At 62.3% G+C, this 57,191-nt stretch carries 51 protein-coding genes (2 of these 51 cut by a window edge); 38 read left to right on the forward strand and 13 right to left on the reverse strand.

Translation table 11 applies throughout. The features are described 5' to 3' along the window. The 3 genes from H7A76_RS19815 to H7A76_RS19825 all read right to left on the reverse strand — a co-directional run. Positions 1-447, reverse strand: partial view of a putative RNA methyltransferase gene (locus H7A76_RS19815; protein WP_185700059.1) — the 5' portion only. 363 nt of this gene lie to the left of the window's left edge; only the first 447 of its 810 coding nucleotides appear in the window; its start codon is at positions 445-447; the stop codon falls past the left edge of the window. After that, complete coding sequence (dapE, locus tag H7A76_RS19820) at positions 447-1,598, reverse strand: succinyl-diaminopimelate desuccinylase (RefSeq protein ID WP_185700060.1); 1,152 nt, start codon at positions 1,596-1,598, stop codon at positions 447-449. The genes H7A76_RS19815 and dapE overlap by 1 nt, the downstream gene beginning before the upstream one ends. A 212-nt stretch (positions 1,599-1,810) precedes the next feature. Continuing rightward, positions 1,811-4,402, reverse strand: coding sequence for a glycosyltransferase (locus H7A76_RS19825; RefSeq protein WP_185700061.1), 2,592 nt, complete (start codon positions 4,400-4,402; stop codon positions 1,811-1,813). A gap of 217 nt (positions 4,403-4,619) precedes the next feature. Between H7A76_RS19825 and tcdA the strand changes: the two genes are divergently transcribed. Further along, positions 4,620-5,429: a tRNA cyclic N6-threonylcarbamoyladenosine(37) synthase TcdA gene (gene tcdA / locus H7A76_RS19830; RefSeq protein ID WP_185700062.1), complete on the forward strand. Its 810-nt coding sequence runs from the start codon at positions 4,620-4,622 to the stop codon at positions 5,427-5,429. A 136-nt stretch (positions 5,430-5,565) separates the two neighbouring features. Here the strand turns inward: tcdA and H7A76_RS19835 are convergent, their stop codons facing one another. From H7A76_RS19835 to H7A76_RS19850, 4 genes are all read right to left on the reverse strand, one after another. Continuing rightward, a complete protein-coding gene (locus H7A76_RS19835) occupies positions 5,566-5,973 on the reverse strand; it encodes a SufE family protein (protein WP_185700063.1) in 408 nt (135 codons plus the stop codon). After that, a complete protein-coding gene (locus tag H7A76_RS19840) occupies positions 5,970-7,175 on the reverse strand; it encodes an aminotransferase class V-fold PLP-dependent enzyme (protein WP_185700064.1) in 1,206 nt (401 codons plus the stop codon). Before H7A76_RS19840 ends, H7A76_RS19835 begins: the two co-directional genes overlap by 4 nt. A gap of 81 nt (positions 7,176-7,256) precedes the next feature. Continuing rightward, positions 7,257-8,291: a 2,3,4,5-tetrahydropyridine-2,6-dicarboxylate N-succinyltransferase gene (gene dapD / locus H7A76_RS19845; protein ID WP_185700065.1), complete on the reverse strand. Its 1,035-nt coding sequence runs from the start codon at positions 8,289-8,291 to the stop codon at positions 7,257-7,259. A 33-nt stretch (positions 8,292-8,324) separates the two neighbouring features. Next, on the reverse strand, positions 8,325-8,633 hold the full coding sequence (locus H7A76_RS19850) for an arsenate reductase (RefSeq protein WP_235777349.1): 309 nt from the start codon (positions 8,631-8,633) through the stop codon (positions 8,325-8,327). A gap of 288 nt (positions 8,634-8,921) precedes the next feature. Between H7A76_RS19850 and H7A76_RS19855 the strand changes: the two genes are divergently transcribed. Beyond that, positions 8,922-10,568 carry a Na+/H+ antiporter gene (locus tag H7A76_RS19855; protein ID WP_185700066.1) on the forward strand — a complete coding sequence of 549 codons (1,647 nt, stop codon included), beginning with the start codon at positions 8,922-8,924 and terminating at the stop codon, positions 10,566-10,568. Between the two features lie 121 nt (positions 10,569-10,689). Here the strand turns inward: H7A76_RS19855 and dapC are convergent, their stop codons facing one another. From dapC to map, 3 genes are read right to left on the reverse strand one after another with little or no spacing between them, the layout of a single operon-like run. After that, positions 10,690-11,889 (reverse strand): succinyldiaminopimelate transaminase, encoded by a 1,200-nt coding sequence (gene dapC, locus H7A76_RS19860; protein ID WP_185700067.1) that lies wholly within the window; start codon positions 11,887-11,889, stop codon positions 10,690-10,692. 39 nt (positions 11,890-11,928) lie between these two features. Then, positions 11,929-14,631, reverse strand: a complete 2,703-nt coding sequence (locus H7A76_RS19865) for a [protein-PII] uridylyltransferase (protein WP_185700068.1) — start codon at positions 14,629-14,631, stop codon at positions 11,929-11,931. Between the two features lie 47 nt (positions 14,632-14,678). Further along, the gene (gene map / locus H7A76_RS19870; protein ID WP_185700069.1) at positions 14,679-15,461 is read right to left on the reverse strand and encodes a type I methionyl aminopeptidase; all 783 of its coding nucleotides are present in this window, start codon (positions 15,459-15,461) and stop codon (positions 14,679-14,681) included. 407 nt (positions 15,462-15,868) lie between these two features. Here map and rpsB point away from each other — a divergent pair, with 407 nt between their 5' ends. The 23 genes from rpsB (at position 15,869) to ispD (ending at position 42,148) form a co-directional block, all read left to right on the forward strand. After that, on the forward strand, positions 15,869-16,606 hold the full coding sequence (rpsB, locus tag H7A76_RS19875) for a 30S ribosomal protein S2 (RefSeq protein WP_053134469.1): 738 nt from the start codon (positions 15,869-15,871) through the stop codon (positions 16,604-16,606). 202 nt (positions 16,607-16,808) lie between these two features. Next, positions 16,809-17,675 (forward strand): translation elongation factor Ts, encoded by an 867-nt coding sequence (tsf, locus tag H7A76_RS19880; protein WP_185700117.1) that lies wholly within the window; start codon positions 16,809-16,811, stop codon positions 17,673-17,675. Between the two features lie 207 nt (positions 17,676-17,882). Beyond that, positions 17,883-18,626 carry a UMP kinase gene (gene pyrH / locus H7A76_RS19885; protein WP_007924076.1) on the forward strand — a complete coding sequence of 248 codons (744 nt, stop codon included), beginning with the start codon at positions 17,883-17,885 and terminating at the stop codon, positions 18,624-18,626. After that, positions 18,623-19,180, forward strand: a complete 558-nt coding sequence (frr, locus tag H7A76_RS19890; RefSeq protein WP_022642578.1) for a ribosome recycling factor — start codon at positions 18,623-18,625, stop codon at positions 19,178-19,180. The genes pyrH and frr overlap by 4 nt, the downstream gene beginning before the upstream one ends. 16 nt (positions 19,181-19,196) lie before the next feature. After that, entirely contained in the window at positions 19,197-19,952 is a 756-nt protein-coding gene (gene uppS, locus H7A76_RS19895) for a polyprenyl diphosphate synthase (protein ID WP_085596153.1), read from the forward strand. Next, a complete protein-coding gene (locus H7A76_RS19900; protein WP_185700070.1) occupies positions 19,952-20,758 on the forward strand; it encodes a phosphatidate cytidylyltransferase in 807 nt (268 codons plus the stop codon). Before uppS ends, H7A76_RS19900 begins: the two co-directional genes overlap by 1 nt. Beyond that, the gene (gene ispC / locus H7A76_RS19905; protein WP_185700071.1) at positions 20,755-21,945 is read left to right on the forward strand and encodes a 1-deoxy-D-xylulose-5-phosphate reductoisomerase; all 1,191 of its coding nucleotides are present in this window, start codon (positions 20,755-20,757) and stop codon (positions 21,943-21,945) included. The genes H7A76_RS19900 and ispC overlap by 4 nt, the downstream gene beginning before the upstream one ends. 49 nt (positions 21,946-21,994) lie before the next feature. Further along, positions 21,995-23,347 (forward strand): sigma E protease regulator RseP, encoded by a 1,353-nt coding sequence (gene rseP, locus H7A76_RS19910; protein ID WP_185700072.1) that lies wholly within the window; start codon positions 21,995-21,997, stop codon positions 23,345-23,347. Between the two features lie 74 nt (positions 23,348-23,421). Continuing rightward, entirely contained in the window at positions 23,422-25,812 is a 2,391-nt protein-coding gene (gene bamA, locus H7A76_RS19915) for an outer membrane protein assembly factor BamA (protein ID WP_185700073.1), read from the forward strand. Between the two features lie 45 nt (positions 25,813-25,857). After that, the gene (locus tag H7A76_RS19920) at positions 25,858-26,361 is read left to right on the forward strand and encodes an OmpH family outer membrane protein (RefSeq protein ID WP_068580411.1); all 504 of its coding nucleotides are present in this window, start codon (positions 25,858-25,860) and stop codon (positions 26,359-26,361) included. 3 nt (positions 26,362-26,364) lie between these two features. Beyond that, complete coding sequence (gene lpxD, locus H7A76_RS19925) at positions 26,365-27,420, forward strand: UDP-3-O-(3-hydroxymyristoyl)glucosamine N-acyltransferase (protein ID WP_185700074.1); 1,056 nt, start codon at positions 26,365-26,367, stop codon at positions 27,418-27,420. 113 nt (positions 27,421-27,533) lie between these two features. After that, on the forward strand, positions 27,534-27,974 hold the full coding sequence (gene fabZ, locus H7A76_RS19930) for a 3-hydroxyacyl-ACP dehydratase FabZ (RefSeq protein ID WP_007924058.1): 441 nt from the start codon (positions 27,534-27,536) through the stop codon (positions 27,972-27,974). Continuing rightward, positions 27,971-28,747, forward strand: coding sequence for an acyl-ACP--UDP-N-acetylglucosamine O-acyltransferase (gene lpxA / locus H7A76_RS19935; protein WP_185700075.1), 777 nt, complete (start codon positions 27,971-27,973; stop codon positions 28,745-28,747). The genes fabZ and lpxA overlap by 4 nt, the downstream gene beginning before the upstream one ends. A gap of 2 nt (positions 28,748-28,749) precedes the next feature. Continuing rightward, positions 28,750-29,880, forward strand: a complete 1,131-nt coding sequence (gene lpxB, locus H7A76_RS19940; protein ID WP_221775300.1) for a lipid-A-disaccharide synthase — start codon at positions 28,750-28,752, stop codon at positions 29,878-29,880. Continuing rightward, positions 29,877-30,524, forward strand: a complete 648-nt coding sequence (gene rnhB, locus H7A76_RS19945; RefSeq protein ID WP_185700076.1) for a ribonuclease HII — start codon at positions 29,877-29,879, stop codon at positions 30,522-30,524. Before lpxB ends, rnhB begins: the two co-directional genes overlap by 4 nt. 207 nt (positions 30,525-30,731) lie before the next feature. Next, a complete protein-coding gene (gene dnaE, locus H7A76_RS19950; protein WP_185700077.1) occupies positions 30,732-34,259 on the forward strand; it encodes a DNA polymerase III subunit alpha in 3,528 nt (1,175 codons plus the stop codon). A 138-nt stretch (positions 34,260-34,397) separates the two neighbouring features. After that, positions 34,398-35,345, forward strand: a complete 948-nt coding sequence (locus H7A76_RS19955; RefSeq protein WP_185700078.1) for an acetyl-CoA carboxylase carboxyltransferase subunit alpha — start codon at positions 34,398-34,400, stop codon at positions 35,343-35,345. A 132-nt stretch (positions 35,346-35,477) separates the two neighbouring features. Continuing rightward, positions 35,478-36,791: a tRNA lysidine(34) synthetase TilS gene (tilS, locus tag H7A76_RS19960; protein WP_185700079.1), complete on the forward strand. Its 1,314-nt coding sequence runs from the start codon at positions 35,478-35,480 to the stop codon at positions 36,789-36,791. Between the two features lie 274 nt (positions 36,792-37,065). After that, positions 37,066-38,697, forward strand: coding sequence for a CTP synthase (locus H7A76_RS19965; RefSeq protein ID WP_185700080.1), 1,632 nt, complete (start codon positions 37,066-37,068; stop codon positions 38,695-38,697). A gap of 5 nt (positions 38,698-38,702) precedes the next feature. Then, positions 38,703-39,548: a 3-deoxy-8-phosphooctulonate synthase gene (gene kdsA, locus H7A76_RS19970; RefSeq protein ID WP_185700081.1), complete on the forward strand. Its 846-nt coding sequence runs from the start codon at positions 38,703-38,705 to the stop codon at positions 39,546-39,548. 155 nt (positions 39,549-39,703) lie between these two features. Then, the gene (gene eno, locus H7A76_RS19975) at positions 39,704-40,993 is read left to right on the forward strand and encodes a phosphopyruvate hydratase (RefSeq protein WP_185700082.1); all 1,290 of its coding nucleotides are present in this window, start codon (positions 39,704-39,706) and stop codon (positions 40,991-40,993) included. Positions 40,994-41,165: 172 nt separating this feature from the next. After that, positions 41,166-41,444 (forward strand): cell division protein FtsB, encoded by a 279-nt coding sequence (gene ftsB / locus H7A76_RS19980; protein ID WP_022642593.1) that lies wholly within the window; start codon positions 41,166-41,168, stop codon positions 41,442-41,444. Continuing rightward, complete coding sequence (gene ispD / locus H7A76_RS19985) at positions 41,441-42,148, forward strand: 2-C-methyl-D-erythritol 4-phosphate cytidylyltransferase (protein ID WP_185700083.1); 708 nt, start codon at positions 41,441-41,443, stop codon at positions 42,146-42,148. Before ftsB ends, ispD begins: the two co-directional genes overlap by 4 nt. A 37-nt stretch (positions 42,149-42,185) precedes the next feature. Here the strand turns inward: ispD and H7A76_RS19990 are convergent, their stop codons facing one another. Beyond that, positions 42,186-43,085 (reverse strand): LysR family transcriptional regulator, encoded by a 900-nt coding sequence (locus tag H7A76_RS19990; RefSeq protein WP_185700084.1) that lies wholly within the window; start codon positions 43,083-43,085, stop codon positions 42,186-42,188. A gap of 106 nt (positions 43,086-43,191) precedes the next feature. Here H7A76_RS19990 and H7A76_RS19995 point away from each other — a divergent pair, with 106 nt between their 5' ends. From H7A76_RS19995 to rpoS, 8 genes are all read left to right on the forward strand, one after another. Further along, the gene (locus H7A76_RS19995; RefSeq protein WP_185700085.1) at positions 43,192-44,304 is read left to right on the forward strand and encodes an S-(hydroxymethyl)glutathione dehydrogenase/class III alcohol dehydrogenase; all 1,113 of its coding nucleotides are present in this window, start codon (positions 43,192-43,194) and stop codon (positions 44,302-44,304) included. Between the two features lie 90 nt (positions 44,305-44,394). After that, positions 44,395-45,240 carry an S-formylglutathione hydrolase gene (fghA, locus tag H7A76_RS20000; RefSeq protein ID WP_185700086.1) on the forward strand — a complete coding sequence of 282 codons (846 nt, stop codon included), beginning with the start codon at positions 44,395-44,397 and terminating at the stop codon, positions 45,238-45,240. A gap of 102 nt (positions 45,241-45,342) precedes the next feature. Next, entirely contained in the window at positions 45,343-45,816 is a 474-nt protein-coding gene (ispF, locus tag H7A76_RS20005; protein WP_185700087.1) for a 2-C-methyl-D-erythritol 2,4-cyclodiphosphate synthase, read from the forward strand. Continuing rightward, complete coding sequence (truD, locus tag H7A76_RS20010; protein ID WP_185700088.1) at positions 45,813-46,871, forward strand: tRNA pseudouridine(13) synthase TruD; 1,059 nt, start codon at positions 45,813-45,815, stop codon at positions 46,869-46,871. The genes ispF and truD overlap by 4 nt, the downstream gene beginning before the upstream one ends. After that, the gene (gene surE, locus H7A76_RS20015) at positions 46,859-47,608 is read left to right on the forward strand and encodes a 5'/3'-nucleotidase SurE (protein ID WP_185700089.1); all 750 of its coding nucleotides are present in this window, start codon (positions 46,859-46,861) and stop codon (positions 47,606-47,608) included. Before truD ends, surE begins: the two co-directional genes overlap by 13 nt. A 41-nt stretch (positions 47,609-47,649) precedes the next feature. Next, positions 47,650-48,285 carry a protein-L-isoaspartate(D-aspartate) O-methyltransferase gene (locus H7A76_RS20020; protein ID WP_185700119.1) on the forward strand — a complete coding sequence of 212 codons (636 nt, stop codon included), beginning with the start codon at positions 47,650-47,652 and terminating at the stop codon, positions 48,283-48,285. Positions 48,286-48,493: 208 nt separating this feature from the next. After that, positions 48,494-49,369 (forward strand): peptidoglycan DD-metalloendopeptidase family protein, encoded by an 876-nt coding sequence (locus H7A76_RS20025; RefSeq protein ID WP_185700090.1) that lies wholly within the window; start codon positions 48,494-48,496, stop codon positions 49,367-49,369. 110 nt (positions 49,370-49,479) lie between these two features. Beyond that, positions 49,480-50,487 (forward strand): RNA polymerase sigma factor RpoS, encoded by a 1,008-nt coding sequence (rpoS, locus tag H7A76_RS20030; protein ID WP_031320993.1) that lies wholly within the window; start codon positions 49,480-49,482, stop codon positions 50,485-50,487. A gap of 515 nt (positions 50,488-51,002) precedes the next feature. On the opposite strand, the gene fdxA is transcribed toward rpoS, so the two are convergent. Beyond that, positions 51,003-51,326 (reverse strand): ferredoxin FdxA, encoded by a 324-nt coding sequence (gene fdxA / locus H7A76_RS20035; protein WP_185700091.1) that lies wholly within the window; start codon positions 51,324-51,326, stop codon positions 51,003-51,005. A gap of 143 nt (positions 51,327-51,469) precedes the next feature. Continuing rightward, complete coding sequence (gene mutS, locus H7A76_RS20040) at positions 51,470-54,049, reverse strand: DNA mismatch repair protein MutS (RefSeq protein WP_185700092.1); 2,580 nt, start codon at positions 54,047-54,049, stop codon at positions 51,470-51,472. A 188-nt stretch (positions 54,050-54,237) separates the two neighbouring features. On the opposite strand from mutS, the gene H7A76_RS20045 reads away from it, so the two are divergent. The 5 genes from H7A76_RS20045 to H7A76_RS20065 all read left to right on the forward strand — a co-directional run. Further along, positions 54,238-54,981: a helix-turn-helix transcriptional regulator gene (locus H7A76_RS20045; RefSeq protein WP_185700093.1), complete on the forward strand. Its 744-nt coding sequence runs from the start codon at positions 54,238-54,240 to the stop codon at positions 54,979-54,981. A 521-nt stretch (positions 54,982-55,502) separates the two neighbouring features. Continuing rightward, positions 55,503-55,853, forward strand: a complete 351-nt coding sequence (locus tag H7A76_RS20050) for a phage holin family protein (protein WP_022642604.1) — start codon at positions 55,503-55,505, stop codon at positions 55,851-55,853. Between the two features lie 185 nt (positions 55,854-56,038). Continuing rightward, positions 56,039-56,560: a hypothetical protein gene (locus tag H7A76_RS20055; RefSeq protein WP_185700094.1), complete on the forward strand. Its 522-nt coding sequence runs from the start codon at positions 56,039-56,041 to the stop codon at positions 56,558-56,560. Continuing rightward, positions 56,557-57,147, forward strand: coding sequence for a phage baseplate assembly protein V (locus H7A76_RS20060; RefSeq protein WP_185700095.1), 591 nt, complete (start codon positions 56,557-56,559; stop codon positions 57,145-57,147). The genes H7A76_RS20055 and H7A76_RS20060 overlap by 4 nt, the downstream gene beginning before the upstream one ends. Positions 57,148-57,190: 43 nt before the next feature. Continuing rightward, position 57,191: a 1-nt sliver of a hypothetical protein gene (locus tag H7A76_RS20065; RefSeq protein ID WP_185700096.1), read on the forward strand. Its footprint extends 185 nt past the window's final position; a 1-nt sliver of its 186-nt coding sequence is all that appears in the window; only part of the start codon is in view: it crosses the right edge, with 1 base visible at position 57,191; the stop codon falls past the right edge of the window.

Here is a 57,191-nt window from a genome sequence, read left to right on the forward strand (position 1 = left end):
GGCCAGGAACTGGCAACTGCCCTCGGCCAGGGGAATGCGCGCCATGCTGGCGACCATCCAGGTCAACTGCGGGGCCCGGCGGCAGGCGCGCTTGACCGCTTCCCGGGAAATATCCAGGGCGTAGCCATCGGCTGTGGGCAGAGCCTGGGCCAGTTGCGCGGTGTAGTAACCCTCGCCACAGCCAATGTCCACCCAACGCTGTGGTGCCCGCTCGGCGGCCAGCTCGGCCAGGCGCGCGGCCACCGGGGCGTAGTGCCCGGCGTTGAGGAAGTCGCGGCGGGCCTCGACCATGGCCTGGTTATCGCCCGGGTCGCGGCTGTTCTTGTGCTGTACCGGCAGCAGGTTCAGGTAACCCTGGCGGGCGCGGTCGAAGCGATGCCCGGCCGGGCACACCACGCCATTGTCCTGGGTGTTCAGCGGGGCGCTGCAAAGAGGGCAGGCGAGCATCAGGCGAGCAACCGGACCAGGGTCTGGTAGTAGATCTCGGTCAGCACGTCGAGGTCGCTGGCCAGGATCCGCTCATTGACCTGGTGGATGGTGGCGTTGACCGGCCCCAGTTCCACCACCTGGGTGCCCAGGGTGGCGATGAACCGGCCATCGGACGTACCGCCGCTGGTGGAGGCCTTGGTCTGGCGGCCGGTGACCTGCTCGATGCTGGCCGATACCGCGTCGAGCAAGGCGCCTGGCTCGGTGAGGAACGGCAGGCCGGACAGCGCCCACTCCACGTGCCAGTCCAGTTCGTGCTTGTCCAGGATTGCCGCGACCCGCTGTTGCAGGCCTTCGACGGTGGATTCGGTGGAGAAGCGGAAGTTGAACAGGGCCACCAGCTCACCGGGAATCACGTTGGTGGCGCCGGTGCCGGAGTTGAGGTTGGAGATCTGGAAACTGGTGGGCGGGAAGAAGGCGTTGCCGTCGTCCCAGTGTTCGGCCGCCAGTTCCGCCAGGGCCGCGGCGGCCAGGTGGATAGGGTTCTTGGCCAGGTGCGGATAGGCCACGTGGCCCTGGACCCCACGGACCGTGAGCTTGGCGCCCAGGGAGCCGCGGCGGCCATTCTTGACCACATCGCCCACCAGGCTGGTGCTCGAAGGCTCGCCGACGATGCACCAGTCCAGGCGTTCCTTGCGCGCTGCCAGGCGTTCGACCACGGCCTTGGTGCCATGGTGCGCCGGGCCTTCTTCATCGCTGGTGATCAGGAACGCCACCGAGCCCTTGTGGTCCGGGTAATCGCCGACGAAGCGCTCGGCGGCCACCAGCATCGCCGCCAGGCTGCCTTTCATGTCCGCCGCGCCACGGCCGCAGAGCATGCCGTGTTCGTCGATCAGGGCCTCGAACGGATCGTTCTGCCAGGCCTGGACCGGGCCGGTCGGCACCACGTCGGTGTGGCCGGCGAAGCACAGCACCGGGCCTGCGTGCTTGCCATGGGTGGCCCAGAAGTTGTCCACATCCTCGATGCGCATCGGTTCCAGCTGGAAACCGGCATCGCCCAGGCGCTGCATCATCAGCTTCTGACAGTCGGCATCGACCGGGGTCACCGAGGGGCGACGGATCAGGTCACAGGCAAGTTGCAGGGTCGGCGAAAGCTCGGCGTGGGCCGTCATGGGAAACTCCGGTGCAAGGCGTTATGTGTAGGAGCGAGCGGGCGGCGATCCGACTTGCCCGCGATGGTCGCGACGCGGTTTGCCCGAGGCACCGCAGAGGTTTCATCGCAGGCAAGCCTGCTCCTACTGTAATGGGGGCAAGGCGCGCAAAATGGCGGATATCTTAAAGCAAAACGGCGGCCTCAGGCCGCCGTTTAGTACTTTGTGTCGATTCAGGCCGCAGGGGCCGGTTCAGGCTCCGGCGCCGGCTTGGGCAGCGACGACAGGAAGGCCATGACCAGTGCCGCTACGTAGGGCAGCGACTGCACCAGGAGCATGGTCACCCAGAAACGCATGTCGTTGCTCGGCAGGCCCTGGACCAGGAAGATCCCCAGCGCCGCGCCCCACAGCAGCAGCATGATGAACAGCTCTTCCCGAGCCTCGGAGATGGCCACCCAGAAACCATGGCTATTGGCGTTCTTCGGCGTGCGGAAGAACGGGATGCTGCTGGTGAAGAAACCGTACAGCACCGCCTTGGCGATGGTATGGGACAGGGCGAGGCCAGCCAGGGCCGCGCAGAAGGCGTCCTTGAGGTTCACGCCCACCGCACGGCGGTAGAGGAAGATGATCTTGCCGACCTTGAACACGAACAGCGCCAGGGGCGGGATGGCGAAGATCAGCAGCGGCGGGTCCACCTGCTTGGGCACGATGATCATCGCCGCCGACCACAACAGCGCGCCGATGGTGAAGAAGATGTTCATGCCGTCGGCCACCCACGGCAGCCAGCCCGCCAGGAAGTGGTAGCGCTGGCCGCGGGTCAGCTCGGTGTCCTTGCCGCGCAGCAGGCTGGCGGTGTGGCGCTTGATGATCTGGATCGCGCCGTAGGCCCAGCGGAAACGCTGCTTCTTGAAGTCGATGAAGGTGTCGGGCATCAGGCCCTTGCCGTAGCTTTCGTGGTGGTAGGCGGCCGACAGGCCCTTCTCGAACACCCGCAGGCCCAGCTCGGCGTCCTCGCAGATGCACCAGTCGGCCCAGCCCAGCTCTTCCAGGACCGAACGGCGGGTCATGGTCATGGTGCCGTGCTGGATGATGGCGTCGCGGTCGTTGCGGGTCACCATGCCGATATGGAAGAAGCCCTTGTATTCGGCGTAGCAGAGCTTCTTGAAGGTGCTTTCGTTCTGGTCGCGGTAATCCTGGGGCGACTGCACGATGGCGATCTTCGGATCGGCGAAGTGCGGCACCATGTGCTTGAGCCAGTTGCGCTCCACGCAGTAGTCGGAGTCGATGACCGCGATCACCTCGGCGTCCTTGGCGGTATGCGGGATCAGGTAGTTCAGCGCGCCGCCCTTGAAGCCGGCGAGCGGCGAGACATGGAAGAAGCGAAAGCGCGGGCCCAGGGTCTGGCAATAGGCCTGGACCGGTTCCCAGACGGCCGGGTCCTTGGTGTTGTTGTCGATGATCAGGACTTCGTAGTCCGGGTAATCGAGGTTGGCCAGGGCATCCAGGGTCTGCTTGACCATCTCCGGCGGCTCGTTGTAGCAGGGCACGTGGATCGAGACTTTCGGCCGGTAGCCGGAATCGCCCTCCACGGGCAGGAACTCGCGCCGACGCTTGCGCACCCACACGGCCTCCGCCAGTTCGTGGGCCTCGGTGAGCAGGACGATGAACACCCCCAGGGCGCCTAGCGCCAGGAGGAAGCCCACGGTCAGGCTGAACCAGGTGCTGTATTGCTGGCTGTAGTCATAGCCGATCCACACCAGCACCGAACCGCAGAGGAAGGCGATGAAGGTCAGGAACGTCCGCCCGCGCTGGCGCAGGGCCGAGCCGTCGATCAGCAACACCGCCAACGACAGCATCGCCAGGACCACCGAGCCAATGGCCAATACCCGCCATTGCGGGATGGCAACGACCGGGCCTTCGAAGTTGAATTTCTGTTGGCGCGAGGCGTTGAACACGCCCCAGTAGGCGCCCACCGAACCTTCGTCGCTGGCCTTCCACGGTTGGTCGAAGGCTTCGATGACGAAGTAGTTGTAGCCCTGGCGGTTGAGCTGGTTGACCAGGGTCCGCAGGTAGATCGCCTGGTCCGCCGGGCTGGCGTCGGCGCCACCGCGCATACGGCCATTGCTCGGCCAGCCCACTTCGGACAGCAGCAGCGGTTTTTTCGGGAACATCTTCTTCAGGTCGCGAGCCCGGTCGAGGACGAACTGTTCGGCCTTGTCCACCGGGATGAACTCCCAGTAGGGCAGGATGTGCGCGGCGATCAGGTCGACGTGCTGGGCCAGTTCCGGATGTTCTTCCCAGACGTGCCACTGTTCTGAGGTGGTGACGGGTACCTTGACCGCGGCGCGCACCCGGTCCAGGACCACGGACAACTGGTCGGCGTTGATCTCCTTGCGGAAGATCGCCTCGTTACCCACCACTACCCGGACCACGCTGCGGGAGGTGTTGGCCAGTTCGATGGCGCGCATGATCTCGCGCTCGTTGCGCTCCAGGTCCGGGCTGATCCAGATCCCCAAGGTCACGCGCAGGCCGAATTCTTCCGCCAGCCGGGGAATGTTCCCCAGGCTGCCGTCCACCGAGTAGGTGCGGATGTTGTCGGTCAGCTTGCTCATGATCTCCAGGTCGCGACGCATTTCATCGTCGGACGGGTACTGGTCCTTTTGCGGGAACTGACCCAGCTGGAAGGGCGAGTAGGAAAAACCGGAGATCTGTTCCGGCCAGTCGGGGGCCGAGACCGGGCGATTGATCAGCGCCCAGAAACCGGTGAACAGTGCGGCAATGGCCAGCACTATCACTAGATTGAGTCCAAATTTACGCGATGACATGGTTATTTCGGGTTCCAAGAAGTGTGGAACGAGGGAAAGGTTGGCTGGCGCCAAACGGCGCGCATCCTACACCGCCCCTCAACTGAGCGTACAGCGCACGGGGGACGGCGAGACCTTGGGCACCGTAATTGGGTTTAAGTTCTTTACTTGTAGCTTGCGGCTTAAAACTTGTCGCGGCGAAGTCCTATAATGCGCGCCGGTTTTTTAGGTGATGGTCATGAGTACAGAAGATCCACGGTTTGCCGGCGTCGCCCGTTTGTATGGCATCGAGGGCCTGGAACGGCTGCGGGCGGCCCATGTGGCGATCGTCGGCGTCGGTGGCGTCGGTTCCTGGGCGGCGGAAGCCATTGCCCGTTGTGGCGTGGGAGAAATCTCGCTGTTCGACCTCGACGATGTCTGCGTCAGCAACAGCAACCGCCAACTGCATGCCCTGGACAGCACCGTGGGCCGGCCCAAGGTCGAGGTCATGGCCGAGCGCCTGCGGGGCATCAATCCGGATTGCACGGTGCATGCGGTTTCGGATTTCGTCACCCGTGACACCATGGCCGAGTACATCACTCCCGATATCGATTGCGTGATCGACTGCATCGACAGCGTGAATGCCAAGGCGGCGCTGATCGCCTGGTGCAAGCGCCGCAAGATCCAGATCATCACCACCGGCGGGGCTGGCGGGCAGATCGATCCGACCCAGATCCAGGTCTGCGACCTGAACCGTACCTTCAACGACCCACTGGCATCCAAGGTGCGTTCGACCTTGCGTCGCGACTACGGGTTCTCGCGCACCATGAACCGGCACTACAGCGTGCCCTGCGTGTTTTCCACCGAGCAGTTGCGCTATCCCAAGCCCGACGGTGGCATCTGCCTGCAGAAGAGCTTCGTCGGCGATGGGGTCAAGCTCGATTGTGCGGGTGGTTTCGGCGCGGTGATGATGGTGACCGCGACGTTCGGCATGGTCGCGGCGACCAAGGCGGTGGACAAGCTGGTGGCGGGCGTGCGTCGCCCGTCCGAGCGCAACAAGGCGGTATAGCCAGCAATAGCGGTCGAGCCTCGTGTAGCCGCTGCCGCAGCTGCGCACGGGCGCGCAGCGGCCGCCGGGTGGAGTAGGAGAGAGCGATCCTGAAGGCCCTGCGGGCCTTGTCGCAGCCTCGCAGGCTTGGCAGCGGCTACACGCTGGCCAGTTCGCCCATTCGTTGCAGCACGGCATTGAGGCCGTTGGCGCGTGATGGCGAGAGCTGGCGCGACAGCCCCAGCTGGTTGAACCAGTCCGCCAGGTCCACCTCACGTAACTCTTGCGCCGACAAACCGTTGACCCGCGCCAGCAGCAGCGCCACCAGGCCACGGATCAGCCGGGCATCGGTGCCCGCGGCGAACTGCCAGCGGCCTTGATCCAGGCTCGCCACCAGCCACACCTGGCTTTCACAACCGTGCACTCGATTGGCCTCGACCCTGGCGCTGTCGTCCAGGGCCGGCAGGCGTTCGCCCCATTGCATCAACAAGCGCGCCCGCTGTTCCCAGCCAACGGCTTCCTGGAAGGCCCGCAGCGCTGTGCTGGCGTCTTCCGGCAGGCTCATCGCAGCAGCTCCAGGGCCTGGTCCAGGGCCTCGAAGAAGCGCTCCAGGTCCTCGGAGTCGTTGTACAGCGCCAGGGAGACGCGGATCGCTCCGTGCAGGCCGAAGCTCTTGAGCAAGGGCATGGCGCAGTGATGGCCGGCCCGCACGGCGATGCCCTGTTCGGTCAACAGGTGCGCCAGGTCGGCGCTGTGTACGCCGTCGACCACGAAGCTGACCAGCGCCAGCTGCGGCGTGCCCAGCAGGCGGATGCCATTGCGTGCCTGCAGCCCGTGCAAGAGGTAGGCATGCAGCTGCGCCTCATGCTCGGCCACGGCTTGCTGGTCCAGGCCGCCGAGATAGTCCAGGGTGGCGCCAAGGCCGATGACCCCGGCGATCGCTGGCGTTCCCGCCTCGAAACCCAGGGGCGCGGGACGGAACCTGGCATGCTGGTAATCGGCGTCCTGGACCATCTCGCCACCGAACTGCCAGTGGCGCAGGTCCTGGAGCGCCCCATGGCGGCCGAAGATCACGCCGACGCCTTCCGGGCCGTACAGCTTGTGGCTGGAGAACACATAGAAATCGCAGCCCAGGGCCTGAACGTCATGTCGACCGTGGACCACTCCCTGGGCGCCGTCGACCACGGTCAGTGCGCCCTGGGCCCTGGCCATGGCCAGCAGCGGGGTCAGGGGTTGCCAGGCGCCCAGTACGTTGGACAGCTGGCTGACCGCCAGCAGTCGGGTTCGCGGGCCGATCAGGCGGCTCGCGGCATCGATATCCACCAGGCCGTCGGCGTCCAGCGGCAGGACCACCAGGCCCAGCCCGCGGCGCTGGGCCAGTTGTTGCCAGGGCAGCAGGTTGGCGTGGTGCTCCAGGGCGCTGACGACGATCTCATCGCCAGCTTCGAATCGATGTTCAAGGCCGTAGGCCAGGAGGTTCAGCGCGGAAGTCGCGCCGTGGGTGAAGACGATCTGCCCGCTGTCGCCGACATTGAGCCACTGGCCGACCTTGCTGCGGCTGTCCTCGAAGGCTTGGGTGGCATGGGCGCCGGGCAGGTGCTGGGCGCGATGCACGTTGGCCGCGCCGTTGGTGTAGTAATGCGCCAGGGCATCCAGCAGGGCCTGGGGCTTCTGGGTGGTGGCGGCGTTGTCCAGGTAGGTCTGGTCCTGGCGTTGCAGGGCGGCGATGGCCGGGAAGTCGGCGCGCCAGGGAGAGGGTACAAGCATGATGGCGAAACTCGTTTGAACAGGCCGGGCGCTGATGATAAGCGCCCGGCGGGTTCCGGTGGAACCGCGTGCTGGGCTCGCTCAGTTGTGAGCGTGCAGCGCTTCGTTCAGCTCGATGGCCGACTTGTGGGTCTTGCACTCCACGGCGCCGGTTTCCGAGTTGCGGCGGAACAGCAGGTCAGGCTGGCCGGCCAGTTCCCGGGCCTTGAGGACCTTGACCAGTTGGTTGTTCTCGTCCAGCAGCGCCACCTTGGTTCCGGCGGTCACGTACAGGCCCGACTCCACGGTGTTGCGATCGCCCAGCGGGATACCGATGCCGGCGTTGGCGCCGATCAGGCAGCCTTCGCCGACCTTGATCACGATGTTGCCGCCACCCGACAGGGTGCCCATGGTGGAACAGCCGCCGCCCAGGTCCGACCCCTTGCCGACGAACACGCCAGCCGATACGCGGCCTTCGATCATGCCCGGGCCTTCGGTGCCGGCGTTGAAGTTGACGAAGCCTTCGTGCATCACGGTGGTGCCTTCGCCGATGTAGGCGCCCAGGCGGATCCGCGCGCTGTCAGCGATACGTACGCCGCTTGGCACGACGTAGTCGGTCATTTTCGGGAACTTGTCCACCGAAAACACTTCCAGCAGCTCGCCGCGCAGGCGCGCTTCCAGCTGGTGCTCGGCCAGTTCGGCCAGGTCGATGGCGCCCTGGCTGGTCCAGGCGACGTTCGGCAGCAACGGGAACACGCCGGCCAGGCTCAGGCCATGGGGCTTGACCAGGCGATGGGACAGCAGGTGCAGCTTGAGGTAGGCCTCGGGGGTGCTGCTCAACTGGGCGTCTTCGGCCAGCAGGGTGGCGACCAGGGGCTTGTGGCTTTCGGCCAGGCGGGTCAGCAGGGCGGCCTGGGCGGCGTCGATGCCCTTGAGGGCGTCGGCCATCTGCGCGGCCTGGGTGGTGTTGAAGGCGATGGCCTGGTTGCCTTCGCTGTAGCCGAGGATCGGCGCCACCGCGGCGACGATTTCAGCGGCTGGCTCGAGCAGCGGCGCTGCGTAAAACACTTCCAGCCAAGCGCCTTGGCGGTTCTGGGTGCCGACACCGAATGCCAGGCTGAACAGGGTAGTGGACATGCAGTTACCTCTTGCGAAATTGGTTGAGCAGGCTTACTTGAGCGCCGCTGCGTAAAGGTCTGGCTTGAAGCCAATCAGGGTTCTGTTTCCGAGGTCGAGCACCGGGCGCTTGATCATCGAGGGCTGCGCGAGCATCAGTTCGACGGCCTTGGCCTGGTCGAGGTCGGCCTTGCTGGCCTCATCGAGCTTGCGGAAGGTAGTGCCCGCGCGGTTCAGCACCACTTCCCAGCCGTGCTCGGCGCACCACTGGTTCAGGTGCTCGCGATCGATGCCGGAGGTCTTGTAGTCGTGGAAGTCATAGCTGACAGCGTGTTCATCGAGCCAGGTGCGCGCCTTTTTCATGGTGTCGCAGGCCTTGATGCCGAAAAGGTGCAACGTTTTGCTTGAAGCGGTCAAGGAATTGCCCCCTCTGGAGTGCTGGTAATCGAAGGTCCGGGATTATGCCACGACGGCGGCGCTTAGGCGTCGGCGGCTGCGGGGCTTTGTCGTATTGTGCGGCGCGGACCCGGGCGTTGCGACTTTCGTGCAGCGGCGTGAGCGCAGCTTAAGCGGCTAACATGGCACTTGTGCGGTGAATTGTCGCCGCGTTTGTGTGTCTGCTCTGAACGTTCGAATCAGGAACCCCGCTTTATGCAAACCGCCTATACCGTCCTCATCATGCTGATGCTGGTGAGCCTCTCGCGTCTTGTCGGGCGGGTGATCCCACTGCCACTGCCCCTGGTGCAGATCAGCGCCGGGGCCCTGCTGGCCTGGCCGACCCTGGGCCTGCACGTGGCCCTGGACCCGGAGCTGTTCCTGTTCCTGTTCCTGCCGCCGCTGTTGTTTTCCGATGGCTGGCGCATGCCCAAGCGCGAGTTCTGGCGACTGCGTGGCCCGATCCTGACCCTGGCCGTGGGGCTGGTGCTGTTCACCGTGGTCGGCGCCGGTTATTTCATCCACTGGCTGCTGCCGACCATTCCCTTGCCGGTGGCCTTCGCCCTGGCGGCGGTGCTGTCGCCCACCGACGCCGTCGCGGTCTCGGCGATTTCCCAGAACCGCCTGCCGACGCCGTTGATGCACATGCTCCAGGGCGAGGCGTTGATGAACGACGCCTCGGGCCTGGTGACCTTCAAGTTTGCCCTGGTGGCGGCGGTCACCGGGGTGTTTTCCCTGGCCAATGCCAGCCTGACGTTCGTCCTGGTGGCGGTGGGTGGCCTGGCGGTGGGCGTGGCCCTGAGCTGGTTGGTGGGGCGTTTGCGGGCCTGGATGATCGCCCGTGGCTGGGACGACCCGGCGACCCACGTGGTGTTCATGTTGCTGCTGCCGTTCGCCGCCTATGTGCTGGCCGAGCGCCTGGGCGCCTCGGGCATCCTTTCGGCGGTGGCGGCGGGGATGATGCAGAGCTGGCTCGACCTGCTGCCGCGCCAGACCAGCACCCGCCTGCTCAACCGCAGTGTCTGGTCGTTGCTGGAGTTCGCTTTCAACGGCCTGATTTTCCTGCTGCTGGGCTTGCAGCTACCGGACATCATCAAGGCGGTGGTCAGCCAGGAGACGTCGCTCTGGCCGACCCTGGCCTACCGTTGCCTGGATGTGGTGGCGATCTTCCTGGTGTTGCTGGTACTGCGTTTCATCTGGGTGCAGAGCATCTGGCGCCTGTCGGGCCTGTTGCGGCGCTGGCGCGGCAAGGGCGAGCTGACCCTGGTGCCCACCGCGCGTTCCTGCTGGCTGCTGACCGTGGGCGGGGTGCGCGGGGCGGTGACCCTGGCCGGCGTGATGTCGGTGCCTCTATTCCTGGGCGCGGGTGAAGCCTTTCCCGAACGTGACCTGCTGATCTTCATTGCCGCCGGGGTGATCCTGCTGTCCCTGGTGGCGGCGTGCATCGCCTTGCCGCTGTTGCTGCGTGGCATCGTCAAGAGCCCTGACGACAAGCGCCGGGGCGAAGTGCGCGATGCCTGGCGCAAGACCGCCGAGGCGGCGATCCATGCGCTGGAAGCCGAGGAGGTCGCCGAGTCCGGCGAGGCTCCGGATGCCGCCCAGGCCGCCCTGAGCAGCGAGCTCAAGGGCCGGTTGATGGCCGAGTACCGGCATCAGCTGGAGGTCTACAACGATTCTGCCGAGGCCCAGGCCCTGGCCCAGCAGATGGACCTGCTGGAGCGGCGCCTGCGGCTCAAGGCCCTGCGCGCGCAACGGCTGGAGCTGTACCGCCTGAGCCGCCAGCATCAGATCGGCGACGATGTGCTGCGTGAAGTGCTGGCGGAACTGGACTTGAGCGAGGCGAACCTGGGATCGGTGAAATGACGCTGGTGTAGGAGCGAGCGGGCGGCGATCCGACTTGCCCGCGATACAGACGACGCAATGCACCTGATGCACCGCGTTATCGTTCATCGCGAGCAAGCCTCGCTCCTACAGGTTGGCGAGATTACTTGCGGCGCTGGACGAAATCGCGAATCCGCTCGGCGGCCTCGACGCATTCGGCCAATGGCGCCACCAGCGCCATGCGCACACGGCCGGCGCCGGGGTTGGTGCCGTCCACATCGCGGGAAAGATAGGAACCCGGGACCACGGTCACGTGTTCCTGTTCGAACAGGTCGCGGCAGAACGCTGCGTCATCACCGGCCACGTTCGGCCACAGGTAGAAACTGCCGTCCGGGCGTTGCACATCCATGACCGGTGCGAGAATCGCCAGCACCGCATCGAATTTCTCGCGGTACAGCGCGCGGTTGGCCCGCACGTGGACTTCATCGTTCCAGGCGGCGACGCTGGCCAGTTGGGTCTGCACCGGCATGGCGCAGCCGTGGTAGGTGCGGTACAGCAAGAAGCCCTTGAGAATCTCGGCATCGCCGGCGACGAAGCCCGAGCGCAGGCCCGGCAGGTTGGAGCGCTTGGACAGGCTGTGGAACACCACGCAGCGCTTGAAGTCCTTGCGGCCCAGCTCGGCGCAGGCGCTGAGCAGGCCGGGCGGCGGCGATTGCTCGTCGAAATACAGCTCGCTATAGCATTCGTCGGCGGCGATCACGAAGTCGTGCTCGTCCGCCAGCGCGATCAGCTTCTTCAGGGTTGCCAGCGGAATCAACGCGCCGGTGGGGTTGCCCGGCGAGCACAGGAACAGGATCTGGCAGCGCTGCCAGATCTCGGCCGGTACTGCCTCGAAGTCCGGGTTGAAGCCGTTCTCGTCCAGGCACGGCAGGTAGTGCGGCTTGGCCCCGGCCAGGAACGCTGCGCCCTCGTAGATCTGGTAGAACGGGTTGGGACTGACCACCAGGGCGTCCTCGCCGCGGTTGACCACGGTCTGGGTGAAGGCGAACAGCGCCTCGCGAGTACCGTTCACCGGCAGCACGTTACGCGCCGGGTCGATCCAGCCCTCCGGCACGCCGAAGCGTCGCTCGCACCAGGCACCGATGGCCTCGCGCAGGGCCGGGATGCCCAGGGTAGTGGGGTACACGGCCATCTGGTCGAGGTTGTTGGCCAGGGCCTCGGCGACGAAGCTCGGCGAGCGGTGCTTCGGTTCGCCGATGGACAGGGCAATGGGACGCTTGTCAGGGTTGGGAGTGACGCCGCCGAGCAAGGCGCGGAGCTTTTCGAACGGATAGGGCTGCAGCTGGTTCAGAGCGTTGTTCATCGGTGCGGGGTCTCGATCAAAGCGTCGGGTCATGACCTGTCAGATGCTCAGGCGGGTCATTTCGATAGTCGGTTCATGGCTGACGCTCAACTGGCTGACGATCGCATCCTGCAGGCGACTGCACAGCTGGGGGTCGGAAAGGGGCTGGTTGTTCGCGTCGGTAATGAAGAACACGTCTTCCACACGCTCGCCCAGGGTGGCGATCTTGGCGTTCTGCAGCGACAGGTCGAACTCCAGGAAGATCTTGCCGATGCGCGCCAGCAGCCCCGGGCGGTCGGGGGCGCTGAGTTCCAGCACGGTGACCGGGCGCTGGGCGTCGTTGTGGATGGTCACCTCGGGGGCGAAGGCGAAGTGCTTGAGCTGGCGCGGTACCCGGCGCTGGATGATGGTCGGGTAGTCGTCGGGATTGCGCAGGGCATCGGTCAGGCCCTTGCGGATCTGCTCGACCCGCTGCGGATTGTTGCCGATGGATTCGCCGTCGTTGTCCAGGACGATGTAGGTGTCGAGGGTGAACTGGCTGCTGGAGGTGATGATCCGGGCGTCATGGATGTTCAGGTTGAGCTGGTCCATGGCGGCCACGGTCACGGCGAAGAAGTCGTGCTGGTCGGGGGCATAGATGAAGATCTGCGTGCCGCCCTCGAACTCGCGCTGGGTGATTTCCTTGATCAGCACCAGCGAGCCGCCGTCGGCCGGCTGCTGGAGGATGGCGTCGCTGTGCCAGGCCACGTCGCCGGCGGTGTGGCGCAGGAAGTAGTCGTCCCCCAGCTGTGACCAGAGTTGTTCGACCTCGTCCGGGTCGGTGCCATTGCGCACCAGGATATCCAGGGCCGCGCTCTGGGTCTGGCGGATCTGTTCCTCGCGATCCACCGGGTTCTCCAGGCCGCGCCGCAGGGCGCGCTTGGTCTCGGTGTAGAGCTGGCGCAGCAGGCTGGCGCGCCAGGAGTTCCACAGGCTGGGGTTGGTGGCGTAGATGTCGGCCACGGTCATCACGTAGAGGTAGTCCAGGCGGGTCTGGTCCACCACGACCTGGGCGAAGTCGTGGATCACCTGCGGGTCGGAGAGGTCCTTGCGCTGGGCGGTGGTGGACATCACCAGGTGGTTCTGCACCAGCCAGACGATCAGCCGGGTGTCCCATAGTGGCAGCTGGTGGCGGATGCAGAAGGCCTCGGCGTCCACTGCGCCGATTTCCGAGTGGTCGCCTTGCCGGCCCTTGCCGATGTCGTGGTAGAGGCCGGCCATGTAGATCAGCTCCGGCTTGGGCAGCTTGCCCATGAGCTTGCTGGCCAGCGGGAATTTCTCGGAAATGGGCGTGTACTGCAGTTTGCGCAGGTGCTTGATCAGGTTCAGCGTGTGGGCGTCCACGGTATAGATGTGGAACAGGTCGTGCTGCATCTGCCCGACGATGAAGCCGAACTCGGGCAGGTAGCGTCCGAGAATGCCGTAGCGGTTCATCCGCCGCAGGTTGCGGTGGATACCGATCTCGCACTTGAACAGCTCGATGAACAGGCTGGTGTTGCGGATGTCATGGCGGAAATCGTCGTCGATCAGGTGTCGGTGCTCGCGCAACAGGCGGATGGTGTCGGCGCGCACGCCCTTGATCTCAGGGTGCTGGGCCATCAGCACGAAGATCTCCAGCATCGCGAACGGGGTGCGCTTGAACACCTTGTCGTTGATCGCTTCGATATAGCCGTCGTGCAGCTGGAAGCGGGCGTTGATCGGCTGGGGCGGTGCTTCATCCTCGGGCGCGAGGATCACCTCTTCGAAGTGCTGGATGATCAGGTCGCTCAGCTGGGCGATGCTCATCACCACGCGGTAGTACTGCTGCATGAAGCTTTCGATGCTCTGCTTGGCGTCTTCGCCCTCGAAGCCCAGCAGGGTCGCGATGGAGCGCTGGTGGTCGAGCAGCAGGCGGTCTTCGGCGCGTCCGGCGAGCATGTGCAGGGCGTAGCGCACACGCCAGAGGAACTCCTGGGAGGACGCCAGCAAGGCGTTCTCGCTTTCCAGCAGGAACCCTTCGCCGGCCAGAGCCCGCAGGTTCAGGGTGCCGTACTGGCGGCGGGCGACCCAGAGAATGGTCTGGATATCCCGCAGGCCGCCTGGCGAGCCCTTGACGTTGGGCTCCAGGTTGTACTCGGTATCGTTGTACTTGTGGTGGCGAGCCTTTTGTTCGGCGTGCTTGGCCAGGAAGAAGTCCTTGCTCGGCCACATGTGTTCGGTGCTGGTGACTTCCAGCATGCGTTGGCGCAGGCGCTCGGGGCCGGCAATGGTGCGGCTTTCCATCAGGTTGGTGATCACCGTCAGGTCGGCCCGGGCCTGTTCCGCGCATTCATCCACCGAGCGCACGCTTTGCCCCACCTCCAGGCCGATATCCCAGAGCAGGGTGAGGAAGCGTTCGATGGAGTCGCGAAAGATCTCGTGGTCGGCGCTGTCCAGCAGGATCAGCAGGTCGATGTCGGAGTAGGGGTGGAGCTCGCCGCGCCCGTAGCCGCCGACCGCCACCAGGGCGATGTCGGCTTCGGCGCTCCAGTTGAACTGGTCCCAGGCCTTTTGCAGGATGTTGTCGATGAACCAGGCGCGGTCTTCGATGAGCCGGCGGATTTCCCGTCCGCTGCGAAAGCGGTTGTCGAGCACTTCCCGTGCCTGGCGGATGGCTTTCTTGAAGGCCGCGATGGGGCTGGCCTTCAATGCCAGTTCCGCCTGGAACTGGCCGCGGTCGAAGAGTTCGGGATCCACCTGCGGCATCGATTGCTTTCCTTTCTATCTATAAGGTCGGGGCGCGACGGTGTGGATCAGGCGGAGACCCGGGCGATGGTGTCGTCGCTGCGCAGGGTGAAGATCTCGTAGCCGGTCTCGGTCACCAGCAGGGTGTGTTCCCACTGCGCCGACAGCTTGCGGTCCTTGGTGATGGCGGTCCAGCCATCGCCCAGGACCTTGGTGTCGGCCTTGCCCTGGTTGATCATCGGCTCGATGGTGAAGGTCATGCCGGCCTTGAGTTCCATGCCGGTGCCAGCGCGGCCGTAGTGCAGGATCTGCGGTTCTTCGTGGAACACCTTGCCAATACCGTGGCCGCAGAATTCACGGACCACCGAGAAGCCGTTCTTTTCGGCGTGCTTCTGGATCACTTCGCCGATATCGCCCAGGCGGCACCCCGGCTTCACCAGTTCGATGGCCTTGTACATGCATTCCTGGGTGATCTGCGACAGGCGCTCGGCCCATACCGGCACGGTGCCGACGTGGAACATGCGGCTGGTGTCGCCGTGGTAGCCGTCCTTGATGACGGTCACGTCGATGTTCAGGGTGTCGCCATTCTTCAACGGCTTGTCGTTGGGAATGCCGTGGCACACCACATGGTTGATCGAGGTGCAGATGGACTTGGGGAAGCCCTTGTAGTTCAGCGGGGCCGGGATGGCGCCTTGCACGTTGACGATGTAGTCATGGCAGATGCGATCCAGCTCTTCGGTGGTGACGCCGGGTTTGACATGCTCGGCGATCATTTCCAGCACTTCGGCGGCCAGTTTGCCGGCGACACGCATTTTGGCGATGTCCTCGGGGGTTTTGAGGGTGACGGTCATACAGGCTCTCTTGACGCTCAGGGGCGCGATAAACACGGGATGGCCAGAAAACCGCGCTCGCCAGGCCTTGGCCTGAAATAGGGTCGCGAGGTTTTCGGAAGCCGCAAAGATGCGATTCTAACAGAGGCTCGGCGCAAATCCGCGGTTGTGCCGGTGCTTGCCTTTGTCCAGGGGGCATTCTGGACCGATTCCAGGGGCAGGGCAAAAAACCGCGTGGATCGGCGGATGTGAAACCGGGTTCCGTTTTTGCCCTTGCTGTGATATAAAATGCGCCGCTTTCCGGGGATGCCCCTGAAAAGCCCAAACCCACACACGTGTCGACACGATGACCTGGGTGCCCTCAGCTCAAGCTGTTGGTTGGTCATTGGGATACGTGGAGGCCTAACCCGACTTATTAAGGAACTATCATGTCCCAAGTCAACATGCGCGATATGCTGAAGGCCGGTGTGCACTTCGGCCACCAAACCCGTTACTGGAATCCGAAAATGGGCAAGTACATTTTCGGCGCGCGTAACAAGATTCACATCATCAACCTGGAAAAAACCCTGCCAATGTTCAACGAAGCTCTGACCTTCGTAGAGCGTCTGGCCCAGGGCAAGAACAAGATTCTGTTCGTCGGCACCAAGCGTTCCGCTGGCAAGATCGTTGCTGAAGAAGCAGCACGTTGCGGTTCGCCGTACGTCGATCACCGCTGGTTGGGCGGCATGCTGACCAACTACAAGACCATCCGCGCTTCCATCAAGCGTCTGCGTGACCTCGAAGCTCAGGCTGAAGACGGTACTTTCGCCAAGCTGACCAAGAAAGAGGCGCTGATGCGCACTCGCGATCTGGAAAAGCTGGATCGCTCCCTGGGTGGTATCAAGGACATGGGCGGTCTGCCTGACGCACTGTTCGTGATCGACGTTGATCACGAGCGCATCGCGATCACCGAAGCCAACAAGCTGGGCATCCCGGTCATCGGCGTTGTCGATACCAACAGCAGCCCGGAAGGCGTTGACTACATCATCCCAGGCAACGATGACGCCATTCGCGCCATCCAGCTGTACATGGGTTCGATGGCCGATGCCGTGATCCGTGGCCGCAACAACGTTGCTGGCGGCACCGAAGTGTTCGAAGAAGCTGCAGCACCGGCGGCTGAAGCCTGAGTAACTGACGCTTAGCGTTTACTCAGTACGCAAAAAGGGGGCTTGGCCCCCTTTTTGCCAACTCGAAAAACATTTTGTAGCAGACCCCGACAGTTTCTGTAATGCGTGGCTGCTATGAAGTGGATTCGGGGTAGTGCCCAAGAATTGAGCGCCCGTTCAGTCGGGTGGAATGGTTGAAAACCTATCCAAGAGGATTTTGAAAATGGCAGAGATTACTGCAGCGCTGGTTAAAGAACTGCGCGAGCGTACCGGCGAAGGCATGATGGACTGCAAGAAGGCCCTGACCAAGGCCGGCGGCGACATCGAGAAAGCCATTGATGACATGCGTGCCTCCGGCGCGATCAAGGCTGCCAAGAAGGCTGGCAACGTTGCCGCTGAGGGCGCTATCGCCATCAAGGACGACGGTAAAGCCGCTGTTCTGCTGGAAGTGAACTCGCAGACCGACTTCCTGGCTCTGCAGGACGACTTCAAGGCGTTCGTTGCTGCCAGCGTGGAAAAAGCTTTCGCTGACAAGCTGACCGACGCAGCTCCGCTGATCGAAGCTCAAGAAGCTGACCGCCTGATCCTGGTCGGCAAGACTGGCGAAAACGTCAACATCCGTCGTCTGGCCCGCGTCGAAGGTGATGTGGTCGGTACTTACCTGCACGGTAACAAGATCGGTGTTGCGGTTGTTCTGAAAGGCGGTTCCGTAGAGCTGGCCAAGGACATCGCCATGCACGTAGCTGCAAGCAACCCTGAGTTCCTGCTGCCATCGCAAGTTTCCGCCGAAGCCATCGAGCGCGAAAAAGGCGTCTTCATGCAGCTGAACGAAGACAAGATGAAGGGCAAGCCAGCCGACATCGTTGAAAAAATGATCGCTGGCCGTATCAGCAAGTTCCTGGCCGAGGCCAGCCTGGTTGAGCAAGCTTTCGTCAAGGATCCAGAAGTCACCGTTGGTGCCCTGGCCAAGAAAGGCGGCGCTGAAATCGTTTCCTTCACTCGTTTCGCCGTAGGCGAAGGCATCGAGAAGAAAGAAGACAACTTCGCCGAAGAAGTTGCTGCACAACTGGCTGCTGCCAAGCAACAGTAAGACGGTTTTACAACTGTCGCCCGAAAGAGGCTGCCCGCTCACGCGCGCAGCCTCTTTTCAAATGGGTAGGGCGATTTTGTTGTCCGCTTCCGGAACCGGCTTACAAAGCCGTGTTCTGATGGCGCTGTGACAGCGTCAAGCTAGAGTGAACGCAAGCTGCAAACAGCTCGCAAAGAATTTTTAAATACGCCGCAGGAGAGATTCGCAATGGCTCAGCAGGGCAGTGGTTATCAAGCTCGCTATAAACGCATTCTACTCAAGCTTAGCGGCGAGGCCCTGATGGGCTCGGAAGAGTTCGGGATCGATCCCAAGGTGCTGGACCGCATGGCGCTGGAAGTCGGCCAACTGGTCGGTATCGGTGTCCAGGTAGGCTTGGTGATCGGTGGTGGCAACCTGTTCCGCGGTGCCGCCTTGAGCGCTGCCGGCATGGATCGGGTCACTGGCGACCATATGGGCATGCTGGCCACCGTCATGAACGGTCTGGCCATGCGCGACGCGCTGGAACGTGCCAATATCTCGGCCATCGTGATGTCGGCTATTTCCATGGTTGGCGTGACCGATCACTATGACCGCCGCAAGGCCATGCGCCACCTGAACTCCAAAGAAGTGGTGATCTTCGCGGCCGGTACCGGTAACCCGTTCTTCACTACCGACTCTGCAGCATGCCTGCGGGCCATCGAGATCGACGCCGATGTCGTGCTCAAGGCGACCAAGGTCGATGGTGTTTACACTGCAGATCCATTCAAGGACCCGCATGCCGAGAAGTTCGATCATCTGACCTACGATGAAGTGCTGGATCGCAAGCTGGGAGTGATGGATCTGACGGCTATCTGCCTGTGCCGCGACCACAAGATGCCGCTGCGGGTCTTTAACATGAACAAGCCCGGCGCCCTGCTGAATATCGTGCATGGTGGCGCTGAAGGAACCCTGATCGAGGAAGGCGAACAATGATCAACGAAATCAAGAAAGACGCCCAGGAGCGCATGAAGAAGAGCCTGGAGTCCCTGGCTCATGCGTTCGGCCAGATCCGCACTGGCAAGGCGCACCCCAGCATCCTGGGTAGCGTGATGGTGCCTTACTACGGCGCCGACACTCCGTTGAGCGGCGTCGCCAACGTGACGGTGAAGGATTCCCAGACCCTGCAGGTCGTGCCGTTCGAGCGCAATATGCTGGGCGCCATCGACAAGGCCATTGGCAGCGCCGGCCTGAACCTCAACCCAACCAACCTGGGTGAGTTGCTGCTGATCAAGATGGCGCCGCTGACCGAGGAAACCCGCAAGGGCTTCACCAAGCAGGCACGCGCTGCTGCCGAGGACGCACGGGTTGCGGTACGCAACATTCGTCGTGATGCCCTGGGCGAGCTGAAGAAGCTGTCCAAGGACAAGGCCATCAGCGAAGACGAGGAGCGCCGCGCCGGTGCTGAAATCGACAAGCTGATCAAGGAGTTCGAGGGCCAGATCGCCAAGGCGACCGAGGAAAAAGAAAAAGACCTGATGGCCGTATAAGGGTCAGGACGTTTTCATGGAAAAGACCAAACAGCCTGTGCCGTCTTCAGTGCCACGCCATGTCGCGATCATCATGGACGGAAACAACCGCTGGGCAAAAAAACGCTTCATGCCGGGGGTTGCCGGGCATAAGGCGGGCGTTGATGCGGTACGTGCAGTCATCGAAGTGTGCGCCGAGGCCAAGGTCGAGGTTCTGACCCTGTTTGCCTTTTCCAGTGAAAACTGGCAGCGCCCGGCCGATGAAGTCAGTGCCTTGATGGACTTGTTCTTCAAGGCGCTGCGTCGTGAGGCCAAGCGCCTCAACGACAACAACATCAGCCTGCGGATCATCGGTGATCGTTCGCGGTTCCATCCCGAGTTGCAGGCGGCGATGCGCGAGGCCGAAGCCATCACCGCCGGCAGCGATCGTTTCATCCTGCAGATCGCCGCCAACTACGGCGGGCAGTGGGATATCGCCCAGGCTGCCCAGCGTCTGGCGCGTGAGGTGCAGGCCGGTCACTTGCGGCCCGATGACATCACTCCGGATTTGCTGCAGGCTTGCCTGGCCACCGGCGATTTGCCGTTGCCGGACCTGTGCATACGCACGGGCGGTGAGCATCGCATCAGCAATTTCCTGCTGTGGCAGCTGGCTTATGCCGAACTGTATTTCTCCGACCTGTTCTGGCCGGACTTCAAACACGATGCCATGCGCCACGCGCTGGCCGATTACGCATCTCGCCAGCGGCGCTTCGGTAAAACGAGCGAGCAGGTCGAGGCTGGAGCCCGGGTTTAATGCTCAAACAACGAATCATTACTGCGCTGATCCTGCTGCCGATCGCCTTGGGTGGATTTTTCCTGCTCGAAGGCTCGAACTTCGCCCTGTTCATCGGCCTGGTGGTCGCCTTGGGTGGTTGGGAGTGGGCGCGCCTGGCAGGTTTCAATGCACAGCCGGCGCGAATCGCCTATGCAGTGGCGGTGGCGGCGCTGTTGTTCTTGATGCACCTGGTTCCAGGTGTCGCTCCGTGGGTCCTGGGTGCGGCTGTGCTCTGGTGGGGCTTGGCGACATACCTGGTGCTCACCTATCCACGTAGCAGCGAACAATGGTCCGGGGCGGCCCCCAAGCTGTTGATCGGCCTGCTGATCTTGCTGCCAGCCTGGCAGGGCTTGGTGTTCATCAAGCAATTGCCGCTGGGCAATTGGCTGATCATGGCGGTGATGGTGTTGGTCTGGGGCGCGGACATCGGTGCCTATTTCTCGGGACGGGCCTTTGGCAAGCGCAAGCTGGCGCCCCAGGTCAGCCCTGGCAAGAGCTGGGAGGGCGTGTATGGCGGTCTCGCGCTGAGCCTGGTTATCACCGCGGTAGTAGGGCTGGTTCGTGGCTGGGGCTTCGGCCAACTGTTCGTAGCGCTGCTGGGGGCGGCCGTCGTGGTCTTCATCTCGGTGGTCGGCGACCTGACCGAAAGCATGTTCAAGCGCCGGGCTGGTATCAAGGACAGCAGTAACCTGCTGCCTGGCCATGGTGGGGTACTGGACCGGATCGATAGCCTGACTGCGGCGATTCCGGTGTTCGCAGTACTGCTGTGGATGAGCGCATCGTGAGCGGCGTTCAGCAAATCACGGTCTTGGGAGCGACAGGTTCCATTGGCCTGAGCACCCTGGACGTCATCGCTCGTCACCCGGATCGCTACCAGGTATTCGCTCTCACCGGTTTCAGTCGCCTGGCCGAATTGTTGGCCTTGTGTGTGCGCCATGTGCCGCGTTTTGCCGTAGTGCCACAAGAGGCGGCCGCCAGGCGTTTGCGCGACGATCTGCAGGCTGCCGGGCTGCCGACCCGGGTGTTGGTGGGGGAGCAGGGGTTGTGCGAGGTCGCCTCGGCTCCTGAGGTCGATGCGGTGATGGCGGCGATCGTCGGTGCTGCCGGCTTGCGTCCGACTCTGGCAGCGGTCCAGGCCGGCAAGAAGCTTCTCCTGGCCAACAAGGAAGCGCTGGTGATGTCCGGTGCGTTGTTCATGGAGGCGGTGGGTCGCAGTGGGTCGGTATTGCTGCCTATCGACAGCGAGCACAATGCGATCTTCCAGTGCATGCCGAGGGATTTCTCCCGAGGTCTCGGCCAGGTAGGGGTGCGACGCATCCTCTTGACTGCTTCTGGCGGTCCGTTTCGGCAGACACCGCTGTCCGAGCTGGAAGACGTCTCGCCAGAGCAGGCTTGCGCTCATCCGAATTGGTCCATGGGGCGCAAGATCTCGGTCGACTCGGCAAGCATGATGAACAAGGGCCTGGAGCTCATCGAAGCTTGTTGGCTGTTCGATGCCAGGCCGGCGCAGGTCGAGGTGGTCGTGCACCCGCAAAGTGTGATCCACTCGCTAGTGGACTACGTCGACGGCTCGGTACTGGCGCAGTTGGGGAACCCGGATATGCGTACGCCGATCGCCAACGCCCTGGCCTGGCCGGAGCGAATCGACTCCGGTGTGGCGCCGCTCGACCTGTTCGCCATTGCCCGCCTGGACTTCCAGGCACCCGATGAGCAACGGTTCCCATGCCTGCGCCTGGCTCGCCAGGCGGCCGAGGCGGGCGGCAGCGCCCCGGCGATGTTGAACGCGGCCAACGAAGTGGCGGTCTCGGCATTTCTCGAGCGGCGCATCCGCTACCTGGAGATCGCGAGTATCATCGACGAGGTTTTGAATCGTGAGCCGGTGGTTGCGGTCAACGAGCTGGATGCCGTATTCGCGGCGGATGCCCAGGCCCGGCTGCTGGCTGACCAATGGTTGCAGCGTAACGGGCGATAGGATTCGCGACCCGCGCGAGTGACGGCGAATAGGATTGCGGAGAAAGTAGATGAGCGCGCTCTATATGATTGTCGGCACCCTGGTAGCCCTGGGCGTGCTGGTCACCTTTCACGAATTCGGTCATTTCTGGGTTGCCCGCCGCTGTGGCGTCAAGGTGCTGCGTTTCTCCGTGGGTTTCGGCATGCCCCTGGTGCGCTGGCATGATCGCCATGGCACCGAGTTCGTGGTCGCTGCCATTCCCCTGGGCGGCTACGTGAAGATGCTCGACGAGCGTGAAGGCGAGGTGGCGCTCGCGGAGCTCGATCAATCCTTCAATCGCAAGTCCGTTCGCCAGCGTATCGCCATCGTCGCGGCGGGCCCGATTGCCAACTTCCTCCTGGCCCTGGTGTTTTTCTGGGCCCTAGCGATGCTGGGCAGCCAGCAGGTACGACCGGTTATCGGTGAAGTGGAGGCCGGTAGCGTCGCCGCCAAGGCTGGGCTGGGTCCGGGACAGGAAATCGTCGCCATCGACGGTGAGCCGACGGCCGGCTGGGCGGCAGTGAATCTGCAATTGGTACGCCGCCTGGGCGAAAGCGGTACGTTGCAACTGCTGGTCCGTGAACAAGGTGCTACAGCCGATTCCCCGCGCCAGTTGGTGCTGGATAAGTGGCTCAAAGGCGCCGACGAGCCCGATCCAATCCGTTCCCTGGGTATCCGTCCCTGGCGCCCAGCCTTGCCTCCGGTGCTGGCCGAACTCGATCCGAAAGGTCCGGCCCAGTCTGCAGGCCTGAAAAACGGCGATCGACTGTTGGCTCTCGATGGTCAGGCGCTCGATGACTGGCAGCAGGTGGTCGACTGGGTGCGTGGGCATCCAGCGGCCAGGATCGTGCTGCATGTCGAGCGTGATGGCGCCCGAATCGAGGTTCCCGTAACCCTGGCCAGCCGGGGTGACAGCAAGGCGCCGAGCGGTTATCTGGGGGCGGGTGTGAAGGCCGTCGACTGGCCGCCACAGATGCTGCGTGAAGTCAGTTATGGTCCTCTGGAGGCGATTGGCGAAGGTGCCCGGCGCACTTGGACGATGAGCGTCCTGACCCTGGAATCACTGAAGAAAATGTTGTTCGGCGAGCTCTCGGTAAAAAACTTGAGCGGACCGATAACCATTGCTAAAGTGGCGGGCGCTTCTGCCCAGTCGGGCATTGCCGATTTCTTGAATTTCCTTGCTTATCTGAGTATTAGCCTGGGCGTTCTGAATTTGTTGCCCATCCCGGTACTGGATGGGGGACACTTATTGTTTTATCTGATCGAGTGGGCGCGTGGTCGTCCCTTGTCGGATCGGGTGCAAGGTTGGGGGATACAGATCGGTATCAGCTTGGTGGTCGGAGTCATGCTGCTTGCTCTGGTCAACGATCTGGGTCGTCTGTAACGCTTCGCTGAATTGCGAATCTGCCGCATTTTGCGGCAGTTTGTTTATTGCCAGTTGGAATAAGAAAGGACTTCATGAAACGTCTGCTGCTAACTGCGGTTCTCTCCGTATTGATGATCGCCGAAGTTCACGCCGAGTCCTTCACTATCTCCGATATTCGCGTCAACGGCCTCCAGCGCGTTTCCGCGGGTAGCGTCTTTGGTGCCTTGCCGTTGAACGTCGGCGAGCAGGCGGACGACCGTCGCCTGGTGGAATCCACTCGTGCGCTGTTCAAAACCGGTTTCTTTCAAGACATCCAGTTGGGGCGCGATGGCAACGTCCTGGTCATCACGGTAGTCGAGCGGCCTTCGGTTGCCAGCATCGAGATCGAAGGTAACAAGGCGATCTCCACCGACGACCTGATGAAGGGCCTCAAGCAGTCCGGCCTGGCCGAAGGCGAAATCTTCCAGCGTGCGACCCTTGAAGGTGTGCGTAACGAACTGCAGCGTCAGTATGTTGCTCAAGGTCGTTACTCGGCCACCGTCGAGACCGAAGTAGTCCCGCAGCCGCGTAACCGTGTCGGCCTGAAGGTGAAGATCAACGAAGGTACGGTCGCGGCCATCCAGCACATCAACGTGGTAGGCAATACCGTCTTTCCCGACGACGACCTGATCGGCCTGTTCGAGCTCAAGACCACCAACTGGCTGTCGTTCTTCAAGAACGATGACAAGTACGCCCGTGAAAAACTCTCCGGTGACCTGGAGCGCCTGCGTTCCTATTACCTGGATCGTGGCTATATCAACATGGATATCGCCTCGACCCAGGTGTCCATCACTCCGGACAAGAAACACGTCTACATCACCGTCAATATCAACGAAGGCGAGAAGTACAGCGTTCGTGACGTCAAGCTCAGCGGCGACCTGAAAGTGCCTGAAGACCAGGTCAAGGCATTGCTGCTGGTGGAGAAGGGCCAGGTGTTCTCGCGCAAGCTGATGACCACCACCTCCGAGCTGATTACCCGTCGCCTGGGTAACGACGGCTACACCTTCGCCAACGTCAACGGCGTGCCGCAACCCCATGATGACGACCACACCGTCGACATCACCTTCGTGGTGGATCCAGGCAAGCGCGCCTACGTCAACCGAATCAACTTCCGTGGCAACACCAAGTCCGAGGATGAAGTGCTGCGTCGCGAAATGCGTCAGATGGAAGGCGGTTGGGCATCGACCTACCTGATCGACCAATCCAAGACTCGCCTCGAACGCCTGGGCTTCTTCAAGGAAGTCAACGTCGAGACGCCGGCCGTGCCAGGTGTCGATGACCAGGTCGACGTCAACTACGCCGTCGAGGAGCAGGCTTCGGGTTCGATCACCGCCAGTGTCGGTTTCGCCCAGAGTGCGGGCCTGATCCTCGGTGGTTCGATCACTCAGAACAACTTCCTGGGTACTGGTAACAAGGTCAGCATCGGCCTGACCCGCAGCGAATACCAGAGCCGCTACAACTTCGGCTACGTGGACCCCTACTGGACCGCCGATGGCGTGAGCCTGGGCTACAACGCCTTCTATCGCACCACTGACTACAAGGACCTGGATGTCGATGTAGCCAGCTATGCGGTGGATAGCCTGGGTGCCGGTGTCAGCGTGGGCTACCCGATCAGCGAGACTTCGCGCCTGACCTTCGGCCTGACGGCCCAGCAGGACAAGATCAAGACCGGTCGCTACACCGTCGACGAAATCTTCGATTTCGTGAACAAGCAAGGCAAGAGCTACCTGAACTTCAAGGCTTCTGCCGGCTGGTCCGAATCGACCCTGAACAAAGGTGTACTGGCGACTCGCGGTCACTCGCAAAGCGTGGTGCTGGAAACCACCACTCCGGGTAGCGACCTGTCGTTCTTCAAGCTCGACTACCGTGGCCAGTTGTTCACGCCGCTGACCGACAACTACACCATGCGTTTCCATACCGAGCTGGGTTATGGCGATGGCTTTGGCGATACCAAGGGCTTGCCGTTCTACGAGAACTACTATGCCGGTGGTTTCAACTCGGTTCGTGGTTTCAAGGACAGCACCCTTGGCCCACGCAGTACGCCCAGCCGCGGTGCGGCTGTGACCGGTAACGCCGGTACCACCCGCGATTCGGATCAGGACCCGCTACCGTTCGGTGGTAACGTATTGATCCAGGGCGGTGCGGAGTTGCTGTTCCCCCTGCCGTTCGTCAAGGATCAGCGTTCCCTGCGTACCTCGTTGTTCTGGGATGTGGGTAATGTCTTCGATTCTCGTTGCGAGAGCACGTCCAATACCATCCCTTCGTCGAACCTGAAACGTAAGTGCGACGATATCAGCTTCACCAACCTGGCCAGCTCGGTGGGTGTCGGTGTGACGTGGGTAACCGCTCTGGGGCCATTGAGTTTTGCCCTGGCGATGCCGATCAAGAAACCGAACGACGCTGAAACTCAGGTGTTCCAATTCTCTCTCGGCCAGACCTTCTAACTGCCTGGCCCAAGACAACGACAATGGATTTTGTAGGAGTGCATCGTGCGTAAGTTGACTCAATTGGTTCTCCTGGCCTCCGTTCTGGTCGCGAGCCCGGCATTCGCCGAAATGAAAATTGCCGTCCTGAACTATCAGATGGCCCTGCTGGAATCGGACGCAGCCAAGAAGTACGCCGTGGATGCCGAGAAAAAATTCGGCCCGCAGTTGAACAAGCTCAAGACCCTGGAAAGTAGCGCCAAGGGTATTCAGGATCGCCTGGTTGCCGGTGGCGACAAGATGCAGCAAGGCGAGCGTGAGCGCCTGGAGCTCGAATTCAAGCAAAAGGCCCGGGACTTCCAGTTCCAGTCCAAAGAGCTGAACGAAGCCAAGGCCGTGGCTGACCGGGAAATGCTCAAGCAGCTCAAGCCCAAGCTGGACAGCGCTGTGGAAGAGGTCATCAAGAAAGGCGGTTTCGACCTGGTCTTCGAGCGTGGCGCAGTGATCGATGTTAAGCCTCAGTACGACATCACTCGCCAGGTTATCGAGCGCATGAATCAGCTGAAGTAAGCCATGACCGCAATTATGAAGCTCGGCCAGTTGGCCGAGTTCCTCGGTGCCACCCTCCGTGGCGATGGGGAGAAGGAAATCACTGGGCTAGCCACCTTGCAGGAGGCTGGCCCAGCTCAGTTGAGCTTTTTGGCAAATCCCCAATATCGCAAGTACCTGGTCGATAGCCGGGCTGGCGCGGTGTTGTTGAAAGCAGCCGATGCCGATGCCTATGTCGGTGACGCCCTGGTGGTGGCCGACCCTTACCTGTCCTATGCCCGTGTTTCCCATTTCTTCGATCCCAAGCCCAAGGTGCAGGCCGGTATCCATCCGTCCGCGGTGATCGCCAATGATGCTCAGGTCGATCCAACGGCCAGTATCGGCGCCTTTGTCGTGATCGAAAGCGGAGCCCGGATCGACGCTGGTGTCACCGTTGGCGCCCATTGCGTCATCGGTGCCCGTAGCGTGGTGGGCGAGGGCGGCTGGTTGGCGCCAAGGGTGACCCTGTACCACGACGTGCGCATCGGCAAGCGCGTGGTGATCCAGTCGGGTGCAGTGCTGGGCGGCGAAGGCTTCGGTTTCGCCAACTCGAAGGGCATCTGGCACAAGATCGCCCAGGTGGGCGGCGTCACCATCGGCGATGATGTGGAGATCGGCGTCAACACGGCGATCGACCGTGGAGCCCTGGCCGACACCATCATCGGCAACGGTGTGAAGCTCGACAACCAGATCCAGATCGCCCACAACGTCCAGGTCGGTGATCACACCGCGATGGCTGCTTGCGTAGGAATCTCCGGCAGCACCAAGATCGGCAAGCACTGCATGCTCGCCGGCGGTGTTGGCCTGGTGGGTCATATCGAGATTTGCGACAACGTTTTCCTCACCGGGATGACCATGGTGACCCACTCGATCACCGAGCCGGGGGCCTACTCTTCCGGCACTGCCATGCAACCGGCTGCCGAGTGGCGCAAAAGTGCGGCCCGCATCCGTCAGCTCGATGATCTCGCGCGGCGTTTGCGCCAGTTGGAAAAGCGCGTCGGGGACGTGACCCCCGGCGACAATGCTTCATCAGATGGCTGATACCATTTCCACATCAAGTGTGCGCAGCCGCTAGACTGCCTGCTTCCTTGATTTGCTAGAGGAGCGTGCCTTGACCGCACGCTCCCCATCTTTACTACAGGCTTCCCCCCGAAATGATGGACATCAACGAGATTCGCGAATACTTGCCTCACCGTTACCCTTTCCTGCTGGTGGATCGGGTAGTGGATCTGGATGTCGAGGGCAAGTGCATTCGTGCCTACAAGAATGTCAGCATCAACGAGCCGTTCTTCAATGGCCACTTCCCTGCGCATCCGATCATGCCAGGCGTGCTGATCATCGAGGCCATGGCCCAGGCTGCGGGCATTCTGGGTTTCAAGATGCTCGACGTGAAGCCTGCCGACGGCACCCTCTACTACTTCGTCGGCTCCGACAAGCTGCGCTTCCGTCAGCCGGTGTTGCCGGGTGACCAGCTGATCCTCGAAGCCAAGTTCATCAGCTGCAAGCGCCAGATCTGGAAGTTCGAGTGCCAGGCATCGGTCGACGGCAAGCCAGTGTGCTCCGCCGAGATCATTTGCGCGGAACGCAAACTATGAGTTTGATTGACCCTCGCGCAATCATCGATCCGACGGCCGTCCTGGCCGACGACGTTGAGGTTGGCCCGTGGTCGATCATCGGCGCTGGTGTGGAGATCGGCGAGGGTACAGTGATCGGGCCCCATGTGGTCCTCAAGGGCCCGACCCGGATCGGCAAGCACAACCGCATCTACCAGTTTTCCTCGGTAGGCGAAGACACGCCTGATCTGAAATACAAGGGTGAAGAAACCCGCCTGGTGATCGGCGACCACAACGTGATCCGCGAAGGCGTGACCATTCACCGCGGCACCATCCAGGACCGCTCCGAAACCACCCTGGGCGATCACAACCTGATCATGGCCTATGCCCACATCGGCCACGACAGCGTGATCGGCAATCATTGCATCCTGGTCAACAACACCGCGTTGGCTGGCCACGTGCATGTGGATGACTGGGCGATCCTCTCCGGTTTCACCCTGGTGCATCAGTACTGCCATATTGGTGCCCACAGCTTTTCCGGCATGGGTACCGCCATCGGCAAGGACGTTCCGGCTTTCGTCACCGTGTTCGGCAACCCTGCCGAAGCCCGCAGCATGAACTTCGAAGGCATGCGCCGGCGTGGTTTCAGCGATGACTCGATCCACGCGCTGCGTCGCGCCTACAAGGTGGTCTATCGCCAGGGGCTGACGGTGGACCAGGCCCTGGCCGAATTGGCCGAGGCCGCCGAGCAGTATCCCGAAGTCGCACTGTTTCGCGACTCGATCCAGTCTTCGACTCGCGGCATCACCCGCTAATCATGAGCACTCTGCGTATTGCGCTGGTGGCTGGGGAAGCCTCTGGCGACATTCTTGGCGCCGGTCTGATGCGCGCCTTAAAGGCCCGGCATCCGGCGGTGGAGTTCATCGGTGTCGGCGGGCCATTGATGGAGGCCGAGGGCCTGGTCTCCTACTTTCCCATGGAGCGCCTGGCGGTCATGGGGCTGGTCGAGGTTCTTGGTCGCCTGCGCGAACTGCTGGCCCGACGCAAGAAGCTGGTCCAGACCCTGATCGCCGAAAAGCCCGATGCATTCATCGGTATCGATGCCCCGGACTTCACCCTGAATATCGAGCTCAAATTGCGCCAGGCCGGGATCAAGACCGTGCACTACGTCAGTCCATCGGTATGGGCCTGGCGGCAGAAGCGTGTGCTGAAGATCCGCGAAGGCTGCGACCTGATGCTGACCCTGTTTCCTTTCGAGGCCCGGTTCTACGAGGAAAAAGGCGTGCCGGTGAAGTTCGTCGGCCATTCCCTGGCCGATGCCATCCCCTTGCAAGCGGATCGGGCAGCGGCTCGCGCCGAGCTCGGTTTGCCCGACGGCCCGCTGGTAGCGCTGATGCCAGGCAGTCGCGGCGGCGAAGTAGGGCGCCTGGGCAGCCTGTTCCTGGAGGCCGCCGAGCGCTTGCGGGCCATGCGCCCGGGTGTGCGTTTCATCCTGCCTTGCGCCAATGCCCAGCGGCGGACCCAGGTGGAAGAGCTGCTGGTCGGTCGCGACCTGCCGCTGACGCTGCTCGATGGCCAGTCGCACAAGGCCCTGGCGGCCTGCGACGCGGTATTGATCGCCTCGGGGACGGCGACCCTGGAGGCCCTGCTGTACAAGCGGCCGATGGTGGTGGCCTATCGCCTGGCGCCGCTGACGTTCTGGATTCTCAAACGCATGGTCAAGAGCCCGTACGTTTCCCTGCCCAACCTGTTGGCCCAGCGCCTGCTGGTGCCGGAGTTGCTGCAGGACGATGCGACCGCCGAGGCCTTGGCCAAGACCTTGTCGCCGTTGATCGAGGGTGGCGAAGAGCAGACCAGCGGTTTCGACCAGATCCATCGCACCTTGCGTCGCGATGCATCCAACCAGGCCGCGCAGGCGGTGCTGGAACTGATAGGTAAAGCCCAATGAGCAACTCCAAGAAGCAGATGGGCCTGGATTTCACCCTGGTGGCCGATGCGGGCGACCTGGTGGCGGGTGTCGATGAGGTCGGTCGTGGCCCCCTGTGCGGCGCGGTGGTCACTGCCGCAGTGATTCTCGATCCGAGCCGGCCGATCCTTGGCCTGAACGATTCCAAGAAACTCACCGAGGCCCGCCGCGAACAGCTGTTCGACGAGATCTGCGAGAAGGCCCTGAGCTGGTGCATCGCCCGGGCGGAAGTCGAGGAGATCGACGAACTGAACATCTTGCACGCCACCATGCTGGCCATGCAGCGCGCGGTGGAAGGCCTGAGCGTGACCCCGAAGCTGGCGATGATCGATGGCAACCGCTGCCCCAGGCTGGCGGTGCCGGCCGAAGCGGTGGTCAAGGGCGATAGCAAGGTCCCGGCGATCGCCGCGGCGTCGATACTGGCCAAGGTCAGCCGCGATCGCGAGATGGCCGCCTTCGAGCTCATCTATCCTGGTTACGGTATCGGCGGGCACAAGGGGTATCCGACGCCGGTCCACTTGGAAGCCTTGGCGCGCCTGGGCCCGACCCCGATCCACCGGCGCTCTTTCGCGCCGGTACGCCAGGCCTATGAAGCGCGTGAAGCGCTGGGCCTGGTTCAGTCTTGAGGCTGATGTTTTAACCAAGGCCCGGTACAATCCGGCTGCTTTAAAGCTCCATGAACGACGGCAATGGCCTGTCGGCGGTGGCGATGAACCACTATCGCTGGTCGCCGCGCGCAGGCCTTGGCTGCTTTGCGCTGTAACGCCGAGTTCGAGTCTTTAAAACGCCCGATGTCCGGGCCTCGTTGTTTTCGCGCTATTTACAGGATCACTATGCCGGCTTCATTCGTTCACCTGCGCCTGCACACTGAATTTTCCCTGGTCGACGGTCTGGTGCGGATCAAGCCGCTGGTCAAGGCCCTGGCGGGTATGGGCATGCCGGCGGTGGCGGTTACCGACCAGAGCAACATGTGCTCCCTGGTCAAGTTCTACAAGACCAGCATGAGCGCCGGGATCAAGCCTATCTGCGGCGCCGACCTGTGGCTGGCGAACAAGGACGATGCGGACGGTCCCCTGAGCCGCATCAGCCTGCTGGCGATGAATGCCGTGGGTTATCGCAACCTCACCGAGTTGATTTCCCGTGGCTTTACCGAAGGCCAGCGCAACGGGCTGACCATCATCGAGCGCGATTGGGTGGTCCAGGCCGCCGAAGGCCTGATCATGCTCTCGGCGGCCAAGGAGGGCGAGATCGGCATGGCCCTGGTGGCGGGCGACCTCGCGGTAGCCGAGGCCCTGGCCCTGGAGTGGATGGCGGTGTTCCCGGACCGCTTCTACTTGGAAGTCCAGCGTACCAATCGGCCCAATGACGAAGAGCAACTGCATGGTGCGGTGGCCCTGGCCGACAAGATCGGCGCGCCGTTGGTGGCGACCAACGATGTGCGCTTCATCAAGCAGGACGACTTCGAGGCCCACGAGACCCGGGTATGCATTGGCGAAGGCCGGGCCCTGGATGATCCGCGCCGCTCGAAGAACTACAGCGACCAGCAGTACCTCAAGAGTGCCGAGGAGATGGCCGAGCTGTTCAGCGACTTGCCCGAGGCGCTGGAAAACACCGTGGAGATTGCCAAGCGCTGCAATATCACGGTCCAGCTGGGCAAGTATTTTCTCCCCGACTTCCCGACGCCCAACGGCATGGGCATCGACGATTACCTGCGACATGTTTCCCATGAAGGCCTGGAAGAGCGCCTGGCGGTCCTCTGGCCCAAGGACACCACGCCCAATTACGAAGAGAAGCGCCAGACTTACCTGGATCGCCTGAAGTTCGAGCTGGACATCATCATCCAGATGGGTTTTCCCGGTTACTTCCTGATCGTTATGGACTTCATCAAGTGGGCCAAGAATAACGGCGTTCCGGTGGGCCCGGGCCGGGGGTCGGGTGCTGGTTCCCTGGTGGCCTATGTGCTGAAGATCACCGACCTCGACCCGCTGGCTTATGACTTGCTGTTCGAACGTTTCCTGAACCCCGAACGTATTTCCATGCCCGACTTCGACGTCGACTTCTGCATGGATGGCCGCGACCGGGTGATCGACTACGTGGCCGAGGCCTACGGCCGCAACGCGGTGAGCCAGATCATCACCTTCGGCACCATGGCCGCCAAGGCGGTGGTGCGCGACGTAGCGCGGGTGCAGGGCAAGTCCTACGGCCTGGCCGACCGTCTGTCGAAAATGATCCCCTTCGAGGTCGGCATGACCCTGGAGAAGGCCTACGAGCAGGAAGAAATGCTGCGCGACTTCCTCAAGACCGATGAGGATGGCCGCGAGATCTGGGACATGGCCCTCAAGCTCGAAGGCGTCACCCGTGGTACCGGCAAGCATGCCGGTGGCGTGGTGATCGCTCCGACCAAGCTCACCGACTTCTCGCCGATCGCTTGTGACGAAGAGGGCGGCGGCCTGGTGACCCAGTTCGACAAGGACGACGTCGAGGCGGCTGGCCTGGTGAAGTTCGACTTCCTTGGCCTGCGGACCCTGACGATCATCAAGTGGGCGATGGAGACCATCAATCGCGAGCAGGCCAAGCAGGGCCTGCCGGATGTGAACATCGATTTCATCCCGTTGGATGACAAGAAGACCTACGAGTTGTTGCAGAAGGCCGAGACCACGGCCGTATTCCAGCTCGAATCCCGCGGCATGAAAGAGCTGATCAAGAAGCTCAAGCCCGACTGCCTGGAAGACCTCATCGCTCTGGTGGCGCTGTTCCGCCCAGGCCCGCTGCAGTCGGGCATGGTGGATGACTTCATCAACCGCAAGCACGGTCGCGCCGAGCTGGCCTACCCGCATCCGGACTACCAGTACGAAGGTCTGCAGCCAGTGCTGGCGCCCACCTACGGCATCATCCTGTACCAGGAACAGGTGATGCAGATCGCCCAGGTGATGGCCGGCTACACCCTCGGCGGTGCCGACATGCTGCGCCGGGCCATGGGCAAGAAAAAACCCGAGGAGATGGCCAAGCAGCGCGGTGGCTTCATCGAGGGCTGCGCCAACAACGGTATCGATGCCGACCTGGCCGGTAACATCTTCGACCTGGTGGAAAAGTTCGCTGGCTACGGCTTCAACAAATCCCACTCCGCGGCCTATGGCCTGGTGTCCTACCAGACCGCCTGGCTCAAGACCCACTATCCGGCGCCATTCATGGCTGCGGTACTGTCGGCGGATATGCATAACACCGACAAGGTGGTGGTGCTGATCGAGGAAGTGCGCAGCATGAAGCTGCGCCTCGATGCGCCGGATGTGAACAGTTCCGACTTCAAGTTCACGGTCAACGACGATGGCCGTATCGTCTATGGCCTGGGGGCGATCAAGGGCGTGGGCGAAGGTCCGGTGGAAGCGATCGTCGAGGCCCGGGCCGAAGGCGGCCCGTTCAAGGACCTGTTCGACTTCTGCAGCCGGGTCGATCTCAAGCGCATCAACAAGCGCACCCTGGATGCGTTGATCCGCAGTGGCGCCCTGGATCGCCTGGGGCCTTACTTCCATGACGAGCTCAAGGCCTACCAGGCCAACATCGATCGTAACCGTGCCGTGTTGCTAGCGGCCCTGGAAGAGGCGATCAAGGCGGCCGAACAAACCGCCCGGACCGCCGATAGCGGCCACGCCGACCTGTTCGGCGGGTTGTTCGTCGAGGCGGATGCCGACGTCTATGGCAACCACCGCAGGGCTCGCGAACTGACGCTCAAGGAGCGCCTGCGTGGCGAGAAGGACACCCTGGGCCTGTACCTCACCGGCCACCCGATCGACGAGTACGAGGGCGAGATCCGCCGTTTCGCCCGCCAGCGCATCATCGACCTGAAGCCGGCGCGCGATACCCAGACCGTGGCCGGGATGATCATTGCCCTGCGGGTAATGAAGAACAAGAAAGGCGACAAGATGGGTTTCATCACCCTCGACGACCGTTCCGGGCGAATCGAGGCCTCGTTGTTCGCCGACGCCTTCATGGCTGCCCAGGCCCTGTTGCAGACCGACGCCATGGTGGTCGTGGAGGGCGAGGTCAGCAACGATGACTTCTCCGGCGGCCTGCGCCTGCGGGTCAAGCGGGTGATGAGCATGGAGGATGCACGGACCAACCTGGCCGAAAGCCTGCGCTTGAAAGTCCACAGCGATGCGCTGAAGGGCGATCAGCTACGCTGGCTGGGCGATCTGCTCAAGCGCCACCGCGGCGCGTGCCCGATTTCCATGGAGTACAGCCGCGACGATGCCAAGACCCTGCTGCAGTTCGGCGAGGCCTGGCGCATCGATCCGGCGGACAGCTTGATTCAGGCCCTGCGTGACCAGTTCGGCAAAGACAACGTCTTCCTGCAATACCGTTGACGAACAGGTGCCAGCATTACGCCTTGTCGTTACTTGATCTTTACTATCGACCTCATCGCGCCCGTCCCTTAAGGTAGGGCGCGAACAGACAACCGGCCGGCCCCAGTTTCCCTGGATGTCGAGCTCAGACGGACGCCTATGAACCCGAATTTTCTTGATTTCGAACAGCCGATCGCCGACCTGCAAGCCAAGATCGAAGAGTTGCGCTTGGTCGGTAATGACAATTCGCTGAATATCGGCGATGAGATCTCCCGCCTGCAGGACAAGAGCAAGACCTTGACCGAGGATATCTTCGGCAAGCTCACCAGCTGGCAGATCGCTCGTCTGGCGCGTCACCCGCGTCGTCCCTACACCCTGGACTACATCCAGCACATCTTCACCGAGTTCGACGAACTGCATGGCGATCGCCACTTCTCCGACGACGCGGCGATCGTGGGCGGCGTGGCTCGCCTGGATGAGCAGCCGGTGATGGTCATCGGCCACCAGAAGGGGCGTGAAGTGCGCGAGAAGGTTCGCCGCAACTTCGGCATGCCGCGTCCGGAGGGCTACCGCAAGGCCTGCCGCCTGATGGAAATGGCCGAGCGTTTCAAGATGCCGATCCTGACCTTCATCGACACGCCGGGCGCCTACCCGGGCATCGATGCCGAAGAGCGCAACCAGAGCGAAGCGATCGCCTGGAACCTGCGGGTCATGGCTCGCCTGAAAACCCCAATCATCGCCACCGTGATCGGTGAGGGCGGCTCGGGCGGCGCCCTGGCCATTGGCGTATGCGACCAGCTGAACATGCTGCAGTACTCCACCTATGCGGTGATCTCGCCGGAAGGTTGCGCTTCGATCCTCTGGAAAACCGCGGAAAAGGCTGCCGACGCTGCCGAAGCCATGGGCATCACCGCCGAGCGCCTCAAGGGCCTGGGTATCGTCGACAAGGTGATCGCCGAGCCGCTGGGCGGCGCCCACCGCGACCCTGTTGCCGCTTCCGCGCTGATCCGGGCCGAACTCAGCTCGCAACTGGCGATGCTCAAGGAAATGGACAACGACACCCTGCTGGCCCGTCGTTATGACCGCCTGATGAGCTACGGTCTCTGACCGACTGCCGCTCCGGCTTGCCGGAGCAGACCTGCTCGCGAACCTGGCGCCGTCGATCGCTTCGATCACGGCGTCTTGTTCGTTCTGGTGCAACCGCAAGGCCAGCTGATCGCTGCCGCAAGTCCTGAACCCATGACACTTGCCGACTCTTTGCTGCAGACCCTGGCCCCCTGGCGTCAAGCCAGCGCCTGGCGCGTGGCCTTCTCCGGAGGGCTGGACTCCACCGTCCTGCTGCACCTGCTTGCCAACCTCGCGCGCCAGCATTGCCTCCCGGCGCTTGCGGCGATTCATGTCCATCATGGCCTGCAACAGGTGGCGGATGCCTGGCCACAGCACTGCCAGGAAGTCTGCGATGCCCTGGGCGTACCGCTGCAGGTGGTTCGGGTCCAGGTGCCAGCTGGCGCCAGCCTCGAGCGTGCCGCCCGGGATGCACGCTACAGTGCTTTCGAGCAGTCGCTGGCAAGCGATGAGCTGTTGTTGTTGGCCCAGCATCGCGACGACCAGGCGGAAACCCTGCTGTTTCGCCTATTGCGCGGTGCCGGAGTGCGGGGTTTGGCGGCGATGCCCCGGTGCCGTTCCCTGGGGCGTGGGCACTTGCTGCGCCCCTTGCTCGACGTACCTCGCGCCGAACTGGAGCGCTATGCGGCCGAGCATCGACTGGTCTGGGTCGAGGACCCCACCAACAGCGAACATCGCTATTCGCGCAATTACTTGCGACACCAGGTCATGCCGGCGCTGCAGTCGCGCTGGCCCCGGGCCGGGGCCAGTATCGCTCGCAGTGCCGCGCATCTTGGCGAGGCCCGGGGCTTGCTCGACGAGCTAGCGTCGATGGACCTGTTCGCCGCCGAACAAGAGCGGAATCCGGCCTGGCTGCCTTTGCCAACCTTGGCCTTGGCACCCCTGCGAGAGCTGTCCGCCGCGCGCCAGCGCAATGCCCTCGGTCATTGGTTGGCCAGGTTCACCCGCTTGCCGGACACCGATCACTGGGTCGGCTGGGAAACCCTGCGTGATGCCAGGAGCGCAGCCTCGCCGATCTGGCGCCTGGCGGATGGCGAGTTGCATCGTGCGGGGATGCACCTGTGGTGGTTGTCCGGAGCCTGGCTGCGGACGATCGGGGAGGGGGCAGAGTGGCATGACCCCCAGCAACCGCTGTGCTTGCCGGATAACGGCCAGGTGACGTTCAGCGGCTCGGTGCCGGATGGTCCCCTGAGCATCCGTTATCGTCGTGGTGGCGAGGTGATGCAGGTGGCTGATCGCGGCCATCGCGATCTCAAGCGCCTGCTGAACGAGGCAGGGGTGCCGGCCTTTGTCCGTGGCAGATTGCCGCTGTTGTATCGCCGGGAACAACTGCTGGCGGTGGCGAACCTGCCAATGGCCGGCACAAACGCCCGGGGTGGCTGGCAATTGCACTGGCAGCCGCCGACTGGCGATCAAGGTTTGAGCTGAAAGGGGCTTTCCGGTAGACTACGCTCCCTTCTTGATACAACTTCTGTGGATTCGCCTGAATTGCAGGAGTTGCCGATTACCAAGCAGTCTTTGCTGGGCGATTCCAAAAAATGTGTAGCGAGCAACGTACCGGTGTTTTTGCATCCGGTCTGTCACAACGCGGCGGTTTTTTTGAAAGGTGCACTGTGATTAATGCAGGTGATCGGGGGCTTCGGCCTTCCTTCGCTTTCCCCGGCGGCACTGACCGCTTTAACGCAGACTTCTAGGGTTTTTCATGACGCGCTACATATTCGTCACGGGCGGTGTTGTTTCTTCATTGGGGAAAGGCATTGCCTCGGCTTCATTGGCGGCCATCCTGGAGGCGCGGGGGCTCAAGGTCACCATGCTCAAGCTGGACCCGTACATCAACGTCGACCCGGGCACCATGAGCCCGTTCCAGCACGGTGAAGTGTTCGTCACCCACGACGGCGCCGAGACCGACCTGGACCTGGGCCACTACGAGCGGTTCATCCGCACGACCATGACCCAGAACAACAACTTCACCACTGGTCGCGTCTACGAACATGTGCTGCGCAAGGAGCGCCGTGGCGACTACCTGGGCGCCACCATCCAGGTGATCCCGCACATCACCGACGAGATCAAGCGCCGCATCATCAAGGGCGCCGGCGATGCCGACGTGGCCCTGGTCGAAATCGGCGGCACCGTGGGTGACATCGAGTCGCAACCGTTCCTCGAGGCCATCCGCCAACTGCGGGTCGAAGTCGGTTCCAAGCGCGCAATGCTGATGCACCTGACCCTGGTCCCGTACATCGCCACCGCCGGCGAGACCAAGACCAAGCCGACCCAGCACTCGGTGAAGGAGCTGCGCTCCATCGGCCTGCAGCCTGATGTGCTGATCTGCCGTTCCGACCACCCAGTGGACGCCTCGTCGCGTCGCAAGATCGCCCTGTTCACCAACGTTGAAGAGCGTGCGGTGATCTCCCTGGAAGACGTCGACACCATCTACAAGATCCCGGGTGTGCTGCATGCCCAGGGCCTGGACGATTTCGTCGTCGAGCGCTTCGGCCTGCAGTGCAACAGCGCCGACCTGTCCGAGTGGGACAAGGTCGTGGACGCCAAGCTGAACCCCGAGAAAGAAGTCACCATCGCCATGGTCGGCAAGTACATGGAGCTGCTGGACGCGTACAAGTCGCTGATCGAAGCGATGAGCCACGCGGGCATCCAGAACCGTACCAAGGTCAACCTGCGCTACATTGACTCCGAAGACATCGAGAACCAGGGCACCGGCCTGCTGGAAGGCGCCGATGCCATCCTGGTTCCGGGCGGTTTCGGCCTGCGCGGCGTGGAAGGCAAGATCACCGCGGTGCAATACGCCCGTGAGAACAAGGTCCCGTACCTGGGTATCTGCCTCGGCATGCAAGTGGCGGTCATCGAGTTCGCTCGTAACGTCATGGGCTGGAAAGACGCCAACTCCACCGAGTTCGATCGCACCAGCGGCCATCCGGTGGTCGGCTTGATCACCGAGTGGGCCGACGCTACCGGCGCGGTCGAGACCCGCACCGAAGCCTCTGACCTGGGCGGTACCATGCGCCTGGGCGCCCAGGATTGCCAGATCGTCGCGGGCTCCAAGGTCCACGACTGCTACGGCAGCGACGTGATCACCGAGCGTCACCGTCACCGCTACGAAGTGAACAACAACCTGCTGCCGCAGCTGATCGAGGCCGGCCTGCTGGTTTCCGGTCGTTCCGAAGACGGCGCGCTGGTGGAAGTGGTCGAGAGCCAGGATCATCCATGGTTCGTGGCGTGCCAGTTCCACCCTGAGTTCACCTCCACTCCGCGTGACGGTCACCCGCTGTTCAGCGGCTTCGTCAAGGCGGCACTGGCTCAACACCAGAAGAAGGCGTGAACCTGATGGCGCAGAAGATCATCCGCGTAGGCAACATCGAGATCGCCAACGACAAGCCGATGGTGCTGTTCGGCGGCATGAACGTGCTGGAAAGCCGTGACATGGCGCTGAAGGTCTGCGAAGAGTACGTGCGGGTTACCGAGAAGCTCGGTATCCCCTACGTGTTCAAGGCCAGCTTCGACAAGGCCAACCGTTCGTCGGTTACCTCGTTCCGTGGTCCGGGCATGGAGGAAGGACTGAAGATCTTCGAGGAGATCAAGCGGACCTTCAACGTGCCGGTGATCACCGACGTGCACGAGCCCTACCAGTGCGAGCCGGTGGCCAGGGTGTGCGACATCATCCAGTTGCCGGCCTTCCTGTCGCGCCAGACCGACCTGGTCGTGGCAATGGCCAAGACCGGCGCGGTGATCAACATCAAGAAAGCCCAGTTCCTCGCGCCCCAGGAAATGAAGCACATCCTGGCCAAATGTGTGGAAGCCGGTAACGACCAGTTGATCCTCTGCGAGCGTGGTTCCAGCTTCGGCTACAACAACCTGGTAGTGGACATGCTCGGCTTCGGCATCATGAAGCAGTTCGAGTATCCGGTGTTCTTCGATGTGACCCACGCCCTGCAGATGCCGGGCGGCCGCGCCGACTCGGCCGGTGGTCGCCGCGCCCAGGTCACCGACCTGGCCAAGGCGGGCATGAGCCAGTCCCTGGCCGGCCTGTTCCTGGAAGCCCATCCTGATCCGGACAATGCCAAGTGCGACGGTCCTTGCGCCTTGCGCCTGGACAAGCTCGAACCGTTCCTGGCCCAGCTCAAGGCCCTGGACGAGTTGGTCAAGAGTTTTCCGACGGTAGAAACCGCGTAAGACCAGTTTCTCCGGTAAAGTACCGCACGATTATTGCTCGGGCCTTCGGGCCTGAGCCTTATCGTCTGCAAGACTGCCTGTTTTCCCCGCCTTGCCGACGGTAGAAGATTTCCTACAGCTGCGTCGTTTTCGTCAACTTTGGAGTGTTTACAACAATGGCAAAAATCGTCGACATCAAAGGTCGTGAAGTCCTCGACTCCCGTGGCAACCCCACTGTCGAAGCGGACGTGCTTCTCGACAACGGCATCATCGGCAGCGCCTGCGCTCCGTCCGGTGCTTCCACCGGTTCCCGTGAAGCACTGGAGCTGCGTGATGGCGACAAGAGCCGCTACCTGGGCAAGGGTGTGCTCAAGGCGGTAGCCAACATCAACGGTCCGATCCGTGACCTGTTGCTGGGTAAAGACCCAATCGACCAGAAGGCGCTGGATCAGGCGATGATCAAGCTGGACGGTACCGAGAACAAGGCCAACCTGGGCGCCAACGCGATCCTGGCCGTGTCCCTGGCCGCTGCCAAGGCCGCAGCCCAGGACCAGGACCTGCCGCTGTACGCGCACATCGCCAACCTCAATGGCACCCCTGGCGTCTACTCGATGCCGGTGCCGATGATGAACATCATCAACGGTGGCGAGCACGCCGATAACAACGTCGACATCCAGGAGTTCATGGTGCAGCCGGTCGGCGCCAAGTCCTTCTCGGAAGGCCTGCGCATGGGTACCGAGATTTTCCATCACCTCAAGGCAGTGCTGAAGGCCCGTGGCCTGAACACCGCAGTGGGTGACGAAGGAGGTTTCGCGCCGAACCTGGCTTCCAACGAAGACGCCCTGAAGGTGATCTCCGAAGCCGTGGCCAACGCCGGCTACACCCTGGGCACCGACGTGACCCTGGCCCTGGACTGCGCGGCCAGCGAGTTCTACGAAGACGGCAAGTACAACCTGGCTGGTGAAGGCCAAGTGTTCACCAACGAAGGTTTCGCCGAATACCTCAAGGGCCTGACCCAGCGCTATCCGATCATCTCCATCGAAGATGGCCTGGACGAGTCCGACTGGGCGGGCTGGAAGATCCTGACCGACAAGATCGGCGACAAGGTGCAGTTGGTGGGCGATGACCTGTTCGTGACCAACACCAAGATCCTGAAGGAAGGCATCGACAAGAAGATCGCCAACTCCATCCTGATCAAGTTCAACCAGATCGGCAGCCTGACCGAGACCCTGGAAGCCATCCAGATGGCCAAGGCCGCTGGCTACACCGCGGTGATCTCCCACCGTTCCGGTGAAACCGAAGACTCCACCATCGCCGACCTGGCCGTGGGTACCGCGGCTGGCCAGATCAAGACTGGCTCGCTGTGCCGCTCCGACCGCGTATCCAAGTACAACCAGTTGCTGCGTATCGAAGAGCAACTGAACGGCAAGGCCAAGTACAACGGCCGTAGCGAGTTTCGCGGTTAAGCGGTAGATGGTAAAAAGACACCGGATTGTGTCGCAAAAGTCGCTACAGCGAGTTTTTTGCCACTAATCTGATGCCTTAAGAGCACAAGCCTGGTTTTTCCAGGCTTCGTGCTATCAGTAGGTCCGAAGTTGCTGGCATGGCTGTCTTTTTTCACTGGATACCCGATATTCGATGCGCAGTCCCAATTGGTTGTTCCTGGTCTTGCTCTTGCTGCTGGCTGGCTTGCAGTACCGCCTTTGGGTGGGAAACGGCAGCTTGGCCCAGGTCGCCGACCTGACCCAGCAAATTGCCGACCAGCAGGCTGAAAACGAGCGCCTGCTGGAGCGCAATCGCGTACTCGATGCGGAAGTCATGGAATTGAAGAAGGGCATGGAGACCGTCGAAGAACGAGCTCGCCATGAACTGGGCATGGTCAAGGAGGGCGAGACCCTCTACCAGTTGGCCCAATGAGCGATCTGCTGCCGGCCTTCTGGGCCGTGATTCCTGCCGCGGGCGTTGGCGCCCGCATGGCCGCGGACCGTCCCAAGCAGTACCTGCAACTGGGCGGCCGCACTATTCTCGAACACAGCCTTGGCTGTTTCCTCGACCACCCCGGCCTCAAGGGCCTGGTGGTCAGCGTTGCTCCCGACGATCCCTACTGGCCGACCCTGGCCTGCGCCCAGGATGGACGAGTCCAGCGGGTCGACGGCGGTGCGGAACGTTCCGGCTCAGTGCTCAATGCCTTGCTTCATCTGCATGCCCAAGGCGCTGCGGATGATGATTGGGTGTTGGTGCACGACGCCGCGCGACCTAACCTCGCCCGCGATGACCTGGACAAGCTGCTGGCCGAGTTGGCGGACGACCCTGTGGGTGGCCTGCTGGCTGTGCCGGCCCGGGACACCCTCAAGCGTATCGACTCGCGGGGGCGGGTCCTGGAGACCGTGGACCGCAGCCTGATCTGGCAAGCCTATACCCCACAGATGTTCCGCCTTGGCGCGCTGCACCGGGCCCTGGCCGACAGCCTGGTGGCTGATGTCGCGATCACCGACGAGGCCTCGGCCATGGAGTGGGCCGGCCAGGCTCCGCGCCTGATCGAAGGGCGTTCCGACAACCTCAAGGTCACCCGGCCGGAAGACCTGGAGTGGTTGCGCCAGCGCTGGGCCAACCGCCGCTGACCCACCGCTGTAGCCGCAGGTTGCGATGGGCCTGCTGCTACCGTTCCTGGTACTCCGGGCGCCGGGCCAGGCCTTCCTTGAGATACTCCACCAGCTTGCGCACCTTGGGCGACAGGTGTCGTTGTTGCGGGTAGAGCGCCCATACCGCCGTGTTCGGCGGCTGATGGGCCTCGAGCAGGGAGGTCAAAGCGCCGCTCTGCAGATGCTCCAGCACGTAGTAGTCCGGCAGCTGGCACAGGCCCACTCCTTGCAACGCCGCATCCAGCACCGCCTGCCCGCTGTTGCAGCGCCAGTTGCCTTGAACCCGCTGGGCGAACTCGCGGCCATCCTGTTCCAGTTGCCAGATATCCGAACTGCCGATCAGGCAGTTGTGCCGGCCCAGCTCCGAAAGGCTATGGGGACGACCGTAGCGTTCCAGGTACGACGGCGAGGCGCACAGGTACATGCGCCGGGGAGCCAGGCGGGTCGCCACCAGTCGCGAGTCTTGCAGGCGTCCCAGGCGCACGGCCAGGTCCAGCCCCTCGTGCACCAGGTCCAGGGGCCGATTGCTCAATTCGATATCCACCCGCAACTGCGGATACAGGCCCATGAAGCTGGTCACCAGCGGCACGATGAAGCGCTCGCCGTAGGCCACCGCGCAGGTCATGCGCAGCATGCCCTTGGGCTCGCTGGCCAGGTCGCCCACGGCGCGCAACGCCTCTTCCCGCCCATCCTGCAAGCGCTGGCAATGCTGGAGGAAGGTCTGCCCGGCTTCGGTCAGGGTTACCCGCCGGGTGCTGCGGTACAGCAAGCGAGTCTGCAGGCGTTCTTCCAGGCGGGCGATCTGCCGGCTGATATGCGAGGAGGAGACACCGAGGCGTTCTGCTGCAGCGGTGAACTGGCTGCATTCGGCCACGGCGACGAACTCGTCGATGCCTTCCCAGCGGTTTTCACTCATGAGGATTGTCCCTGTACAGCAATAATGTTTTGCTTTTGGTTGGATTATTCATCGTGGTGCGCTGTTTTACACTCCCTGTCTCGTTTTTATTCGCTGGAGACCCAGGATGATCAAGTCGCGCGCTGCCGTAGCCTTCGAGGCCAAGAAACCCCTCGAGATCGTTGAAGTCGATGTCGCCATGCCCAAGGCTGGCGAGGTGTTGTTGCGGGTGGTGGCGTCCGGTGTCTGCCACACCGACGCCTACACCCTGTCGGGTGCCGACCCGGAAGGCATCTTCCCGTCGATTCTCGGCCATGAAGGTGGCGCAGTAGTGGAAGCGGTGGGCGAGGGCGTGACCTCGGTGGCCGTGGGTGACCACGTGATCCCGCTCTACACCCCGGAATGCGGCAAGTGCAAATTCTGCCTGTCGGGCAAGACCAACCTGTGCCAGGCCATCCGCGCCACCCAGGGCAAGGGCCTGATGCCGGACGGCACCACTCGTTTCTCCTACAAGGGCCAGCAGCTGTTCCACTACATGGGCACCTCGACCTTCTCCGAGTACACCGTGTTGCCGGAAATCTCCGTGGCCAAGATCCAGAAAGAAGCGCCGTTGGAGAAGGTCTGCCTGCTGGGCTGCGGCGTGACCACCGGTATTGGCGCGGTGCTCAACACCGCCAAGGTCAAGCCGGGTGACACCGTGGCGATCTTCGGCCTGGGCGGCATTGGCCTGTCGGCGGTGATCGGCGCGGTCAAGGCCAAGGCTTCGCGCATCATCGCCATCGATATCAATCCGGCCAAGTTCGAGATCGCCCGCCAACTGGGGGCCACCGACTGCATCAACCCCAAAGACTACGATCGGCCGATCCAGGAAGTGATCGTCGATCTCACCGATGGCGGTGTGGACTTCTCCTTCGAGTGCATCGGCAACGTGCAACTGATGCGCGCCGCGCTGGAGTGCTGCCACAAGGGCTGGGGCGAGTCGGTGATCATCGGCGTGGCCGGCGCCGGCCAGGAGATCGCCACTCGTCCGTTCCAGCTGGTGACCGGCCGTGTCTGGCGCGGTTCGGCCTTCGGCGGCGTGCGTGGCCGTAGCGAACTGCCGAGCTATGTGGAGATGTCCGAGAAGGGCGAGATCCCGCTGGACACTTTCATCACCCACACCATGGGCCTGGAGGACATCAACAAGGCCTTCGACCTGATGCACGAAGGCAAGAGCATTCGTTCGGTCATCCACTTCTAAGAGCGGCGTCAAGCTGCAAGCCATGAGCCGCAAGAGGGGTCGCTACCTGCTTGCAGCTTGACGCTTGTAGCTTGTGGCTGGAGGTCTGCCATGAGTCTGGAAAACCTTTCCTGCCAGAAAAGCTTCGGCGGCTGGCATAAACGCTACAAGCATCATTCCCAGGTACTGGGCTGCGACATGGTGTTCGCCGTCTACCTGCCGCCCCAGGCTGAGCAGGGCGGCAAGCTGCCAGTGCTGTACTGGCTGTCCGGCCTGACTTGCACCGACGAGAACTTCATGCACAAGGCCGGTGCCCAGCGCATGGCGGCCGAGCTGGGGCTGATCATCATCGCGCCGGACACCAGCCCTCGCGGTGCCGGGGTGCCTGGCGATCCGGACGGGGCCTGGGACTTTGGCCTTGGCGCCGGGTTCTATCTCAACGCGACCCAGGCGCCATGGGCCCAGCACTATCGGATGCACGATTATGTGGTCCATGAGTTGCCGGCGCTGGTGGAGGCGCATTTCCCGGCTTCCGACAAGCGTGGTGTCAGCGGCCATTCCATGGGCGGGCATGGGGCCCTGGTTTGTGCCTTGCGCAATCCCGGGCGCTACCGTTCGGTGTCGGCGTTCGCGCCCATCAGCAACCCCATGGATTGCCCCTGGGGGCAGAAGGCGTTTTCCCGTTACCTGGGGGAAGAGCGCGCTCGTTGGCGTGAATGGGATGCCAGTGTCCTGATCGCCGAGGCCAGCGAAAAACTGCCATTGCTGGTGGATCAGGGCGACCGTGATGACTTCCTCGCCACCCAGCTTAAGCCTGAGGCCCTGCAACTGGCGGCCAAGCAGGCCGGCCATGAGCTGACGCTGCGCCTGCAGCCGGGCTACGACCATAGCTACTTCTTCATCTCCAGCTTCATCGATGACCACCTGCGCCATCATGCGCAGGCGCTGAATGGCTAGATCGCACAAACCTTGGAGCTTGTCCGTGGGGGCGCTCGCACCGGCCCTAATGGCCAGCAAAGCAGGTAGAATCACGCCCTGACTTTTTCGGGGCGTTTTTTTATGCGTATTGGCCACGGCTACGATGTGCACCGTTTCGCTGAGGGCGACTTCATCACCTTGGGTGGTGTGCGTATCGCCCACCACTCCGGGCTGCTGGCCCATTCCGATGGCGACGTGCTGCTGCATGCGCTCAGTGACGCCTTGCTGGGCGCTGCCGCGCTGGGCGATATCGGCAAGCACTTTCCTGACACCGACCCTCAGTTCAAGGGGGCCGACAGCCGTGTCTTGCTGCGGCATGTTGTCGCGCTGATCCAGGCCAAGGGCTGGAAGGTCGGCAATGTCGACAACACCATCGTCGCCCAGGCGCCGAAGATGGCGCCCCATATAGAAAGCATGCGGGCCTTGATTGCCGCCGACCTGCAGGTCGAGCTCGATCAGGTGAACGTCAAGGCCACCACCACCGAGAAGCTTGGTTTCACCGGGCGCGAGGAAGGTATTGCGGTGCATTCCGTAGCCTTGTTACTGCGCGCATGAACGAACTGCAACTGTTGGGCCCACGGGCCTATGGCGAGGCCCTGGGAAGCGCGGTGCTCAAGGCCACGGCCGAGGATTTCCAGGTCGATGAGGTCCTGGATATTCCCCTCAGCGGCGATGGCGAGCATTTATGGCTGTGGGTGGAAAAGCGTGGCCTGAATACCGAAGAAGCTGCCCGGCGGATCGCCAAGGCCGCCGGGGTCCCGCTGCGTACGGTGAGCTATGCCGGACTCAAGGACCGCCAGGCCCTGACTCGCCAATGGTTCAGCGTGCAACTGCCGGGCAAGGCCGATCCAGACCTGGCGGCAGCCGAAAACCACACCCTGAAGATCCTCAAGGCCAGCCGCCACAGGCGCAAGCTGCAACGCGGCGCCCATGCAGCCAATGGCTTCACCTTGCGCTTGACCGAGCTGCGGGCGGATCACGCGGCGATCGACGCACGCCTGCAACTGATCGCGCGGCAAGGCATTCCCAATTACTTCGGTGCCCAACGTTTTGGCCATGACGGCGGTAACCTGGTGGATGCCCGGGACTGGGCGGCACGCCAGGCGCTGCCGGAACAGCGCAACGTACGTTCGCGGCTGCTGTCCGCGGCCCGTAGCTACCTGTTCAACCAGGCCCTGGGCGCGCGGGTGGCCGACGGCAGCTGGCAGCAGGCCCAGGTGGGCGATCTGCTGGCCTTCACCGACAGCCGCAGCTTCTTCATGGCTGGAGCGGAGGAGTGCGACGATCCGCGCCTGGCCATTCTCGACTTGCATCCCACCGGGCCCTTATGGGGTAAAGGCGACTCGCCCGCCTCAGGCGCCACCCAGATCCTGGAGCAGGGCGTCGCCGTCCGCGAACCGGTGCTGTGCGATTGGCTGGTAAAAGCCGGCATGGAGCACGAACGACGCATCCTGCGGCTGCCCATTGGCGGTTTGACGTGGCATTATCCCGTGCCTGACATTCTGCAATTGGAATTCGTCCTGCCGGCCGGATGTTTCGCCACCGCATTGGTGCGCGAACTCGTCGATCTGGTGCCGGTGGGGCAGACGGACAGCCCATGCGTATTCTGATTTCTAACGATGATGGGGTAACCGCACCCGGTATCGCCGCGCTGCATGCTGCGCTGGCCGATCATGCCGAGTGCGTGGTTATCGCACCGGATCAAGACAAAAGCGGCGCCAGCAGCTCGCTGACGCTCGACCGTCCGTTGCATCCGCATACTCTCGGCAACGGCTATATAAGTATCAACGGCACGCCGACCGATTGTGTGCATCTGGGGCTCAATGGCCTTTTGGAGGATGAACCGGACATGGTGGTCTCGGGCATCAACCTGGGGGCCAACCTTGGGGATGACGTGCTGTATTCCGGGACTGTCGCGGCCGCCCTGGAAGGGCGTTTCCTGCAGCGCCCTGCGATTGCCTTTTCGCTGGTCTCGCGGCAAGTGGAGAACCTCGCCACCGCAGCCCATTTCGCGCGTAGGCTGGTCGAGGCGCAAGGCTTGCTGAATCTACCACCACGGACGGTGTTGAACGTGAATATTCCCAACCTGCCGCTCGATCGTGTCCGCGGTATCCAACTGACCCGCCTGGGCCATCGCGCCCGTGCCGCGGCTCCCATGAAGGTGGTGGACCCACGGGGCAAGGCCGGCTACTGGATCGCTGCTGCCGGGGACGCCGAGGATGGCGGTCCTGGCACCGATTTCCATGCAGTCATGCAGGGCTACGTATCCGTGACTCCGCTGCAGTTGGATCGCACCTTCAATGATGCGTTCAGGAGCCTGGACGGGTGGCTGGAGGGGCTGCGCTGATGGCCCGTGAGCAAGACGATCTGCTGCGCCGGGGAATCGGCATGACCTCCCAGCGCACCCGCGAACGCCTGATCCAGCGGCTCTACGATGAAGGCTTGTCCAACCCCCAGGTGTTGGAAGTCATCCGGCGTACGCCACGGCATCTGTTTGTCGATGAAGCACTGGCCCATCGGGCCTATGAGGACACGGCACTGCCCATTGGCCATAACCAGACCATTTCCCAGCCTTATATGGTGGCCCGCATGAGCGAGCTGCTGCTGGAGGCTGGCCCCCTGGACAAGGTGCTGGAGATCGGCACCGGCTCCGGCTACCAGACCGCGGTGCTGTCGCAGTTGGTGGAGCGGGTGTTCTCGGTGGAGCGGATCAAGGTCCTGCAAGATCGGGCCAAGGAGCGCCTGCAGGAGTTGAACCTGCGTAATGTGGTGTTTCGTTGGGGCGATGGCTGGGAGGGCTGGCCGGCGTTGGCACCTTACAACGGCATCATCGTGACCGCCGTGGCCACCGATATTCCCCAGGCGCTGCTCGACCAGCTGGCACCGGGTGGGCGCATGGTGATTCCGGTTGGCGCCGGTGAAGTACAACAGCTGATGTTGATCATCCGCGAAGAACATGGCTTTGCCCGGCATGTCCTGGGAGCGGTGCGGTTTGTACCCCTGCTCAATGGCCCCCTGGCCTGAGCATTTCTGCGAACTGGATGAATTCTGCTCGTCGGGCTGTGTCTTAGTGGCGTGTCGATCGTCAACGTATCGGGCGACGCCCCGTGATAAACCCCGGCCGTCCCCTGCGCCGCGCCGGCGGTAAGGCACCGGCGTGCGGTTATACTTGCGTCATTTCATGCCTGAGCCAGGCAATCTATATCGTCAACCATCAGAAAGGGAGCGGCGGGTGAGTCTCACGGTCATTGCGCAGCGTATGGGTACAACAAGCTTTCAGCGACTGATGATTGGCCTTGTCTTGAGTTCCTTGTTGGTTGGTTGCTCCAGCACCAGGTCCAGCAGCGTCGGAGTGGTTGATCGCAATAGCAATGCGGCACCGCAGCGCCCGACCGTGACCACCGGCCAATACGAAGTGCGTCGCGGGGATACGCTGTTCTCCATCGCCTTCCGTTATGGCTGGGATTACAAGGCGTTGGCCGCCCGCAACAATATCAGCGAGCCCTATACCATCCACCCGGGGCAAACCATTCGTTTCGATGGCCGCACCGGTACCGCGCCGGCCAGTGTGGTAACCAGTACCCAGTCCTCCGGTGCTTCTTCCTCGAGCAAAACCACGGTCATTCGTCGCCCAGCGACCACCACCACATCTGCGGCAACAGGTGCCGCGACCAGCCCGGCGAACAAGCCGAGCCCAGCTCCGACGCCGGTTCCAGCCACTCCGGCAGGTCCTGCGCCGACCGGTTGGGGCTGGCCTTCCAACGGTGTTCTCATTGGAAAATTTTCTTCAAACGGTAGTTTGAATAAAGGCATTGATATCGCCGGGGATTTGGGACAGCCTGTTTTAGCTGCGTCTGATGGGACGGTGGTTTACGCCGGGAGTGGCTTAAGGGGCTACGGCGAATTAGTCATCATCAAACACAGCGAAACCTACGTCAGCGCTTATGGTCACAACCGTAAGCTTCTGGTTCGGGAGGGGCAGCAGGTCAAAGTCGGACAGACAATTGCCGAGATGGGATCAACTGGTACAGACCGGGTGAAACTGCACTTTGAGATTCGCCGACAAGGTAAACCTGTAGATCCGCTGCAATTCCTGCCACGTCGTTGATCCGTTACCAACCTGTTCCACTCGCTCACGTAGAGGGAACAGGTTCCAGTGTTGCCAGGGATATAGGCGACGCTCGAGCCTGAGGTCGAACTCACCAAAGGACTATAACAATGGCTCTCAGTAAAGAAGTGCCGGAGTTTGACATCGACGATGAAGTTCTCCTGATGGAGAGCGGAATCGATATGGATTCGATGTCGAATAATGAGGGGGCAACTCCACCTTCCGTTCGCACCAAATCCAAAAGCTCCGCTGCGATCAAGCAACACAAATATATTGACTACACCCGCGCGCTCGATGCGACGCAGTTGTACCTCAATGAAATCGGTTTTTCTCCATTGCTCTCTCCCGAAGAGGAAGTGCACTTTGCGCGTCTATCGCAAAGTGGCGACCCGGCTGGGCGTAAACGCATGATTGAAAGCAACTTGCGGCTGGTGGTGAAAATCGCCCGGCGCTATGTCAATCGTGGGTTATCGCTGCTGGACCTGATCGAAGAGGGCAACCTCGGCTTGATCCGAGCGGTGGAGAAATTCGACCCCGAACGCGGTTTCCGTTTCTCGACCTACGCTACCTGGTGGATTCGCCAGACCATCGAGCGTGCGATCATGAATCAGACCCGGACCATCCGGTTGCCGATCCATGTGGTCAAGGAACTCAACGTCTACTTGCGCGCCGCCCGCGAGCTGACGCAGAAACTCGATCATGAACCCTCTCCCGAGGAAATCGCCAACCTGCTCGAGAAGCCGGTGGCGGAAGTCAAACGCATGCTCGGCCTGAACGAGCGCGTTTCTTCGGTGGACGTCTCGCTGGGCCCGGATTCGGACAAGACCCTGCTGGACACCCTGACCGACGAGCGTCCGACGGATCCTTGTGAACTGTTGCAGGACGACGACCTTTCGCAAAGCATCGATCAATGGCTTTCCGAGCTGACCGAAAAACAGCGTGAAGTGGTCGTACGCCGGTTTGGCCTGCGAGGGCACGAGAGCAGCACCCTGGAAGACGTTGGCCTGGAAATTGGCCTGACCCGTGAGCGGGTGCGGCAGATCCAGGTTGAGGGCCTCAAGCGCCTGCGGGAGATCCTCGAGAAGAACGGTTTGTCCAGTGAGTCGCTGTTTCAGTAGCTTCTGAACCGGCTGACAAGAAGCCCCGACTGGTTCGGGGCTTTTTCATGGGCGGTATGAAAGCGTGTTGCCAGACGCTAGGGGGAAGAAACGGAAGTGTTCTTAATCGCCATGTAAGCCAAAGATTACTTTTTCGTAATCTATTGGTTTTTTGTCACTTCTGAGTTGTCTAGATAAGCTTGAGGTGTTTTTTATCTTGTTGATTTAAAAAGATTTTTTATTTCGTGTTGAACTGCTTTGACAGGATTTCCCGCTGATAGTGCGATTGCCGTTATCTGGGAAGTCTCTAATATCAACCCTGTGTCGACGGATAGACACAGCCATCAAGGATGATGGTCAGGACATCGCAAGAAGCGATTCATCAGGATGATGACAAGGAACACAGGGACTAGGGAAAAAATGTGGGCGGGTCATACCGCCCCTTTTTTTTGCCTGTCAAAAAGCACAGTCGCCAATCCCTGGCCCCAGAAACGCAAAAGGCCCGCAAGGGGCCTTTTCAAGGAACGCAGAAAATATCAGCGTTCGAGATCCTTGATCTTGCCTTTGACGCCATCCCACTTTTCGGCATCGGGCAACGAATCTTTCTTTTCAGTGATGTTCGGCCAGATCTCTGCCAGCTCGACGTTCAGCTGAATGAATTCTTGCATCTCGTCCGGGACTTCATCCTCGGAGAAAATGGCTACAGCGGGGCATTCAGGCTCGCACAGCGCGCAATCGATGCACTCATCCGGGTGAATTACCAGGAAGTTCGGCCCTTCGTAAAAGCAGTCCACCGGGCAGACTTCTACGCAGTCGGTGTACTTGCACTTGATGCAGTTGTCGGTGACGACGAAGGTCATTTCTAATTTTCTCCTCAGGCGGCGGCAGCGGAGCCCCTACAGGATTGGGGTCGCCAGGTTTGGGAGCGATAGTCTGTGAACCAGGCTAATAGTCCACAGCATCCCAAACCGCGCGAGATTCTAACAGCTTGAAGTCGTTCGCGTTAGATGCGTGTCTTCAATGTGTAAAGCATTTCCAGTGCCCGACGAGGAGTCATGTCGTCCAGTTCCAGCTTGGCTAGTTCATCCAATACAGGATGCGGAAGGCTGGCGAATAGGTCGCTCTGCTGTGGAACCGAGGTTTTTCCCGGTGCCGGTTTTGCTGGTTCATGGGGCAGGCTGGTGGTTTCCAGGCGGCTCAAATGTTCCCGTGCGCGGACGATCACATCGCTCGGAACCCCGGCCAGCTGGGCTACGGCCAGGCCATAGCTCTGGCTGGCAGGTCCGGGCAGGACGTGGTGCAGGAAGACGATCCGTTCATTGTGCTCGGTGGCATTGAGGTGCACGTTGGCCACCAGCGGTTCGCTTTCCGGCAGCACCGTCAGTTCGAAGTAGTGGGTGGCGAACAGGGTATAGGCCCGCAGGTGGGCGAGACGTTCTGCCGCAGCCCAGGCCAGGGAAAGACCGTCGAAAGTGCTGGTACCACGCCCCACTTCGTCCATCAGGACCAGGCTGCGCTCGGTGGCGTTGTGCAGGATATTCGCGGTTTCGCTCATTTCCACCATGAAGGTCGAGCGCCCGCCGGCCAGGTCGTCGCTGGAGCCGATCCGGGTGAAGATCCGGTCCACCAGGGACAATTCGCAGCTGGCCGCCGGCACGAAGCTGCCGATATGGGCCAGCAGCACGATCAGCGCGGTTTGCCGCATGTAGGTGGACTTACCTCCCATGTTCGGACCGGTGATCACCAGCATCCGCGTGCTGTCGTCCAGGCTAAGATCGTTGGCCACGAACGGCGTGGTCAGCACCTGCTCCACCACTGGGTGACGGCCCTGGGTGATGCGCATGCACGGTTCGCTGACGAAGCGTGGGCAATTGAGGTCCAGGTTCAGGGCGCGTTCGGCCAGGTTGCTCAGCACGTCCAGTTCGGCCAGGGCTCCGGCGGTGTCCTGCAGGGGAGGCAAGTGGCTGATCAGGGTTTCCAGCAGGGCGTCGTAGAGCATCTTCTCGCGCGCCAGGGCGCGGCTCTTGGCCGACAGCGCCTTGTCTTCGAAAGCCTTGAGCTCGGGCGTGATGAAGCGCTCGGCCCCCTTGAGGGTCTGGCGCCGGATGTAATCCGCCGGTGCTTGTTCGGCCTGCTTGCTCGGCAGTTCGATGAAGTAGCCATGGATGCGGTTGTAGCCGACCTTGAGGTTGGACAGGCCGGTCCGGGCTTTTTCCCGCGCTTCCAGGTCGATCAGGAACTGACCGGCGTTCTCGCTCAGCGATTGCAACTCGTCCAGTTCGGCGTCGTAGCCGGTCTTGAGCACACCGCCATCGCGGATGACCGCTGGCGGGTTGTCGATGATGGCTTTCTCCAGCAGCGCCGCCAGTTCCGGATAGGTAGCGGTGGTGATCGCCAGCTGCTTGAGGTGGGGCGCTTCCAGCTCGGTCATCGCCACTTGCAGTTCAGGCAGTGCCGCCAGGGCGTCCCGCAGGCGCGCCAGGTCCCGTGGCCGGGCGTTGCGCAAGCCGATTCGCGCGAGGATCCGCTCGATATCGCCGATTTCCTTCAACTGCGGTTGCAGGCGTTCGAAGCGGTAGCCGTCGAGCAGGCAGGTAATGGAAGACTGGCGTGCTTCCAGGACCTTCAGGTCACGCAACGGCCGGTTCAGCCAGCGGGTCAGCAAGCGGCTGCCCATGGCGGTCTGGCAGCGATCGACCACCGATTGCAGGGTATTGTCGCGACCGCCCGCCAGGTTGGTGTCCAGTTCCAGGTTGCGGCGACTGGCACCGTCCAGCACCACGGTATCGTCCAGGCGTTCGTGGCGCAGGCTGCGCAAATGGGGCAGGGCGGTGCGCTGGGTTTCCTTGGCATAGCTGAGCAGGCAGCCCGCGGCGCCGATGGCCAGGGTCAGGGTTTCGCAGCCGAAACCCTTGAGGTCCTGGGTGGAGAACTGTTGGCACAGGCTCTTGTGCGCCGAATCGCGCTCGAAGTCCCAGGGCGCCCGGCGTCTTACGCCACGGCGTTTTTCCGCTGGCAGTCCCTGCGGCCAATCATCCGGGATCAGCAACTCAACCGGATTGATACGCTCCAGCTCGGCCAGCAGGTTCTCCCAGCCCTTGATCTCCAGGACGCTGAAATTGCCGCTGGTGATATCCAGCACCGCCAGGCCGAACAGACGCTCGTCGCCCAGTACCGCACCGATCAGGTTGTCCCGGCGCTCGTCCAGCAACGCTTCGTCACTGACCGTACCGGGCGTGATGATCCGCACCACCTGGCGTTCCACCGGGCCCTTGCTGGTGGCCGGGTCGCCCACTTGCTCGCAGATCACCACCGACTCGCCCAGCTTGACCAGCTTGGCCAGGTAGCCCTCGGCGGCATGGTAGGGAATGCCGCACATGGGAATCGCCTGGCCTGCCGACTGGCCACGTGCAGTGAGGGTGATGTCCAGCAGCTTGGCGGCCTTCTTCGCGTCCTCATAGAAGATCTCGTAGAAGTCGCCCATGCGATAGAACATCAGCTGGTCGGGGTGTTGGTTCTTGAGCCGCCAGTACTGCTGCATCATCGGCGTGTGAGAAGACAGATCGGAGGTATTTTTACTCATTGATATATATAGACGGATTCGTTGAATGGCTGATGCAAAGGGGCGCACGGGCCCGGCTTCTGGCTGATGGGCGCAAGGTTACCACGGGTGCCGGCGGCCTCGCAGGCGCCAGGGACAAGCCCGGGCGGCGGAAGAAATGCATTGAATATGCGAAACAGCATTTGTCATCCCGATAAAGTTCGAGCAATATGCGCTTTATGCAAATACGCAACGTTTCTACCGTCTTAAGAGAGCTGCTGGATCGCGATGGAATCTCCCCCACGGAGCTTCACCGTCGCACCGGCGTGCCTCAATCCACTCTCTCGCGGATTCTCAGCGGGAAGATCGTCGATCCTTCGGACAAGCATATTTCCAAGATCGCCGAGTACTTCCAGGTGAGCACCGACCAACTGCGCGGGCGCGTGGGTATCGCCCCGGCCCGCAGTGCTGTGCGCGACGAGATTCATTCGGAACTCAAGGACATAAGCCTGTGGGACGACGACACCCCCGTCGATGACGACGAGGTGTCGGTTCCCTTTCTGCGTGAGGTTGAATTGGCTGCTGGATCAGGAAGATTCGTCATCGAGGAGAGCGAGCGCGCCAGCCTGCGCTTCGGCAAGCGCAGCCTGCGGCACAACGGCGTGCAGTTCGACCAGGCCAAGTGCGTCACGGTGCGCGGCAACAGCATGTTGCCGGTACTGCGCGACGGCGCCACGGTCGGGGTCAATGCCGGCAAGTGCGCCATTGGCGATATCGTCGATGGCGACCTGTACGCCATCAATCACAATGGCCAGTTGCGGGTGAAGCAGTTGTACCGCCTGCCCACCGGTATCCGCCTGCGCAGCTTCAACCGCGATGAGCATCCTGACGAGGACTACAGCTTCCAGGACATCCAGGAAGAGCAGATCAGCATCCTCGGTCACGTTTTCTGGTGGGGCATGTACGCCCGCTAACCCGTCACCCTCGAACCAAGCCCGCCCCTGAGCGGGCTTTTTTTTGTCCCGCAAAACCCCTTCATCCCCAATGCCTATGCGGCTTCCATGCATGGCAGCAAAAAATGCGCATAAATAAATGCATTTACGCATTGACCTCATATGCATTAGTGCATAATATTCACCTCAAGCCGTTCGAAAACGGCTGCAACAACGCTCTTTAGTGGCACAAGCAAAAGGCAGCGATGAACCGGCCTCGACGGTTCAGAGGGTTGGCAACTGACCCGGGTGTGCAGCGTAAAGCACCAGAAGCAGTTATCCGGCGGACAGGGGTCGCGGTCGGAGGAACAATTTGAATGGGTCCGTACCGCGCCAGTAGCGCCGAAAGACCAAGGATTGCATTACTGAAAAGCCCGGGCGACCGGGCTTTTTGGAATGCCTGCCTAACGTGGGCCGCCAATGGACAGGGACCCCTTGAATCATCGTTTCGAGTTTTCATCAACCGGCCGCTTCTTTGGCCCCAATCCACACGGGAGACCTGAATGACAAACGAGCAACAAGCGTTGCTGGATATGCCGATCTGGATGGTCATCGTCCTGGCGCTGCTGGGTGGCGTGTCCGGTGAAATGTGGCGTGCCGACAAGGAGGGCGCCCGTGGCTGGGCACTGCTGCGACGCCTGGTGCTGCGTTCTGGAGCCTGTGTGATCTGTGGTGTCTCGGCGATCATGCTGCTGTATGCCGCTGGCGTTTCGATCTGGACCGCCTGCGCCTTCGGTTGCCTGACCGCCATGGCCGGCGCCGACGTCGCCATCGGCCTCTACGAGCGCTGGGCGGCCAAGCGCATCGGTGTGTGCGAGGTGCCCGAGCGTGACTCGCACTCCGATCGATCCTGAACGGCCTTTCATCAACCCCATTTGCACCTGCCGGCAAGCCCGGGCGGGGGCACCTTGCCTGTGCCTGGCCGGTGGAGCGCTGGCCGGCGCTTTTCATGCGTCTTGATCGACAGTGGTACCAGCGCGCCGGCCTACGGACCAGGGCCTCGCCGGTATCGCCGTCGGCCCGATTCCAGGACTGGATAATGAGCGAACTGACGATATTGCACGACGCTATCGCCGCCACGATCAAGGCGTCGATGCCCGCTGTCCAGGCGGTGCAGGCGTTCCCCGAGGCACCCGATGGCCTGGCCAGGCCGGCCATCGTCTTTGCCATCACCGCCATGGACCCAGACGCTGATCCGGGCGATGGCCGTAGCGGCGTGAAGGCCACGTTCGAGGCCTGCGTGCTGGTGGACGCCAACCTGCCAGGGGCAGCGTTGCAAGCGGTCGAACTGGCGGCGCAAATGGCCGACCTGCTGCATTGCCAGCACTGGAACCTCGATTTTGTCGAGGGCACCAGCAGCGTGCGGGCCAAGCCTGCCGACGCCACCAGCGAGTCGTGGCGCAAGAAGGCCTGGACCGTGCAATGGCAGCAGTTGGTGTACCTCGGCCAGGAACAGTGGCCCTGGGACAACCAGGGGCCGGGATCGCTACTGCTCGGCTTCAGCCCTGACACCGGGCCCGGCCAGGAAGACGGCTACTTCTCCCCGGAGCAACTGGCATGAGCTTTGTCGCCGCGACTCACGATCGCATGCTCGCTGGCCTGATCATTCCTTGCAGCGTGGTCGGGGTCGACCTGGCCGCCGCCATGGTGCGCGTATCCGACGGCGCTGGCTGGACCAGCGCCTGGGTGCGCTGGCACAGCCAGGCCGCCGGCAAGGCCCGGCACTGGCGGGCGCCGAGCCTGGGCGAGCAGGGGGCCTTGATCAGCCCCAGCGGCGAGCCGGCTCAGGGCACCTTTGTCCCGGGGCTGTATGGCAACGCTGGTGCCCAGCCGGACAACCGCGACCACGTCGAGGTTTGGCGCTTCGACGATGGCGGCTCGCTGGTCTACGACTGGCAGGCCAAGAGCTACAGCATCAGCCTGCCCAGCGGCACCGTGACCATCCAGGTGGCCGGCAGCTCGGCGGTGATCACCGATAGTGCGATCACGGCCAAGGCCGACACCATCAGCCTGACCGGGCAGATCACCTTGAACGGTGATGTGCAGATCAACGGCGCCAGCTTGCAGCACAACGGGGTGAACGTCGGTTCCACCCATACCCATCCGGGCGTGATGCCCGGCGGTGGCTCGACTGCCGCGCCGCAATGACCACCCGCCCGCCACCGCGGGCTTTTTTATGCCTGGAGCAACCA

The sequence above is a fragment of the Pseudomonas sp. MSSRFD41 genome, assembly GCF_014230245.1.
Classification (GTDB): Bacteria; Pseudomonadota; Gammaproteobacteria; order Pseudomonadales; family Pseudomonadaceae; genus Aquipseudomonas; species Aquipseudomonas piscis.

Excerpts from the sequence above, each read along its gene's own strand:
- dapC (WP_185700067.1), bottom strand. The coding sequence starts at position 11,889 with ATGAACAACGCTCTGAACCAGCTGCAGCCCTATCCGTTCGAAAAGCTC.
- rseP (WP_185700072.1), top strand. The coding sequence starts at position 21,995 with ATGAGCGCGCTCTATATGATTGTCGGCACCCTGGTAGCCCTGGGCGTG.
- uppS (WP_085596153.1), top strand. The coding sequence starts at position 19,197 with ATGGAAAAGACCAAACAGCCTGTGCCGTCTTCAGTGCCACGCCATGTC.
- H7A76_RS20055 (WP_185700094.1), top strand. The coding sequence starts at position 56,039 with ATGAGCGAACTGACGATATTGCACGACGCTATCGCCGCCACGATCAAG.
- ispD (WP_185700083.1), top strand. The coding sequence starts at position 41,441 with ATGAGCGATCTGCTGCCGGCCTTCTGGGCCGTGATTCCTGCCGCGGGC.
- frr (WP_022642578.1), top strand. The coding sequence starts at position 18,623 with ATGATCAACGAAATCAAGAAAGACGCCCAGGAGCGCATGAAGAAGAGC.
- pyrH (WP_007924076.1), top strand. The coding sequence starts at position 17,883 with ATGGCTCAGCAGGGCAGTGGTTATCAAGCTCGCTATAAACGCATTCTA.
- ftsB (WP_022642593.1), top strand. The coding sequence starts at position 41,166 with ATGCGCAGTCCCAATTGGTTGTTCCTGGTCTTGCTCTTGCTGCTGGCT.
- ispF (WP_185700087.1), top strand. The coding sequence starts at position 45,343 with ATGCGTATTGGCCACGGCTACGATGTGCACCGTTTCGCTGAGGGCGAC.
- map (WP_185700069.1), bottom strand. The coding sequence starts at position 15,461 with ATGACCGTCACCCTCAAAACCCCCGAGGACATCGCCAAAATGCGTGTC.
- rnhB (WP_185700076.1), top strand. The coding sequence starts at position 29,877 with ATGAGCAACTCCAAGAAGCAGATGGGCCTGGATTTCACCCTGGTGGCC.
- tsf (WP_185700117.1), top strand. The coding sequence starts at position 16,809 with ATGGCAGAGATTACTGCAGCGCTGGTTAAAGAACTGCGCGAGCGTACC.
- fghA (WP_185700086.1), top strand. The coding sequence starts at position 44,395 with ATGAGTCTGGAAAACCTTTCCTGCCAGAAAAGCTTCGGCGGCTGGCAT.
- truD (WP_185700088.1), top strand. The coding sequence starts at position 45,813 with ATGAACGAACTGCAACTGTTGGGCCCACGGGCCTATGGCGAGGCCCTG.
- H7A76_RS20020 (WP_185700119.1), top strand. The coding sequence starts at position 47,650 with ATGACCTCCCAGCGCACCCGCGAACGCCTGATCCAGCGGCTCTACGAT.
- H7A76_RS19865 (WP_185700068.1), bottom strand. The coding sequence starts at position 14,631 with ATGCCGCAGGTGGATCCCGAACTCTTCGACCGCGGCCAGTTCCAGGCG.
- fabZ (WP_007924058.1), top strand. The coding sequence starts at position 27,534 with ATGATGGACATCAACGAGATTCGCGAATACTTGCCTCACCGTTACCCT.
- H7A76_RS19995 (WP_185700085.1), top strand. The coding sequence starts at position 43,192 with ATGATCAAGTCGCGCGCTGCCGTAGCCTTCGAGGCCAAGAAACCCCTC.
- H7A76_RS19835 (WP_185700063.1), bottom strand. The coding sequence starts at position 5,973 with ATGAGCCTGCCGGAAGACGCCAGCACAGCGCTGCGGGCCTTCCAGGAA.
- dapE (WP_185700060.1), bottom strand. The coding sequence starts at position 1,598 with ATGACGGCCCACGCCGAGCTTTCGCCGACCCTGCAACTTGCCTGTGAC.
- rpoS (WP_031320993.1), top strand. The coding sequence starts at position 49,480 with ATGGCTCTCAGTAAAGAAGTGCCGGAGTTTGACATCGACGATGAAGTT.
- mutS (WP_185700092.1), bottom strand. The coding sequence starts at position 54,049 with ATGAGTAAAAATACCTCCGATCTGTCTTCTCACACGCCGATGATGCAG.
- fdxA (WP_185700091.1), bottom strand. The coding sequence starts at position 51,326 with ATGACCTTCGTCGTCACCGACAACTGCATCAAGTGCAAGTACACCGAC.
- surE (WP_185700089.1), top strand. The coding sequence starts at position 46,859 with ATGCGTATTCTGATTTCTAACGATGATGGGGTAACCGCACCCGGTATC.
- dnaE (WP_185700077.1), top strand. The coding sequence starts at position 30,732 with ATGCCGGCTTCATTCGTTCACCTGCGCCTGCACACTGAATTTTCCCTG.
- eno (WP_185700082.1), top strand. The coding sequence starts at position 39,704 with ATGGCAAAAATCGTCGACATCAAAGGTCGTGAAGTCCTCGACTCCCGT.
- H7A76_RS19840 (WP_185700064.1), bottom strand. The coding sequence starts at position 7,175 with ATGCTTGTACCCTCTCCCTGGCGCGCCGACTTCCCGGCCATCGCCGCC.
- H7A76_RS19825 (WP_185700061.1), bottom strand. The coding sequence starts at position 4,402 with ATGTCATCGCGTAAATTTGGACTCAATCTAGTGATAGTGCTGGCCATT.
- lpxB (WP_221775300.1), top strand. The coding sequence starts at position 28,750 with ATGAGCACTCTGCGTATTGCGCTGGTGGCTGGGGAAGCCTCTGGCGAC.
- tcdA (WP_185700062.1), top strand. The coding sequence starts at position 4,620 with ATGAGTACAGAAGATCCACGGTTTGCCGGCGTCGCCCGTTTGTATGGC.
- dapD (WP_185700065.1), bottom strand. The coding sequence starts at position 8,291 with ATGTCCACTACCCTGTTCAGCCTGGCATTCGGTGTCGGCACCCAGAAC.
- H7A76_RS20060 (WP_185700095.1), top strand. The coding sequence starts at position 56,557 with ATGAGCTTTGTCGCCGCGACTCACGATCGCATGCTCGCTGGCCTGATC.
- H7A76_RS19855 (WP_185700066.1), top strand. The coding sequence starts at position 8,922 with ATGCAAACCGCCTATACCGTCCTCATCATGCTGATGCTGGTGAGCCTC.
- rpsB (WP_053134469.1), top strand. The coding sequence starts at position 15,869 with ATGTCCCAAGTCAACATGCGCGATATGCTGAAGGCCGGTGTGCACTTC.
- H7A76_RS19900 (WP_185700070.1), top strand. The coding sequence starts at position 19,952 with ATGCTCAAACAACGAATCATTACTGCGCTGATCCTGCTGCCGATCGCC.
- H7A76_RS19965 (WP_185700080.1), top strand. The coding sequence starts at position 37,066 with ATGACGCGCTACATATTCGTCACGGGCGGTGTTGTTTCTTCATTGGGG.
- H7A76_RS20045 (WP_185700093.1), top strand. The coding sequence starts at position 54,238 with ATGCGCTTTATGCAAATACGCAACGTTTCTACCGTCTTAAGAGAGCTG.
- H7A76_RS19850 (WP_235777349.1), bottom strand. The coding sequence starts at position 8,633 with ATGAAAAAGGCGCGCACCTGGCTCGATGAACACGCTGTCAGCTATGAC.
- bamA (WP_185700073.1), top strand. The coding sequence starts at position 23,422 with ATGAAACGTCTGCTGCTAACTGCGGTTCTCTCCGTATTGATGATCGCC.
- lpxA (WP_185700075.1), top strand. The coding sequence starts at position 27,971 with ATGAGTTTGATTGACCCTCGCGCAATCATCGATCCGACGGCCGTCCTG.
- H7A76_RS20050 (WP_022642604.1), top strand. The coding sequence starts at position 55,503 with ATGACAAACGAGCAACAAGCGTTGCTGGATATGCCGATCTGGATGGTC.
- tilS (WP_185700079.1), top strand. The coding sequence starts at position 35,478 with ATGACACTTGCCGACTCTTTGCTGCAGACCCTGGCCCCCTGGCGTCAA.
- lpxD (WP_185700074.1), top strand. The coding sequence starts at position 26,365 with ATGACCGCAATTATGAAGCTCGGCCAGTTGGCCGAGTTCCTCGGTGCC.
- H7A76_RS19955 (WP_185700078.1), top strand. The coding sequence starts at position 34,398 with ATGAACCCGAATTTTCTTGATTTCGAACAGCCGATCGCCGACCTGCAA.
- H7A76_RS19990 (WP_185700084.1), bottom strand. The coding sequence starts at position 43,085 with ATGAGTGAAAACCGCTGGGAAGGCATCGACGAGTTCGTCGCCGTGGCC.
- kdsA (WP_185700081.1), top strand. The coding sequence starts at position 38,703 with ATGGCGCAGAAGATCATCCGCGTAGGCAACATCGAGATCGCCAACGAC.